At 69.8% G+C, this 56,697-nt stretch carries 55 protein-coding genes and 1 riboswitch (1 of these 56 running past the window's edge); of the genes, 36 read left to right on the top strand and 19 right to left on the bottom strand.

Annotation, left to right across the window (positions count from 1 at the left end; translation table 11 throughout):
• The 3 genes in view from nuoN to G6N64_RS14405 are tightly spaced (at most 10 nt apart) and all read left to right on the top strand, a layout consistent with a single transcriptional unit that may run on beyond the window.
• Positions 1-613: the 3' end of an NADH-quinone oxidoreductase subunit NuoN gene (nuoN, locus tag G6N64_RS14415; protein WP_163797677.1), read on the top strand. Its footprint begins 965 nt before the window's first position; only the last 613 of its 1,578 coding nucleotides appear in the window; its start codon lies off the left edge, out of view; the stop codon is at positions 611-613.
• A 10-nt stretch (positions 614-623) separates the two neighbouring features.
• On the top strand, positions 624-1,406 hold the full coding sequence (locus G6N64_RS14410) for an enoyl-CoA hydratase (RefSeq protein WP_163797676.1): 783 nt from the start codon (positions 624-626) through the stop codon (positions 1,404-1,406).
• A complete protein-coding gene (locus tag G6N64_RS14405; RefSeq protein WP_163797675.1) occupies positions 1,403-2,764 on the top strand; it encodes an FAD-dependent oxidoreductase in 1,362 nt (453 codons plus the stop codon). The genes G6N64_RS14410 and G6N64_RS14405 overlap by 4 nt, the downstream gene beginning before the upstream one ends.
• Here G6N64_RS14405 and G6N64_RS14400 read toward each other — a convergent pair.
• Positions 2,761-3,120, bottom strand: a complete 360-nt coding sequence (locus G6N64_RS14400) for a hypothetical protein (protein ID WP_163797674.1) — start codon at positions 3,118-3,120, stop codon at positions 2,761-2,763. The two genes, G6N64_RS14405 and G6N64_RS14400, sit on opposite strands and share 4 nt — an antisense overlap.
• The gene (locus G6N64_RS14395) at positions 3,117-3,719 is read right to left on the bottom strand and encodes a TetR/AcrR family transcriptional regulator C-terminal ligand-binding domain-containing protein (RefSeq protein ID WP_163797673.1); all 603 of its coding nucleotides are present in this window, start codon (positions 3,717-3,719) and stop codon (positions 3,117-3,119) included. Before G6N64_RS14395 ends, G6N64_RS14400 begins: the two co-directional genes overlap by 4 nt.
• A 39-nt stretch (positions 3,720-3,758) precedes the next feature.
• Between G6N64_RS14395 and G6N64_RS14390 the strand changes: the two genes are divergently transcribed.
• Together G6N64_RS14390 and G6N64_RS14385 are read left to right on the top strand one after the other, a co-directional pair.
• The gene (locus G6N64_RS14390) at positions 3,759-4,895 is read left to right on the top strand and encodes a phosphotransferase family protein (RefSeq protein WP_163797672.1); all 1,137 of its coding nucleotides are present in this window, start codon (positions 3,759-3,761) and stop codon (positions 4,893-4,895) included.
• On the top strand, positions 4,895-6,010 hold the full coding sequence (locus G6N64_RS14385) for an Rv3169 family protein (RefSeq protein WP_163797671.1): 1,116 nt from the start codon (positions 4,895-4,897) through the stop codon (positions 6,008-6,010). The genes G6N64_RS14390 and G6N64_RS14385 overlap by 1 nt, the downstream gene beginning before the upstream one ends.
• 471 nt (positions 6,011-6,481) lie before the next feature.
• On the opposite strand, the gene G6N64_RS29930 is transcribed toward G6N64_RS14385, so the two are convergent.
• Complete coding sequence (locus tag G6N64_RS29930; RefSeq protein WP_174266810.1) at positions 6,482-6,649, bottom strand: hypothetical protein; 168 nt, start codon at positions 6,647-6,649, stop codon at positions 6,482-6,484.
• Between the two features lie 130 nt (positions 6,650-6,779).
• Between G6N64_RS29930 and G6N64_RS14380 the strand changes: the two genes are divergently transcribed.
• A complete protein-coding gene (locus tag G6N64_RS14380) occupies positions 6,780-8,402 on the top strand; it encodes an alkaline phosphatase D family protein (protein ID WP_246231160.1) in 1,623 nt (540 codons plus the stop codon).
• A gap of 3 nt (positions 8,403-8,405) precedes the next feature.
• On the opposite strand, the gene G6N64_RS14375 is transcribed toward G6N64_RS14380, so the two are convergent.
• Positions 8,406-9,908, bottom strand: a complete 1,503-nt coding sequence (locus tag G6N64_RS14375; protein WP_163797670.1) for a flavin-containing monooxygenase — start codon at positions 9,906-9,908, stop codon at positions 8,406-8,408.
• 148 nt (positions 9,909-10,056) lie between these two features.
• Here G6N64_RS14375 and G6N64_RS14370 point away from each other — a divergent pair, with 148 nt between their 5' ends.
• Positions 10,057-11,388 carry a flavin monoamine oxidase family protein gene (locus G6N64_RS14370; protein ID WP_163797669.1) on the top strand — a complete coding sequence of 444 codons (1,332 nt, stop codon included), beginning with the start codon at positions 10,057-10,059 and terminating at the stop codon, positions 11,386-11,388.
• Here G6N64_RS14370 and G6N64_RS14365 read toward each other — a convergent pair.
• Together G6N64_RS14365 and G6N64_RS14360 are read right to left on the bottom strand one after the other, a co-directional pair.
• Positions 11,385-12,269 (bottom strand): alpha/beta fold hydrolase, encoded by an 885-nt coding sequence (locus tag G6N64_RS14365; RefSeq protein ID WP_163801781.1) that lies wholly within the window; start codon positions 12,267-12,269, stop codon positions 11,385-11,387. The two genes, G6N64_RS14370 and G6N64_RS14365, sit on opposite strands and share 4 nt — an antisense overlap.
• A gap of 131 nt (positions 12,270-12,400) precedes the next feature.
• Positions 12,401-13,513, bottom strand: a complete 1,113-nt coding sequence (locus G6N64_RS14360; RefSeq protein ID WP_163797668.1) for an NAD(P)-dependent alcohol dehydrogenase — start codon at positions 13,511-13,513, stop codon at positions 12,401-12,403.
• Positions 13,514-13,535: 22 nt separating this feature from the next.
• On the opposite strand from G6N64_RS14360, the gene G6N64_RS14355 reads away from it, so the two are divergent.
• Positions 13,536-14,504 (top strand): NADPH:quinone oxidoreductase family protein, encoded by a 969-nt coding sequence (locus G6N64_RS14355; RefSeq protein WP_163797667.1) that lies wholly within the window; start codon positions 13,536-13,538, stop codon positions 14,502-14,504.
• Here G6N64_RS14355 and G6N64_RS14350 read toward each other — a convergent pair.
• Complete coding sequence (locus G6N64_RS14350) at positions 14,501-15,733, bottom strand: MFS transporter (protein ID WP_246231158.1); 1,233 nt, start codon at positions 15,731-15,733, stop codon at positions 14,501-14,503. The two genes, G6N64_RS14355 and G6N64_RS14350, sit on opposite strands and share 4 nt — an antisense overlap.
• A 75-nt stretch (positions 15,734-15,808) precedes the next feature.
• The gene (locus G6N64_RS14345) at positions 15,809-16,696 is read right to left on the bottom strand and encodes a LysR family transcriptional regulator (RefSeq protein WP_163797665.1); all 888 of its coding nucleotides are present in this window, start codon (positions 16,694-16,696) and stop codon (positions 15,809-15,811) included.
• Between the two features lie 57 nt (positions 16,697-16,753).
• On the opposite strand from G6N64_RS14345, the gene G6N64_RS14340 reads away from it, so the two are divergent.
• The gene (locus tag G6N64_RS14340) at positions 16,754-17,746 is read left to right on the top strand and encodes an NAD-dependent epimerase/dehydratase family protein (RefSeq protein WP_163797664.1); all 993 of its coding nucleotides are present in this window, start codon (positions 16,754-16,756) and stop codon (positions 17,744-17,746) included.
• A 1-nt stretch (position 17,747) separates the two neighbouring features.
• Here G6N64_RS14340 and G6N64_RS14335 read toward each other — a convergent pair whose 3' ends face one another.
• A complete protein-coding gene (locus G6N64_RS14335; RefSeq protein ID WP_163797663.1) occupies positions 17,748-17,954 on the bottom strand; it encodes a hypothetical protein in 207 nt (68 codons plus the stop codon).
• Positions 17,955-18,099: 145 nt separating this feature from the next.
• Here G6N64_RS14335 and G6N64_RS14330 point away from each other — a divergent pair, with 145 nt between their 5' ends.
• Positions 18,100-18,510, top strand: a complete 411-nt coding sequence (locus G6N64_RS14330) for an EVE domain-containing protein (RefSeq protein ID WP_163797662.1) — start codon at positions 18,100-18,102, stop codon at positions 18,508-18,510.
• Here the strand turns inward: G6N64_RS14330 and G6N64_RS14325 are convergent.
• The 3 genes from G6N64_RS14325 to G6N64_RS14315 form a co-directional block, all read right to left on the bottom strand.
• Positions 18,496-19,995: a carboxyl transferase domain-containing protein gene (locus G6N64_RS14325; RefSeq protein ID WP_163797661.1), complete on the bottom strand. Its 1,500-nt coding sequence runs from the start codon at positions 19,993-19,995 to the stop codon at positions 18,496-18,498. The two genes, G6N64_RS14330 and G6N64_RS14325, sit on opposite strands and share 15 nt — an antisense overlap.
• On the bottom strand, positions 19,995-21,197 hold the full coding sequence (locus G6N64_RS14320; protein ID WP_163797660.1) for a CaiB/BaiF CoA transferase family protein: 1,203 nt from the start codon (positions 21,195-21,197) through the stop codon (positions 19,995-19,997). Before G6N64_RS14320 ends, G6N64_RS14325 begins: the two co-directional genes overlap by 1 nt.
• Before the next feature lie 180 nt (positions 21,198-21,377).
• On the bottom strand, positions 21,378-22,751 hold the full coding sequence (locus G6N64_RS14315) for an SLC13 family permease (protein ID WP_163797659.1): 1,374 nt from the start codon (positions 22,749-22,751) through the stop codon (positions 21,378-21,380).
• A 163-nt stretch (positions 22,752-22,914) separates the two neighbouring features.
• Here G6N64_RS14315 and G6N64_RS14310 point away from each other — a divergent pair, with 163 nt between their 5' ends.
• Both G6N64_RS14310 and G6N64_RS14305 read left to right on the top strand, forming a co-directional pair.
• Positions 22,915-23,610, top strand: a complete 696-nt coding sequence (locus tag G6N64_RS14310) for a FadR/GntR family transcriptional regulator (protein WP_163801779.1) — start codon at positions 22,915-22,917, stop codon at positions 23,608-23,610.
• Between the two features lie 5 nt (positions 23,611-23,615).
• Entirely contained in the window at positions 23,616-23,972 is a 357-nt protein-coding gene (locus G6N64_RS14305) for a DNA polymerase ligase N-terminal domain-containing protein (protein ID WP_163797658.1), read from the top strand.
• Here the strand turns inward: G6N64_RS14305 and G6N64_RS14300 are convergent.
• Together G6N64_RS14300 and G6N64_RS14295 are read right to left on the bottom strand one after the other, a co-directional pair.
• Positions 23,969-24,457, bottom strand: coding sequence for a MarR family winged helix-turn-helix transcriptional regulator (locus G6N64_RS14300; protein ID WP_163797657.1), 489 nt, complete (start codon positions 24,455-24,457; stop codon positions 23,969-23,971). The genes G6N64_RS14305 and G6N64_RS14300 overlap by 4 nt on opposite strands.
• 50 nt (positions 24,458-24,507) lie before the next feature.
• On the bottom strand, positions 24,508-25,452 hold the full coding sequence (locus G6N64_RS14295; protein WP_163797656.1) for an NADP-dependent oxidoreductase: 945 nt from the start codon (positions 25,450-25,452) through the stop codon (positions 24,508-24,510).
• A gap of 187 nt (positions 25,453-25,639) precedes the next feature.
• On the opposite strand from G6N64_RS14295, the gene G6N64_RS14290 reads away from it, so the two are divergent.
• The 6 genes from G6N64_RS14290 to G6N64_RS14265 all read left to right on the top strand — a co-directional run bounded on the left by G6N64_RS14290 (position 25,640) and on the right by G6N64_RS14265 (position 31,626).
• On the top strand, positions 25,640-26,854 hold the full coding sequence (locus G6N64_RS14290) for an ABC transporter substrate-binding protein (RefSeq protein WP_163797655.1): 1,215 nt from the start codon (positions 25,640-25,642) through the stop codon (positions 26,852-26,854).
• Between the two features lie 61 nt (positions 26,855-26,915).
• Positions 26,916-27,773, top strand: coding sequence for a branched-chain amino acid ABC transporter permease (locus G6N64_RS14285; RefSeq protein ID WP_163797654.1), 858 nt, complete (start codon positions 26,916-26,918; stop codon positions 27,771-27,773).
• The gene (locus G6N64_RS14280; protein WP_163797653.1) at positions 27,770-29,581 is read left to right on the top strand and encodes a branched-chain amino acid ABC transporter ATP-binding protein/permease; all 1,812 of its coding nucleotides are present in this window, start codon (positions 27,770-27,772) and stop codon (positions 29,579-29,581) included. Before G6N64_RS14285 ends, G6N64_RS14280 begins: the two co-directional genes overlap by 4 nt.
• Positions 29,562-30,302 (top strand): ABC transporter ATP-binding protein, encoded by a 741-nt coding sequence (locus G6N64_RS14275; RefSeq protein WP_163797652.1) that lies wholly within the window; start codon positions 29,562-29,564, stop codon positions 30,300-30,302. Before G6N64_RS14280 ends, G6N64_RS14275 begins: the two co-directional genes overlap by 20 nt.
• A gap of 26 nt (positions 30,303-30,328) precedes the next feature.
• The gene (locus G6N64_RS14270) at positions 30,329-30,532 is read left to right on the top strand and encodes a tautomerase family protein (RefSeq protein ID WP_163797651.1); all 204 of its coding nucleotides are present in this window, start codon (positions 30,329-30,331) and stop codon (positions 30,530-30,532) included.
• A complete protein-coding gene (locus tag G6N64_RS14265) occupies positions 30,529-31,626 on the top strand; it encodes a mandelate racemase/muconate lactonizing enzyme family protein (RefSeq protein WP_163797650.1) in 1,098 nt (365 codons plus the stop codon). The genes G6N64_RS14270 and G6N64_RS14265 overlap by 4 nt, the downstream gene beginning before the upstream one ends.
• 42 nt (positions 31,627-31,668) lie before the next feature.
• Here G6N64_RS14265 and G6N64_RS14260 read toward each other — a convergent pair whose 3' ends face one another.
• Positions 31,669-32,337, bottom strand: a complete 669-nt coding sequence (locus G6N64_RS14260; RefSeq protein ID WP_163797649.1) for a GntR family transcriptional regulator — start codon at positions 32,335-32,337, stop codon at positions 31,669-31,671.
• A gap of 154 nt (positions 32,338-32,491) precedes the next feature.
• Between G6N64_RS14260 and G6N64_RS14255 the strand changes: the two genes are divergently transcribed.
• From G6N64_RS14255 to G6N64_RS14205, 11 genes are all read left to right on the top strand, one after another.
• Entirely contained in the window at positions 32,492-34,147 is a 1,656-nt protein-coding gene (locus G6N64_RS14255) for a thiamine pyrophosphate-binding protein (protein ID WP_163797648.1), read from the top strand.
• Positions 34,144-35,370 carry a CaiB/BaiF CoA transferase family protein gene (locus tag G6N64_RS14250; protein ID WP_163797647.1) on the top strand — a complete coding sequence of 409 codons (1,227 nt, stop codon included), beginning with the start codon at positions 34,144-34,146 and terminating at the stop codon, positions 35,368-35,370. Before G6N64_RS14255 ends, G6N64_RS14250 begins: the two co-directional genes overlap by 4 nt.
• Positions 35,367-36,149, top strand: coding sequence for an enoyl-CoA hydratase/isomerase family protein (locus G6N64_RS14245; protein ID WP_163797646.1), 783 nt, complete (start codon positions 35,367-35,369; stop codon positions 36,147-36,149). Before G6N64_RS14250 ends, G6N64_RS14245 begins: the two co-directional genes overlap by 4 nt.
• Positions 36,149-37,249 (top strand): acyl-CoA dehydrogenase family protein, encoded by a 1,101-nt coding sequence (locus G6N64_RS14240; protein WP_163797645.1) that lies wholly within the window; start codon positions 36,149-36,151, stop codon positions 37,247-37,249. Before G6N64_RS14245 ends, G6N64_RS14240 begins: the two co-directional genes overlap by 1 nt.
• On the top strand, positions 37,246-38,208 hold the full coding sequence (locus G6N64_RS14235; RefSeq protein WP_163797644.1) for an acyl-CoA dehydrogenase family protein: 963 nt from the start codon (positions 37,246-37,248) through the stop codon (positions 38,206-38,208). Before G6N64_RS14240 ends, G6N64_RS14235 begins: the two co-directional genes overlap by 4 nt.
• Positions 38,209-38,227: 19 nt before the next feature.
• Complete coding sequence (locus G6N64_RS14230; RefSeq protein WP_163797643.1) at positions 38,228-39,661, top strand: aldehyde dehydrogenase family protein; 1,434 nt, start codon at positions 38,228-38,230, stop codon at positions 39,659-39,661.
• A 58-nt stretch (positions 39,662-39,719) separates the two neighbouring features.
• Complete coding sequence (locus tag G6N64_RS14225; protein ID WP_163797642.1) at positions 39,720-42,218, top strand: excinuclease ABC subunit UvrA; 2,499 nt, start codon at positions 39,720-39,722, stop codon at positions 42,216-42,218.
• Between the two features lie 122 nt (positions 42,219-42,340).
• Positions 42,341-44,374, top strand: a complete 2,034-nt coding sequence (locus G6N64_RS14220) for a toprim domain-containing protein (protein WP_163797641.1) — start codon at positions 42,341-42,343, stop codon at positions 44,372-44,374.
• Positions 44,375-44,383: 9 nt separating this feature from the next.
• Positions 44,384-46,522, top strand: a complete 2,139-nt coding sequence (locus G6N64_RS14215; protein WP_163797640.1) for a DNA gyrase subunit A — start codon at positions 44,384-44,386, stop codon at positions 46,520-46,522.
• 55 nt (positions 46,523-46,577) lie between these two features.
• Positions 46,578-47,831 carry an HNH endonuclease signature motif containing protein gene (locus G6N64_RS14210; RefSeq protein WP_163797639.1) on the top strand — a complete coding sequence of 418 codons (1,254 nt, stop codon included), beginning with the start codon at positions 46,578-46,580 and terminating at the stop codon, positions 47,829-47,831.
• A 91-nt stretch (positions 47,832-47,922) separates the two neighbouring features.
• Entirely contained in the window at positions 47,923-49,377 is a 1,455-nt protein-coding gene (locus tag G6N64_RS14205) for a serine hydrolase domain-containing protein (RefSeq protein WP_163801778.1), read from the top strand.
• Between the two features lie 6 nt (positions 49,378-49,383).
• Here the strand turns inward: G6N64_RS14205 and G6N64_RS14200 are convergent, their stop codons facing one another.
• Positions 49,384-50,262: a TIGR03619 family F420-dependent LLM class oxidoreductase gene (locus G6N64_RS14200; protein ID WP_163797638.1), complete on the bottom strand. Its 879-nt coding sequence runs from the start codon at positions 50,260-50,262 to the stop codon at positions 49,384-49,386.
• Between the two features lie 37 nt (positions 50,263-50,299).
• Here G6N64_RS14200 and G6N64_RS14195 point away from each other — a divergent pair, with 37 nt between their 5' ends.
• Positions 50,300-50,695 carry a MerR family transcriptional regulator gene (locus G6N64_RS14195; RefSeq protein ID WP_246231156.1) on the top strand — a complete coding sequence of 132 codons (396 nt, stop codon included), beginning with the start codon at positions 50,300-50,302 and terminating at the stop codon, positions 50,693-50,695.
• Between the two features lie 127 nt (positions 50,696-50,822).
• The gene (locus tag G6N64_RS29925) at positions 50,823-50,978 is read left to right on the top strand and encodes a hypothetical protein (RefSeq protein ID WP_174266809.1); all 156 of its coding nucleotides are present in this window, start codon (positions 50,823-50,825) and stop codon (positions 50,976-50,978) included.
• 28 nt (positions 50,979-51,006) lie between these two features.
• Here the strand turns inward: G6N64_RS29925 and G6N64_RS14190 are convergent, their stop codons facing one another.
• Positions 51,007-51,717: a polyamine aminopropyltransferase gene (locus tag G6N64_RS14190; RefSeq protein ID WP_163797637.1), complete on the bottom strand. Its 711-nt coding sequence runs from the start codon at positions 51,715-51,717 to the stop codon at positions 51,007-51,009.
• A 137-nt stretch (positions 51,718-51,854) separates the two neighbouring features.
• Between G6N64_RS14190 and G6N64_RS14185 the strand changes: the two genes are divergently transcribed.
• The 3 genes from G6N64_RS14185 to G6N64_RS14175 are packed head-to-tail and all read left to right on the top strand — an operon-like array spanning position 51,855 to position 53,983.
• Positions 51,855-52,289: a MarR family winged helix-turn-helix transcriptional regulator gene (locus G6N64_RS14185; RefSeq protein ID WP_163797636.1), complete on the top strand. Its 435-nt coding sequence runs from the start codon at positions 51,855-51,857 to the stop codon at positions 52,287-52,289.
• Positions 52,290-52,313: 24 nt separating this feature from the next.
• A complete protein-coding gene (locus G6N64_RS14180) occupies positions 52,314-53,060 on the top strand; it encodes an NADPH-dependent F420 reductase (protein WP_163797635.1) in 747 nt (248 codons plus the stop codon).
• Positions 53,061-53,101: 41 nt separating this feature from the next.
• A complete protein-coding gene (locus G6N64_RS14175) occupies positions 53,102-53,983 on the top strand; it encodes an LLM class F420-dependent oxidoreductase (RefSeq protein ID WP_163797634.1) in 882 nt (293 codons plus the stop codon).
• A 2-nt stretch (positions 53,984-53,985) separates the two neighbouring features.
• On the opposite strand, the gene G6N64_RS14170 is transcribed toward G6N64_RS14175, so the two are convergent.
• Complete coding sequence (locus G6N64_RS14170; protein WP_163797633.1) at positions 53,986-55,065, bottom strand: tartrate dehydrogenase; 1,080 nt, start codon at positions 55,063-55,065, stop codon at positions 53,986-53,988.
• A 130-nt stretch (positions 55,066-55,195) separates the two neighbouring features.
• A riboswitch (cobalamin riboswitch) is annotated at positions 55,196-55,311 on the top strand.
• A 127-nt stretch (positions 55,312-55,438) separates the two neighbouring features.
• Between G6N64_RS14170 and G6N64_RS14165 the strand changes: the two genes are divergently transcribed.
• Positions 55,439-55,822 (top strand): (2Fe-2S) ferredoxin domain-containing protein, encoded by a 384-nt coding sequence (locus G6N64_RS14165; RefSeq protein WP_246231155.1) that lies wholly within the window; start codon positions 55,439-55,441, stop codon positions 55,820-55,822.
• Between the two features lie 130 nt (positions 55,823-55,952).
• The gene (locus G6N64_RS14160) at positions 55,953-56,219 is read left to right on the top strand and encodes a hypothetical protein (protein WP_163797631.1); all 267 of its coding nucleotides are present in this window, start codon (positions 55,953-55,955) and stop codon (positions 56,217-56,219) included.
• A gap of 306 nt (positions 56,220-56,525) precedes the next feature.
• Here G6N64_RS14160 and G6N64_RS30635 read toward each other — a convergent pair whose 3' ends face one another.
• Positions 56,526-56,669 carry a molybdopterin-binding protein gene (locus tag G6N64_RS30635; RefSeq protein WP_308206573.1) on the bottom strand — a complete coding sequence of 48 codons (144 nt, stop codon included), beginning with the start codon at positions 56,667-56,669 and terminating at the stop codon, positions 56,526-56,528.
• Positions 56,670-56,697 lie beyond the last annotated feature (28 nt).

The following is a 56,697-nucleotide window of genomic DNA, read 5'->3' as shown; positions in this document are numbered from 1 at the left end:
CCTGACGATGGTCGTCGGCACCATCACCGCGGTGTCGCAGAGCGACGTGAAGCGGATGCTGGCGTACTCGTCGGTCGCCCACGCCGGCTTCATCCTGACCGGCGTCATCGCCCTCAACGAGACCGGCCTGTCGGCGACGCTGTTCTACCTCGCCGCCTACGGCTTCAGCACCCTGGGCGCCTTCGCCGTCGTCAGCGTCGTCCGCGGCGCCGACGGCCTGGAGGAGACCGACATGTCCCGCTGGGCGGGCCTGGGTCGGCGACATCCCCTGGTGGGCGTGGTCTTCTCGCTGTTCCTGCTCGCCTTCGCCGGCATTCCGCTGACGAGTGGTTTCGTCAGCAAGTTCGCGGTGTTCAAGGCCGCCGCCGAGGGTGGCGCCACCCCGCTGGTCATCGTCGGCGTCTGCGCCAGCGCCGTCGCCGCCTACTTCTACGTGCGGCTCATCGTGCTGATGTTCTTCACCGACCCACCCGAGGACGCACCGACGGTGGTGGTCCCCAGCTCGCTGAGCGTCGCCACCGTGACGCTGTCTGCTGCCATCACCCTCGCACTCGGCGCGCTACCGCAGCCGCTCCTCGACCTGGCGAACGACGCGAGCCGGTTCGTGCGCTAACCTGCCCACCATGAGCGATCTGGTGATCGTGACCGATCGCGACGCGGTCCGGGTCCTCACCCTCAACCGGCCCGAATCGCGAAATGCCCTGAGCCGTGACCTCATTCGAATCCTCCACGACGCACTCACCGCCGCGGACGCCGACGAATCGGTGCGGGCCGTCGTGCTCACCGGCACCGACCCGGCCTTCTGCGCGGGCGTCGACCTCAAGGAGGCCTCACGCGACGGTTCCGCGTATTTCGCGGAGTTCACGACCCAGAATTGCATCACCACCGTCGCCGAGATGCGCACGCCGGTCGTCGGCGCCATCAACGGGGCCACCTTCACCGGCGGTCTCGAGATGGCGCTCGGCTGCGACTTCCTGATCGCCTCGGAGCGGGCGGTATTCGCCGACACCCATGCGCGGGTGGGCATCCTGCCCGGCGGCGGAATGACCGCCCGGCTGCCTCAGGTGGTCGGCTCGGCGATGGCCCGCCGGCTGTCCATGACCGGCGAGGTGGTCGACGCGGCGCGTGCCGAACGAATCGGCCTCGTCACCGAAGTCGTTCCGCACGGCCGGCTTCTGGACCGTGCGCTCGAACTCGCCGGCCGCGTCGCCGAAGTGCCCGGCGCCACCATGGCGGGCCTCAAGGAGATCTACGTCCGTGGCGCGGCCACGGTGACGGAACCCGCGCTGGCCGCGGAAAATGAGATCGCCGGTACGCACGACACCGACTTCGCGGGATTGGAACAGCGCCGTCGCGACGTTGCGTCGAGCAACAGGGCCCAGATCAACCCGGAGGTAGCGCTGTGACCACCATCGAGGCGGACCTCGTCGTCATCGGATTCGGCAAGGGCGGCAAGACCCTTGCCGCCACGCTCGGCAAGCAGGGTAGGCGCGTCGTGATGGTCGAGCGGTCCGCTCTGATGTACGGCGGCACGTGCATCAACATCGGATGCGTTCCCACCAAGTCGATGGTGTTCGCCGCCGAGGAGTTGAACACGGACGCACCGGATCCGGCCGCCTACACCGCAGCCGTCCAGGCCACCGCCGCGCTGACGACGGACCTGCGCGCACAGAACTTCGCCATGCTCGACACCATCCCCGGTGTCGACGTCCTCACCGGCGCCGCGTCCTTCGTCGACCCGCACACCGTCGTCGTGCGCACCGACGACGGCGAGGTGACGGTGACCGGTCGGACCATCGTCGTCGGCACCGGATCCGAGCCGACGTGGCCGGACGTACCCGGCCTGCGGGACAACCCGCGCGCGGTCACGAGCACCGAGATGCTCTCGACGGAGGACCTGCCACGACGTCTGGTGGTCCTCGGCGGCGGATACGTGGGACTCGAATTCGCCGCCATGTACGCCGGGTACGGCGCCGAGGTCACCGTGCTCGAGCGCCACCACGCCATCCTCGGCCGGGAGGACGACGACGTCGCCACGTGCGCAGCGGATCTACTGACCGAAGCCGGAGTCACGGTGGTCACCTCGGCCTCGGTCACCGCCGTCGACGGCGCCACGGTGCACTACGAGGTGGACGGCAGCGCCGCCACCGTGGCGGCCGACCTCATCCTGGTCGCACTCGGCAGACACCCCGTCACGGCCGACCTCGGACTCTCCAACGCCGGGATCGTCACGCGCGCAGACGGTTCGATCGAGGTCGACGAGTACCTGCGCACCAGCCAGCCGCACGTCTTCGCGGTGGGCGACGTCAACGGCGGGCCGCAGTTCACCTACGTCTCCCTCGACGACCACCGCATCGTGCTCGACCAGGTGGCGGGCAGCGGGTCGCGCAGCACGGCCGATCGGCGGGCGGTGCCGTACACGCTGTTCATGACTCCGCCGCTGTCCCGGGTGGGCCTCACCGAGCGCGAGGCGCGGGCGGCGGGCCTTGACGTGCGGGTGGCGAGCCTGCCGGTCGCGAAGATGGCCACGGTGCCGCGCGCCCGCATCGTCCACCAAGCCGGGGGGATGATGAAGGCCGTCGTCGACGCCGAGACCGACGAGATCCTCGGCGCCGCACTGCTGTCGTACGACTCGCACGAGGTCATCAACACCGTCGCCCTCGCGATGCGGCACGGCATTACGGCGTCGGCGCTTCGCGACGAGATCTACACCCACCCGTCGATGACGGAGGCGTTCAACCAGCTGTTGGGTGCCCTGGCCTAGTCGGCGCTCGGGTCGTCGTCGGAGCCGGCCATGAGCACGTTCCAGGCCTCGCGGCGCTTGCGGTTCTGAACCTCGCGACGCCACTGCGTACCGCGCCGGCTGAACTGACCCTCCGCCGCCTGCTCGGCGACCTCGACGATCCGGCGTCCCAGGACGAGGGCCTCGCCGATCGTCATGGTCAGCAGCACCCCCGCCCGGTCGCCGTCGGGTCTGCCCACGGGGTCGACGACCACCCGGGCGGTCTCGGCGCGGCCGTCGGCGTCGTCGGTCCAGGGTGGGGTGGAGTAGACCTCTGGCACCCCGTCTTCGTCGTTCACGGTCAGCTGCACGTACATGCCCTCAACGGTACTGGTCACATTTTCACGCCGTGACTGATGATGGCGGCGGTCTGGTCGACCCAGGCGTCGTCCAGCGGCCCCCCGGGGTCCAGCAGGATGCGAAGAAGCGTTGCGCCGCCCACGATCTCGATCAGGCGCGCGGGATCCACGTCCGGATGCACCTCGCCGTGCGCGATCGCGTGCTCCAGCCGGGCGCGGACGAGGTCGAAGAGGCCGACGAAACGGCTCACCACGCGGGCGTTGAGGTCGGGGTCCGCGGCCATGTCGGCGATGAGCCCCGGCAGCGCCGCACGCACGACGGGGGTGACGAAGACGTCCCGGGTGGCCGCGATCATCGCCCGGACGTCGCCTTCGATGTCGCCCTCCGGCGTGCCGAGTGCGGTCGGCGCCGTGGGGAACGCCGCCTCGTGCACCAGCTCGGCCTTGCTGGACCAGCGGCGGTACAGCGCGGTCTTGGTGGTGCCCGCACGCTCGGCGACGGCGGCCATCGTCAGGGCGCCATAACCGATTTCGACGAGTAGGTCCGCGGTGGCCTCGAGTATGGCAACGTCGATGCGCGGGTCGCGTGGCCTGCCCGCAGTCGGGGTCTCGACATCCGTGGACGGGTCTGCTTTCATAACGCTACTCACCGTATCGTAATCTCGAGAGGGCGTCCCGTGGCGAACGAACGGGCTGTCGAAGACGTCAGCCGCCTGCAGCACTCCTCCCGCGACACCGCCACGCTGCCCGCACTGCTGTCGACGTGGCTGAGCAGCGTCATGCCCGGCGGAGTCACACCGGAGGTGACCGTGGAGAGCGGCATCGACTCCAATGGGATGTCCTCGGAGACGATCGTCCTCACCGGTCGGTGGCACGACGAGGGTCGGGCGGTCGAACAGCGCTGGGTCGCACGGGTCGCACCGACCGCCGAGGACGTCCCCGTCTTTCCCACCTACCGCCTCGACCACCAGTTCGAGGTCATGCGGCAGGTCGGCGAACTGACCGACGTCCCCGTGCCGCGCGTGCGGTGGATCGACGACGTCGGTGCCGTCCTGGGCACGCCGTTCTTCCTGATGGATCTGGTCGACGGCGTCGTGCCGCCCGACGTCATGCCCTACACGTTCGGCGACAACTGGTTCTTCGACGCCACCGCCGGCGAGCAGCGGGAACTGCAGGACGCGACGGTCGAGGTGCTGGCGAAGCTGCACTCGATCCCCGACGCGGCCGAGCTGTTCGGCTTCCTCACCGACGTCGACCCGCCCGGGGACAATGCGCTGCGCAGACACTTCGGCTGGCTTAAGGACTGGTACGGGTTCGCGGTGCCCGACATCGGCAGGGCACCTACCGTCGAGCGCGCGCTGGCGTGGCTCGAGGACAACTTCCCCGACGACGTCGCCGCCTCGACACCGGTCCTCGCCTGGGGCGACTCACGGATCGGCAACGTGCTCTACCAGGACTTCCGGCCCGTGGCCGTCCTCGACTGGGAGATGGCGACCGTCGGCCCGCGCGAACTCGACGTGTCGTGGATCGTGTTCGCCCACATGGTGTTCCAGGAGCTGGCCGGCCTGGCCGGGCTACCCGGACTGCCCGACGTGCTGCGCGAGGACGACGTCCGCGCCACCTACGAGTCGCTGACCGGCGCGACGCTGGGCGACCTGACGTGGTTCTACGTGTACTCCGGGGTGATCTGGTGTTGCGTGTTCATGCGCACCACCGCGCGGCGGGTGCACTTCGGCGAGATGGACCCACCGCAGGACTTGGAGTCGACGTTCTATCACCTGCCGCTGCTGAAGCGACTGATCGGAGACCACTGATGCTCGGCCCCATGGACGAATTCCCCGTTCACCAACTCCCCCAGCCGATCGCGTGGCCCGGCTCGTCGGACCGCAACTTCTACGACCGGTCCTACTTCAACGCCCACGACCGCACCGGCGACCTCTTCGTCATCACCGGCATCGGCTACTACCCCAACCTCGGGGTGAAGGACGCGTTCTTAATGATCAGGCGCGGCGACGAGCAGACCGCGGTTCACCTGTCCGACGGCATCGACGGCGACCGGCTGAACCAGAACGTCGTCGACTATCGCGTCGAGGTCGACGAGCCGCTGCACCGGCTGCGGATCGTGCTCGACGAGACCGAGGGCATCGCCGCCGATCTGACGTGGAACGGACTGTTCGACGTCGTGCAGGAGCAGCGGCACGTCCTGCGCACCGGCACCCGCGTCACCCTCGACGCCCAGCGCTTCGCGCAACTGGGAACGTGGAGTGGACATCTGGCGATCGACGGGCAGGAGATCACCGTCGACCCGGACACGTGGATCGGGTCGCGCGACCGGTCGTGGGGCATCCGTCCGGTCGGCGAGTCCGAGCCCGCGGGGCGACCGGCCGACCCGCCGTTCGAAGGCATGTGGTGGCTTTACGTGCCCATGGCGTTCGACGACTTCTCGATCGTCCTCATCATCCAGGAGGAGCCGAGCGGCTTCCGGTCGCTCAACGACTGCACGCGCATCTGGAAGGACGGCCGCATCGAGCAGTTGGGCTGGCCGCGGATCAAGATCCACTACCGTCCGGGCACCCGCATCCCCACCGGCGCGACGATCGACGCGACCGCGGGCGACGGCACTCCCGTGCGCTTCGACGTCGAGTCCAAGCTGCCGGTGCCCCTGCACGTGGGCGGCGGCTACGGCGGCGACGCGGACTGGACCCACGGCATGTGGCGCGGCGAGAAGTTCACCGAGCGACTGACCTACGACATGACCGACCCGGCGATCGTCGGGCGGACCGGGTTCGGCGTCATCGACCACGTCGGGCGGGCGCTGTGCACCGAAGGCGATCGTGCGCCCGTCGAGGGGTGGGGGCTCTTCGAGCACGGCGCGCTTGGCCGTCACGACCCGTCGGGGTTCGCGGACTGGCTGTCGGTCGCGGACTAGCTGGGACCGCCGCATGCGTGCGGCTCGCCGAGATGGCGCTGGTGGTCGTTACGCGCGCCGGTTGGCAGCCATGTGTGCGCTCTCGGCGCACCTCCGGGCTACTTGGGGGTTCCCCGCCGCCTGACCTCCCGCGAGAGTCGCGTAATGGCGGAGAAGTGCGAGTGGACGTCTACCGAAAGCAACTCTCGTGCCGGCCGGGGCGTGCGTACACGAATGAGGTCGGATTACGTACGTAAGGCCCACGCTCCGAACCCGCCGCGGTGAGACTGCGTGGAGGGTCGTGGCGAGGTCCGGATCGCAGCCCCACGCGCAGTCTCAACGACGATCCACGCGAGGCGCCACCCCGCCGAGACGGAAGCCAGCGTCGCGATCGCGCCGGCACGGCGACGTGACTCTCCAGTTCGGCGCAACAGCCCCGCACACGACGAAGGGGCACCCGCCGTAGCGGGTGCCCCTCCGGAAATTGAGTGCTTAGCGGCCGTTGCCCACGGTCGACTGGGGAGAGCCGACGCTGGCCTGCTGCTGGATGTCGTGCACCCAGGTGTGGTGGTCGATACCGGCGGAGGCGGGCGCGGCCAGAGCGAACGTGGCGGCGGCGAAACCTGCGGCGATGGTGCCGGCGAATCCGAGCTTCTTCATGGTCTACCTCTTTCCCTCTACTCGCTCTGGCTGAGCGTTCTGATGGTCATAACCGGCAGGTCAGGGAAAGAATTTCCGGTGGCAGTGATTGTGCGGCGCGTGGCAGGATTCGACGCCCTACTCTGGTCGAGTGACACTCGTGCTCGGCCCAGTCCTCCGCCACGTCGGCCCCACCTCGGCGATGATCTGGGTGCAAACGGAACGGCCCGCCACCGTCGAGGTGCTCGGTTGCTCGGCGCCCACGTTCGAGGTGCAGGGCTTCCACTACGCGATGGTGCCGGTGGAGGGCCTGACCGAGGACTCGGTGACCGAGTACGAGGTGCACGTCGACGGTGCGAAGGTGTGGCCCGAGGCCGACTCGTCCTTCCCGCCGAGCGTCATCAAGACTCGCGGACCCCGCAGCGCCGACCGCCTTCGGCTGATCTTCGGCTCCTGCCGCTACCCGAAGACCGGCGACGAGAAGCTCGACGCCAAGCTCGGCGACGACGCCCTGGACTGCTACGCCGCCCGGTTGCCCCGTCTGCCGGTCGAGGAGTGGCCGGACGCGCTGATCCTGCTCGGCGATCAGGTCTACGCCGACGAACTCACGCCGCAGGCCCGCCAGCACCTGGCGGGCCGCCGGTCGGGCCGGAACAAGGGCCACCGCCCGCCCGACGAGGTGGTCAGCTTCGGCGAGTACGAGGGTCTGTACCGGCACACGTGGGGCGATCCCGAGATCCGCTGGATCATGTCGACGCTCCCGACGGCGATGATCTTCGACGACCACGACATCCGCGACGACTGGAACACCTCCGCGGCGTGGCGGGCCGAGGTCAACGAGAAGCCGTGGTGGCGCGACCGCATCCGGGCGGGCCTCGCGTCGTACTGGGTCTACCAGCACCTGGGGAACCTGGCCCCGGCGGAACTGCTGACCGACCCGGACTACCAGAAGGTGCTCGCCGCCGAGGGCGACACCTGGTCGCACCTCAGCGACCTCGCCGACCGGGCCGACGCGGAAGTCGACGGCGACAAGGGCCTTCGCTTCAGCTACCGGTGGGACCTGGGCCGCAGCAGGCTGATCATGGTCGACTCGCGCAACGCCCGCATCCTGGACTCCGGTGATCGCAAGATGCTCGGCGACCGCGAGTTCGCGTGGCTCGAGGAGCAGATCGAGGACCGACCGGCCGACATCGACCACCTGATCCTCGGCTCGTCGCTGCCCTGGCTGCTGCCCCCGGCGATCGGCGACGCGCAGACCGTCAACGAGGCCGCTGCGAACCGGCCGGGCCTGCGCGGCCGGCTGGGCGAGACGATCCGTCAGGCCGCCGACTTCGAGCACTGGGCGGCGTTCCTGCAGTCGTTCCTCCGGCTCAGCGACCTCATCGCGCGGGCGGCGTCACGACAGACGAACGAGCTGGCCAGCATCTCGGTGCTCTCCGGCGACGTCCACCACAGCTACGCCGCGCGTGCGAACATGCCGGGCACCCGCGTTCACCAGCTGGTGTGCTCGCCGGTGCACAACTACGTGCCGTTCTTCGTCAAGCCGGTCTTCAAGCTGGCCTGGTCTCAGCGCGCCGCCCGCGTGACGCGACGGTGGGCCCGTCGCAACGGGTCCCCCGACCTGCCGTTCTCGTGGCGGAACCTCAGCGGGCCACTGTTCGGCAACACCCTGGCCGCACTGAACGTCGACGGTCGCAGCGCCGAGGTGGTATTCGAGCAGCCCGACGAGGCGGGTCACCTCTCCGAGGTCACCCGGATCGCGCTGACCGACTGAGTGTCAGGCCGTCCGGCTCTCGGCCCGCGGCGGTGCCGTGACCTGATCTGCTGCCCGCCCGAACACCATCGACTCCTCGATGCGGTCGAACCGGTGGTCGACGATGTCGAGCACGTAGTTGTGCCGGACGTGCCACGGCCTCTTGCTGCCCGACCGGGGCAGGGCGTGCGGGGCACGCTTGATGTAGCCGGCGTCGAGGTCGAACGTCGGCTTCTCCTCCACTGGCGTGTCGCCGAGGTGCGGGTAGGCGTGCGTGTACCCGTGAGAGTCCATGTAGGCCAACAGCTTCGCGACGGCGCGGGCCGTCATGTCGGCGCGCAGCGTCCACGACGCGTTGGTGTACCCGATGCACCACGCCATGTTCGGGACGTCCTCGAGCAGGTACTCCTTGTAGACGAACCGGTCGGTGGGGTCGACGTCCCGGCCGTCCACGACGATCTTGATGCCGCCGAGCGCCTGCAGCTGCAGACCGGTCGCCGTCACCACCACGTCGGCGTCGAGCCGGCGACCAGACGTCAGCACGATCCCCGTCTCGTCGAAGTGGTCGACGTGGTCGGTGACGATCTCGGCGCGGCCCTCGCCGATCTGGTTGAACAGATCGTGGTCGAGGATCAGGCACATGCGCTGATCCCACGGGTCGTACCTCGGCTTGAAGTGGGTGTCGACGTCGTAGCCCTTCGGCAGCGCGGCGATCGTGCGGTTCCGGACCAGCCACCGGCCGAAGCGCGGCGCCTTGCGGAACATGAAGTACGACAAAACGTGGAACAGCGCGTTGCGGAAGCGCACCACCGAGTGGGACACCTTCCGCGGCAGCAGCTTCCGGATGGCGTCGACCATCGGGTCGATGCGCGCCATGGACATCATGTACGTCGGCGAACGCTGCAGCATCGTCACGTGTGCGGCGGTCTTCGCGAGCGCCGGGATCAGGCTGATCGAGGTCGCACCGCTGCCGATCACGACGACCCGCTTACCCGAGTGGTCGAGGTCCTCGGGCCAGAACTGCGGGTGGACGACGTTCCCACCGAACCGTTCGATGCCGGGGAACTCGGGCGTGTACGGGTCGTCGTAGTTGTAGTAGCCGGTGCCGAAGAACAGGAAGCGGCCGCGGTAGAGCTTCTCCACCCCGTCCTCCTGGGCGCGCACCGTCCAGGTGTCCGTGCCGGAGTCCCACTCGGCCGACTCCACGTGGGTGTTGAAGCGGATGTGCTCGTCGATGCCGTGCTTGCGCGCCGTCGTCGTCAGGTACTCGCGGATGTCGGCGCCGTCGGCGACGTTCTCCCGCCGGGTCCACGGCTCGTACGGGAAGCTCAGCGTGAAGATGTCGCTGTCCGACCGGATGCCCGGGTAGCGGAACAGGTCCCACGTTCCGCCGATGCGCTGACGGCGTTCCAGAATCGTGAACGACGACTTCGGGTTGCGTTCCCGGATGCGGTAGGCCGCTCCGATGCCGGAGATCCCGGCGCCGATGATCAGGACGTCTGAGTAGTCCGCGTCGGTGTCACCCACGGCGACCCTCCTTTGGTGTGCCGATGGACCAGGTACTGGTCCCGCTGCGTACCACCACCCTAGGTGGTCGGTTCCGTCCCGTGGGAAATCGGTGCGAAAAGACCGTGGTACGCGCACCCGGACGCGTCGGAGTCGTCAGACTGGTCCGGTGGTGGACGTAGTGGTGGTGGGGGCGGGGTTCGCAGGTCTGAGCACGGCGCGCGAGCTGGACCGGCGCGGCCTCGACGTCGTGGTGCTTGAGGGGCGCGACCGGGTGGGCGGGCGCTCGCACACGACCACGATCGCCGGCGTGCCGATCGACCTGGGCGGCACCTTCGTGGGCCCCAGCCAGGACGCCGTCCTCGGCCTCGCCGCCGAACTGGGGTGCCCGACGACGCCCACGTACAGCCGCGGCAAGAACCTGATCCGGTGGCGCGGGCGGGTGCGGTCGTACCGCAGCACCATCCCGAAGTTGTCGATCCTCGAGCTGCTCGACGTCTCCAGGATCCAGTGGCGGTTCGAGCGGCTCAGCCGTCAGGTCCCGGTGGCCCGGCCGTGGACCTCGCCGCTCGCCGAGCGACTGGACGCCAGAACGCTCGACGGGTGGCTGCGGTCGGTGCACGCCGGCGCCTCCACCCGCGACCTGATGGCGATCATGTCTCGCGTGACGTGGGGCTGCGAACCCGACGAGGTGTCGATGCTCCACGCGGTGCGGTACGTGAAGGCCGCGGGCGGGATCGGCCCGATGCTCGACGTCCAGGGCGGAGCGCAGCAGGACCACTTCCCCGACGGCACCCAGTCGATCGCCCTGCGGATGGCCGAGCAGCTGGGCGACCGCGTCCGCACCGAGGCCGTGGTGACCCGCATCGAACGCAGCGGCGACGGCGTCGTGGTGCACACCGACGCGGGGCCGACGTCCGCACGTGCGGTCGTCGTCGCCGTCCCGCCGGAGCACCGTGCCGACATCGCGTTCGACCCGCCGCTGCCCGACGAGCACGCGCGCCTGGCCGAGCACTGGCCGCTGGGCAGGCTCAGCAAGGCCTACGCCGCCTACGAGACGCCGTTCTGGCGCGCTGACGGCCATTCCGGCCAGGCGCTGTCCGACGAGGGCCCGGTGTTCATCACCTTCGACGTCAGTCCCGCCGACGGCCCGGGGGTCCTGCTCGGCTTCACCGACGCCCGCACCTTCGACCCGTTGCCCGCCGAGCGGCGCCGCGACCGTGCCCTGTCGTGCTTCGTCGACCTCTTCGGCCGGCAGGCGGCGACGCCGATCGACTACGTGGACCACTGCTGGGGCACCGAGGAGTTCGCCCCCGGCGGGCCCACCGCCGCGGTGCCGCCCGGTTCGTGGACGCGCTACGGCCGGGCGCTGCACACGCCGGTCGACGGCGTCTTCTGGGCAGGCACCGAGACGGCCGACGTGTGGACGGGCTTCCTCGACGGCGCCGTGCGCTCCGGCCGACGGGCCGCGGCCGAGGTGGCCGAGCACCTGGCCCGCTAGGAGGTGAGCCGCTCCTCGCGGATGGATTCGACCAGGCCGCGCAGGTGCGCGTTGACCGCGGCGGGACGTTCGAGGATCGCGCAGTGTCCGCCGCTCAGTTCGACGAACGACGTCAGGTTGGGCGCGTTGGCGGCGATGCGGCGCGCGGCCGCGATGGGCAGCAGCCGGTCGCCGCGGCTGCCGATCACCAGCGTCGGGACGGTCAGGTTGGTGAGCCCGATGTGGTTGTCGCCCATGGCGTCTACGAGCACCCGGGCCCAGCCTCCGCGGCCCGCGGGCGGGGTCTTGGCGAACAGGTCGAAGACGAAGTCGCCGATCGCCGGGTCCGCGTCTCGACCGACGGCCAGCGTGGACACCATCCGCCGCGTCTGCGCGATGGAGCCCGGCACCAGCGGCGCGGAGCCCAGTCGCTTCAGCAGCAGACCGCCGGCGCGGACGCGGCCGGCCGCCAGCCGCTCGGGTACCGGCAGGAGCTGCACGTTGCGCAGGAGTTCGCCCGAGGTGGTGTTGATGAGCGCCACGGCGTCGGCGCACTGCCGCACCCGCGCGGGGTAGCGCTGCGACCACGCCTGGATGGCGATGCCGCCCATCGAGTGTCCGGCGATCACCGCCTTCTCCCCCGGTGCCAGCGTGGCGTCGAGGACGGCGTCGAGGTCCGCGGCGAGGAAGTCGAGGCCGTAGCCGCGCCGCTTCGGCACGCCGCTGCGGCCGTGCCCGCGGTGGTCGTAGGCGATGACGCGATGGTCTCGGGACAGGTCCGCGATCTGGTTGGCCCACACCCGGATGGCGCAGGTGATGCCGTGGGCCAGCACGATCGGGTAGCCGTCCGCCGGTCCGAACACCTCGGTGTGGATGCGGGTGTGGTCCGAGGAGTGCACCATCAGCGTCTTGCCCGCCGGCAGCTCGGTGGCGGGCGCGTAGGGCCGCAGTCGAGGGCTCACCGGGACCTCCCATCCGCCACGGCAGCCTTGCCGTGCGCGGGAGAAGTCTAACTACGTCTAGTTGACGCGTGTCAAGAGATGGCGTCCTGGCGGGGCATCACGAGAACCGGCTTCACCGCGCCCCCGGACGTCGCCGCCGACCACGCGGCATCGAAGTCGTCGAAGGCGAACCGCGTGACCACCTCGCCCACGGGCAGGTCGCCGCTGCGGACCAGATCGGCCAGTCGCGGGATGAACGCATGGGGATCGCTGTCACCCTCGACCACGCCGCGCACCCGCAGTCCACGGGCCATGATGAGGCCGACGGGCAGCGGCGCCATCAGCGCGCCGAGTCCGACCAGGGCCAGCGTGCCGCCGGCCCGCAGCGCGGCGCACGCACCGGCGAGGACGTCCGGCACCGCCGTGGTGTCCACCGCGAGCGACGCACCACCACCGGTCGCCTCGACGACCGCGGCCGCGACGTCGCCGTCGGCCGGGTCGACCACGGTGGTGGCACCCAATCGCGTTGCCAGCGAACGGCGTTCGGCCACCGGATCCACTGCGACGACGGCTCGGCAGCCGGCGATCCGCGCACCCATCACCGCCGAGAGGCCCACACCACCCGCGCCGAACACCACCACGGTGTCGTCGGCGCCCGCCGCGAGCGCGTTGAGCACCGTGCCGACGCCGGTCTGCACGCTGCATCCCAGCGGTGCCGCGAGCGCGGGGTCGATCGACTCCCCGATCGGGATGGCGTTGGCCGACCTGGCGAGAGCGTGGGTGGCGAAGCTGGACTGTCCGAAGAAGCCGCCGCGGATGGGGTGTCCGTCCAGGCGCAGTGCGCTGGCCTCGTCGCCGCGGTCGCCCCGCATGTTCAGCGTGGTGGCGTGGTCGCAGTAGGCGGGTGCGCCGGACGCGCAGGCGCCGCACGAGCCGCAGCTGTCGAACGTCAGCACCACCTGCTCACCGCCGCGGCGGCGCGAGTCGGGTCCCGTGGCGACGACGGTGCCCGCACCCTCGTGCCCGAAGGTCATCGGCATCCGCTTCGCCGGCCACCTCGCGGCGAGGCTGACGTCGGTGTGGCAGATGCCGACGGCGTCGATGCGGACGAGCACCTCGTCACGGATCGGACCCCGGATCTGGACGTCGGTCAGTCGTGGCTGGGATCCCTCGTCGAGCAGGACCGCGGCGCGGGCTTCGATCACCCGGGGATGTTAAATGGTCTGGATGCGTGCCATTCAAGTAGCCCGACTGGAGGGTCCGCACGCCGCGGAACTCGTGGACATCGACGAGCCGACCGGGGATGGCGTCGTCATCGACGTGCACGCCGCGGGCGTCGCGTTCCCGGATGCGCTGCAGACGCGCGGCCAGTATCAGCACGCGCCGGAGTTGCCGTACACGCCCGGCGCCGAGGTGGCCGGCGTCGTGCGCAGTGCACCGGCGGGTGCGCACGTCTCGACCGGTGACCGCGTCGCCGGCCTGACGATGCTGTCCGGCGGAATGGCCGAAGTCGTGGTGCTGCCGCCGGATCGGGTGTTCCGGCTGCCGGGTTCGGTGTCCTTCGGGGCCGGCGCGGGACTGCTCTTCAACGACCTGACGGTGCACTGCGCACTGCGCACCCGTGGCCGACTCGCGCCCGGGGAGACCCTGCTGGTCCACGGCGCGGCCGGCGGCATCGGCACGTCGACGCTGCGCCTGGCCGCCGCCTGGGGAGCCTCCCGGATGATCGCCGTGGTGAGCACCGAGGACAAGGTGGCCGTCGCCCGCGCCGCGGGCGCGACGGACGTCGTTCTCGCCGAACGCTTCAAGGACGACGTCAAGGAGTTGACCGGAGGACGCGGCGTGGACGTCGTCGTCGACCCCGTGGGCGGTGACCGGTTCACCGACTCCCTGCGGTCGCTGGCTCCCGGCGGGCGCCTGCTGGTGATCGGCTTCACCGGCGGGGACATCCCCACCGTCAAGGTCAACCGGCTGCTGCTCAACAACGTCGACACCGTCGGCGTCGGCTGGGGAGCATGGGCGGCAACGCATCCCGGCTATCTGCAGGAGCAGTGGGCCGAGATCGAGCCGCTACTGGCCGCGGGCCTGGTCACCGTGCCCCAGCCGGTGGTCTATCCACTCGAACGGGCCGGCGAGGCCATCGCCTCGCTCGAGGACCGCTCGGCCCGGGGCAAGGTCGTCGTCCGGGTGCGTTAGCGGCTCCCGGCGTCGTCGCGCAGCACCACGGCGGCGATGACGGCGGCCACCGCGGTGAGCACCAGGATCGTCGATGCGACGGCGGTCCATCCGCGCGCGTCGAACGCCACGCCGCCGACCCAGCCGATGGCGCTGGATCCGCCGTAGTAGAAGAGGTTGTAGAGCGACGACGCCTGGGCCCTGCCCGCAGGTGCCGACTGTCCCGTCCAGCCCGCGGCGATCGAGTGCGCTCCGAAGAATCCCGCCGTGGCGATCACCAGACCGACGAGGACGGCGATCAGGTTGTCGCTCAACGTGATCGAGACACCCACCGCCAACGTCGCGATCGATCCGAGCAGGATTCGCTTGCGCCCGAAGCGCGATGCCTCGGCCCCGGCGCGCGATGACGCCCACGTGCCCGCCAGGTAGGCCAGGAACACCAGGCTGATCACCGACGGCGCCAGCCCGAACGGCGCACCGGCGAGCCGGAAGCCCAGGAAGTTGTAGAGCGCGACGAACCCGCCCATGAGCAGGAACGCCTGGGCGAACAGGGCCAGCTGACGTGGCGAGCGCAGGTTGGCCGCCAGGCGGTGGGCCAGGCTGCCCTCCGGGTTGGCAGCACGCCGGTTGCGCGGCGTGAAGCCGCGCGGCTCGGGTGCGAGCCTGACGAAGCTGAGCGCGGCGAGGCCGCAGACCACCGCGACGGTGAAGACGCCTATGCGCCAGCCCGCGACCTCGGCGACCGGGCTGGCCACCAGCCGGCCGAGCAGCCCGCCGATCGTGGTACCCGCCACGAACGTCCCGGCCGCCCGAGCGGCGTGCACGGGGTTGACCTCCTCGGTCAGGTAGGCGACGGCGATCGCCGGCACGCCACCGACGAACAGACCCTCGACGAACCGTCCGGCCAGCAGCAGCTCGTAGCTGGGTGCGAACGGGATGAGGAGCCCGACCGCCGTCGCGGTGGTGACCGACGTCGAGATCGCACGGACCCGGCCGACGCGGTCGGCGATCATCGACCACGGGATCACGCCGACTGCCAGCCCGATGGTCGACGCCGAGATCATCAGCGCGGCGTGAGCGGCGCCGACGCCCAGGTCGGCCGAGATCAGTGGGAGGACGGCCTGCGGCGAGTACAGCTGGGCGAAGGTCGCGACGCCCGCGCAGAACAGGGCCGCGAGCAGCCGACCGTAGGCAGCCGAGCCCTTGGCGTGACCCGTCCAGGACCGGTCGAGCGAGTTGTCGATGGACACTCGAATCAGGTTAGGAACGCATTCTCGATGTGTCCAATGCATGACACACGTCGAATCGATACGTCTGGCACATCATTACTGCTGAGGCGACGACTCTCGGAGAAAGATCGTGAAACGTTCCGTCGGCGGCGACGGCGTCCGGTCCCGGTCCCACACCAGTCCGACCTCGCGTCGCGCTCCGACGTTGGTCAGCGGAACGTGCACCACCTTCGCCGTCGCCTCCGTGCCCTCGCGCGGGAGCGGCACCACCGCGACGCCGAACCCCGCCGCCACCAGACCCTCCATGGTCGGGATCTCCGTGGCCTCGAAGACGATCTCCGGCTCGATCCCGTCCTCGGCCCACAGTGCGTCGGTGAGCAACCGCAGGCCGAAGGGCTGCTCGAGTGCGACGAACGGCTCGCCCGCCGCCGCGGACATCCGCACCCGAGCCCGGGACGCCAGCCGGTGGCCACGCGGCACGGCCAGACACAGCCGCTCCGCGTACAGCCGATGCCAGGTGAACCCTGACCCTGCGGGCCGCGGCGAGGTGATCGCGACGTCGGCCCGTCCGGTCAGCACGCGTTCGGTGATCTCGTGTGCCGGCCCCTGGAACAGGTCGAAACCGATGCCCGGCGCGGCTTCCCGGAACCGTCGGAGCTGTTCTGGCACATACCAGTTGGCCAGCGAGTGCAGGAAGGCGAGGCGAACCCGCCCGGTGTCGGGGTCGCGCAGCGCGGCGATGCGCTCGGTGGCCGACTGCATCTCGGCGAGGCTGCGGCGGGCGTGCTCGACCATGATCCGTCCGTACGGGTTGAGCCGGAGCCGCCGGTTGACCCGGTCGAACAGCGGCGTCCCCGCCTGCTCCTCGAACCGGGCCAACGCCCGCGACAGCGTCGGTTGGCTGATCCCCAGTTCCGCGGCGGCCTCGGTGACGTGCTCGGTCTCGGCGAGGACGACGAACCACTGCAGTTCCTCGAGGTGCACGCTACGACGATAGCCAGGTGACGTTTTCGCCGGTCACGGACAGGGAACAACGACGCCATGTCACTGACCGTCGCCGTCACGGGACCCACCGGAGAGATCGGCATCTCGACCATCGAGGCCCTGGAACAGCACCCCGAGGTCACGACGATCATCGGCATGGCGCGCCGACCGTTCGACCCCGCCGCGCGGGGCTGGACCAAGACGGTCTACCGGCAAGGCGACATCCTCGACCGCGACGCCGTGGACGGGCTCGTCGCCGACGCCGACGTGGTGGTCCACCTCGCATTCATCATCATGGGATCGAGGGACGAGAGCGCCCGGATCAACCTGGAGGGCACCCGCAACGTCTTCGAGGCGACCGCCGCCGCGCAACGCCCCCGGCGGATGGTCTACACCTCCTCGGTCGCCGCCTACGGCTACCACCCGGACAACCCGAGCCCGATCACCGAGGACGTCCCCGTGCGGGGCTCCGCCGAGCACTACTACTCCGAGCAGAAGGCGGCGTGCGAGGCGACGCTGGCCGACGCGACCGCGGGCTCCTCGCTCGAGGTCTTCGTGCTGCGGCCCTGCATCGTCGCCGGACCGAAGGCGACCGCCCTGGCCGACGCCATGCCCTGGAACCGACTGCCGGACGGCGTCCGTCGCATCACCCGGGCGTTGCCGCTGCCCAAGCCGCCGTTCCCCGATCCGGGCACACCCCTGCAACTCGTCCATCACGACGACGTCGCGGCCGCCATCGCCCTGGCCGTCACGACCACGTCCGCCCCGGCGGGTGCCTACAACATCGCCGGCGACGGCCTGCTGTCCATGTCCGACGTCGGGGAGGCGTTCGGCGCCCGGCCGGTCAAGGTGCCGCACCTCGCGGCCGTGGCCACGTCCGAGGTGATCGCACGGCTCCCGTTCGTGCCGTTCGCGCTGGAGTGGCTGCACGCCGGACGCGCGTCGGTGGTGATGGACACCAGCAAGGCCAAGGAGCACCTCGGGTGGCGCCCCGAGCACACGTCGGCCGACACGCTCGCCGCGCTGGCCGACGCGGTGAACCGGACCTGACTCAGGCGCCCACCGACATCTGCGTGATCTGCTTGCACGCCGCGCACATGCCGGCGCTGGGATAGCCGCACGCGGGGCAGATCGACGACCGGGACGGATCGAGAAGTGACGCGAACGACAGTGCCGACGGTTCAAGATCCCGTCGCCATGGGCGGGAGGCCATCCCCACCATTCCGCTGCTGGTTTGCTCCTCAACCGTGTGAATCATGCCAATCTTCCTCTGTTGCAGCCCCGACCAGGCAGTGCAGTCGCCGATCCGGAAAGGTGCATGTTGCCACCTCCGCCGCTCGCCGTGCACGGTGCGGTTACCCAACCGTGATGTGCGAAAACCTAGCTGAGCTAGCGATACTCCGATGATCACCCTCGACGCGCTGGGGGCATGGGTGATCAAGTGCAACCCGACGCGGACGCCGCTCGAGCCCATGCTCGCCGCGGGCGAGACGAAGCCGTCGTGGTGCGTGGCCGACAACTACCGGTCCCGGCTGCTGCGCCCCGGCCAGCGGGTCCTGTTCTGGGTGTCGGCGCATCCGCGGCGCGGCATCTGGGGATCCGGTCACGTCATCGCGGCTCCCACGACGGGCGACGACGGTCGCCTGCACGTCCCGGTCCGCGTCCCACTGTTCGCCGACCCGGTGCTCGCCGCGGAATTGACGACGGTGCCGGGGCTGGGCGCCATGGAGGTGTTCCGCTCCCCGCAGCAGGCCAACCCGTCCTGGGTGAGCAGCGCGGAGTTGGCGCTGCTCGACCCGTTACTGCCCGGCTGAGCGTCCCACCCGGTTGAACCGCTTGCCGCGGGCGATCCTGCGCATCTCCGCATCCTGGTCGATCAGACCGCTCAACTCGCGGTGCAGTGCGGTCCCCACGCGTTCGCAGAACCGTCGGGGCTCGTCCGCGGCGTCGGGTGATTCGGGGATGATCAGGTCGACGATCCCGTCGCGACGCAGGTCGAGTGACCGGATCCCCTGTCGCTCGGCCATGTCCGGAGCGTGGTCGACGTCGCGGTGGACGATCGCACTCGCTCCCTCCGGCGGCAGCGGCGAGAGCCACGCGTGCTGCGCGGCGAGGACGCGGTCGGCCGGGACCAGCGCCAGTGCGCCGCCTCCGGTGCCCTGCCCCAGCAGCACCGACACCGTCGGGGTGTCGAGGTCGACCATGTCGGCGATGCAGCGAGCGATCTCGCCGGCCAGTCCGCCCTCCTCGGCGTCTTTCGACAGTGCCGCACCGGCGGTGTCGATGACGGTGACCAGCGGCAGCCGGAGGTCTTCGGCCAGTCGCATCCCACGCCGCGCCTCGCGCAGCGCCGCGGGGCCGAGCGGCGTACGCGGCGTCTGTCCGTGCCGGTCCTGTCCGAGCAGCACGCACGGCATGTCGCCGAAGCGGACCAGCGCCAGGATCAGACCGGGGTCGGACTCGCCCTGACCGGTTCCGTTGAGCGGCAACACGTCTGATGCGGCGTTGAACAGCAGCTCGCGTACGCCGGGCCGATCGGGGCGGCGCGACGCCAGCACCGAGGTCCACGCCGGGACGTCGTCGATCACCCGGTCCGGGGTGTCGGCCGGCAACCCGCAGCGCCGGGGTTGATCGGTCATGATCCGCAAGGCCCGGTCGACGATCTCGCCGAGCTGTTCCGGCGGCCGGACCGCGTCGATCAGCCCGTGCGCCTGCAGGTTCTCCGACGTCTGCACCCCGGCGGGGAAGCGATCGTCGTACAGCGCCTCGTACACGCGCGGGCCGAGGAACCCGACGAGCGCCTCGGGTTCGGCGACGGTGAGGTGCCCGAGCGATCCCCACGACGCGAACACCCCACCGGTCGTGGGGTGCCGGAGGTAGACGATGTAGGGCAGGTGGGCGGCCTTGTGCAGGGTGATGGCGGCGGTGATCCTGACCATCTGCAGGAACGCGACCGTTCCCTCCTGCATCCGCGTTCCCCCGGACGTCGGCAGGGCCAGCAGTGGCAGCCCCTCCGCGGTCGCCCGGTGGATCGCCGTGACCAGCCGCTCCCCCGCCGCGACGCCGATCGAGCCTGCGAGGAAGGCGAATTCGCTCAGCAGGATCGCGACCTTGCGCCCGCGGATCGTGATGGCGCCCGTGATCACCGACTCGTCGAGGCCGGTCTTGGCGCGCGCCGCCGCCAGCTCGCCGGCATACGCGTCGTCGACCGCGAACTCGCCGGCCGGCGCGTCCCAGCTGACGAAGCTGTCGACGTCGGCCAGCACGTCGAGCAGGTCGCGCGCGGACAGCCGGCGCATCAGACGGCTTCCTTCAGCCAGGCGCGGACGAGGTCCTCGTCCGCGCCGAGGACGGGCGGGGCCAGGTGCGCGGTCTCGGTGACCTCGGTGCCGTCGGCGTCGAAGAAACGCAGCGGCGGGCCGGGCAGCGTGACGGTCCCCAGCGTCTCGTGGTCGACGTCGATCAGCAGGCCCTGAGAACGGGTCTGCTCCCACTCGTAGACCTCCTGGACGTTGCGGACCTTGCCCGCGGGAACGCCGATCTCGTCGAGCAGCGTCAGCAGCGACGCCGTATCGTGCGCGGCGAACAGTTCGGAGACGAGCGCGATGACGCCGGCCTGATTGGCGACCCGTTGCGGGTTCGTGGCGATGCCCTCGGTGTCGGGATCGACGCCGAAGCCCTCGCAGAACCGGTGCCAGAGCCCCTCGCTGCCCACCGAGATCTGCACGGCGCCATCGGCGGTCGGGAACAGCCCGTACGGGCAGATGGACGGGTGGTGGTTGCCCTGCGCCTCGCCGACCTCGCCAGCAACGGTCCACTTCGTGCCTTGAAACGCGTGCACGCCGACGACGCTGGCGAGCAGGGAGGTCCGCACCACGGAGCCGCGCCCCGTGCGATCGCGGTCGCGGAGTGCCGCGAGCACGCCGAACGCCCCGTACATGCCGGCGAGCAGGTCGGCGATCGGGACGCCGACGCGCTGTACGTCGTCGGGACCGGATCCGGTGAACGACATCAGGCCGGCCTCGCCCTGGGCGATCTGGTCGTAACCGGACCGGCCACCCTCCGGGCCGTCGTGGCCGAAGCCGCTGATCGACAGGATCACCAGGCGGGGGTTCAACTCGGACAGTCGCTCCGGCGAGAAGCCGAGCCGGTCGAGGACGCCGGTGCGGAAGTTCTCGAGCAGGACGTCGGCCTTCCTGACCATGTCCTCGAGGGCCTGGCGCCCGTCGTCGGTCTTGAGGTCCAGCGCGATCGACCGCTTGTTGCGATTCGCCGACAGGAAGTAGGTGGATTCGCGGTCGGCGCCGACGGGCTCGACGAACGGCGGACCCCAGGCGCGGGTGTCGTCCCCACCCTTGGGGCTCTCCACCTTGATCACGTCGGCTCCGAGGTCGCCGAGCATCATCGCCGCGTGCGGGCCTGCGAGGGCGCGGGTCAGGTCGACCACCACGGTGCCGCGCAGCGGACCGGTCCTGCCCGTCGTGTTCAGTTCCAGCGACATCGTGCGCCTCCCGTGGATTGGTGACCTAGTGGACTAGCCAATTCATTGGACCATGGCGACCGGAACCCTGTCAACGGGTGTCGGCGCAGGTCAGGATGGGTCGCCGAGGCGCACGACGACGCCGGGAGGCGGCGGCGCGCCGACCTCGCGCACCGCCGCCTCCCGGCGTTCCTCAGATCGTCAGAGCAAGCCGGGCACCACGAGGACGGCCCAGGCGATGAGCGGTCCGATCGCCACCACTAGCGCGCTGTACTTGAGGATCTGCTTGTAGAACACGTCCCGGTCGATGCCCTGGGCGTTGGCCAGCACCAGTGCGCCGTTGGTCGAGAACGGGCTGACGTCGACGATCGTGGAGGCGATCGCCAGTGCCACGATCACGCCGACGGCACCCACCTCGCCGGCCATCAGGAACGGGACCGCGAGCGGGATGGTGGCGCCCAGGATCGCCGTCGAGGACGCGAACGCGGACACGATGGCGCCGATGTAGCAGAGCAGCAGTGCGACCAGCAGCGGCGCACCCAGTGCCGCGACTCCGTTGCCGACCCACTCGACGGTGCCGGCCTCCTGCAGGACGCCGACGAAGGTCAGCACGCCACCGATGAGAAGCACCGTCGACCAGCTGATCTGATTGATCGCACCCTTCTGCGCCTTCGGTGAGGCGAGCGCCAGGATCACCGCGATCGTCATCGACACGAACCCGACGTCCAGGTCGAGGATCAGCGAGAACACGGCCAGCGAGGCGAGGCCGACGAGAGTGAGGATCTGCTCGAAGGTGATGGCCTTGACCGCGACGGCCAGCGGCGGCGCCTTTTCGGCGGTCACGGCCTGCGAGCGGGCCTTGGTGGTGGTCGTGCCGAAGCCGCGCATGACCGTCGCCGGGGACTTGCCGCCACCCACCGCGCCGGTGTCGTCCTCGGGACGGACGTCGTCGTGGTCGTGCACGCTGCGGCCGATGAGGTCGCGCCCACCGAGGAACGTGAAGAGCAGGACGCCGATCGCGGCGTTGAAGAAGAGGCTGCCCAGAAAGAGGGCCAGCGGGCTGTTCTCGAGGCCGGCACCGGAGGCGATGTTGTTGACGGTGACGCCGTAGATGCTGATCGGCGAGAAGCCGCCTGCCTGCGCGCCGTGCACCACCATCATGCCCATCAGCAGGGGCTTGATGTCGTACCGCGCGGCGAAGCCGAGGGCGATCGGGGCGACGATGGCCACCGCGGCGGGGCCCAGCGCCCCGATCGACGTCAGGACGCCGGTGACCCCGAACATCACCCACGGGATGAGGGCGACGCGGCCGCGGACCAGCCGGACCGCCCCGCGCACCAGCAGGTCGACGGTCCCGTTGTTCTGGGCGATCGCGAAGAGGTACGTGATTCCGACCAGCGTGAGGAACAGGCTGCTCGGGAATCCGCCGATGATCTGGTCGGAGTCCATGCCGACCCAGATCGTGCCGACGAAGAACGCCGCGACGAATCCGAGGGCACCCATATTGACGGGCAACACCGTCGCGGCGATGAACATGACGACCAGCGCCAGGATCGGGATCACTTCAACGGGCATCGCCTTCTCCAACCTGTGGTGCGGGTCTGGCCAATTGGCCTAGCCACTGAGTCACTAGGAGTGAAACAGTGAACCCGGTCACTGTCAACCCTCGACTGTGTCTTCTGTCATGTTCCTGGGAACGGCTATTCTCGGTCCGAAGGCAAAGAGAGTGAGTGACTCAGTGGCTGAGCAAATTCGCCCGGTGGCTCGACCCCGGCTGTACGAGGTGATCGTCGAGCAGCTGTGCAAGCACATGGCCGACGGCGACATGCAGGCCGGCGAACGGCTGCCTCCGGAGCGTGAACTGGCCGCCCAGCTGGGTGTTAGCCGCGCGTCGCTGAGCCAGGCACTGGTGGCCCTCGAGGTGCAGGGCATCCTGTCGGTGCGCCATGGCGACGGTGCGGTCCTGATCCGTCGACCCGTCGGCGACGCCGCGATCCGGGCGCTCCGCGAGCACGCCGATCGACTGCCTGAGGTCATCGAGGCGCGCGAGGCTCTCGAGGTAAAGCTCGCCGAACTCGCCGCCGCGCGCCGAAGCGACGCCGAGATGGCCGCGATCGACGACGCGCTGGCGATCATGGAACTCGAGATCACCGGCGGCGAGCGCGGGGTATCGGGTGACGAACACTTCCACGCCGCCATCACCGCCGCCGCGCACTCCCCCCTCCTGGCACGGCTGATGGGCGAGATCGCCGAACTGGTGCGCGAGACGCGCATCGAATCGCTGTCGCAGTCCGAGCGGCCGAAGGCCTCCCTGGAAGGCCACCGCCGCATCGCCGAGGCCGTGCGCCGGCAGGACCCCGTCGAGGCGGGTCGCGCGATGGCCGACCACATCCGGATGGTGTCGGACGTCGCGCTGCTCCGCGCCGGGAACTGACCCACGTGCCGGCTCGACCCGTCTTCGTCCTCCACGAACACCGAAAGCCTCGACCGCACTTCGACCTTCGGCTCGAGGAGGACGGCGTCCTGCGGTCCTGGGCGGTACCCAAGGGCCTGCCGGTCGACTCCCGGCACGACCGGCTCGCGGTCGCGGTCGACGATCACGACCTCGAGCACGCGATCTACACCGACGCGGACAAGGACATCGCCGACCACGGCTGGTGGCAACTCGTCGACCGCAACGACCGCCGCCTGGTCTTCGACCTGCACGGTGAACGGAACACGTTGCGCTACGCGCTCATTCGTACCGATCGCGACTGGCTGGTGCACCTGACGAAGGACCAGCCGAACCTGCGCTAACGAGCGCGCCTGCGCGGGGCCGCGGAGCGCGGTGGCCTGGCACGCATGTGATCACGCGCCCGGCTCATGACGTCGCCGAGAGTGCGCACGTCCCGATCCGAGAGCGAGTCGAACAGCAATTCGCGCACGACGTCGACGTGCCCCGGGAGCACGTCGGCGACGCGGGCGCGGCCCGCCTTCGTGATGTCGACGACCGTGGCGCGCTGATCGTCGGGACTCGCGCGGCGGCTGATCAGGCCGTCCCGTTCCAGGAGTCCGGCCTGGTGGGTCAGACCGGAGCGGCTGTAGACGACCCCGTCGGCCAGATCGGTCATGGTCAGTGATCGGCCCTCGGCATCAACGAGTTTCGCCAGGATCTCGAACTGGACGTAGCTCAGTCCACCCTCGGCCTGCAGCTGCTTGCGCACCTCGTACTGCAGCAGGCTCACCGCCTCCGTCAAGGCGAAGTAGGTCCGCATCTGCTCGGGCTTGAGGGCGTCGGCCATGCGCCGCAGTGTAGTGCTTCACCGTCGAAGCACTACCCTCCGAGCGACTCCTACTCGCCGACGGGAACGAGCACCACCTTGCCGTGCAGGCGGCCGGCGTCGGACGCGTCGTGCACCGCTGCCGCCGTGGCGATCGGGCGGCGCTCGGCGACGTCGATGCGCAACGTCCCGTCGTCGACCCGGCCGACGAGGCCTGCCAGTTGCGCGGCGTCGCTGCGGACGAAGACCCGTTGCGTGCGGATCCCGCGGCCCGGGTTCTCCGGCCCGGCGGCCATGGTGCCGACGTGGACCCCGCCGTCCGCGACGACGCCGATGAGCGCCTCGGTCTGCTCGTCGGTCGTGCCGACGAGGTTGAGCACCACGTCGAACGGAGCGCCCTCGACCTCCAGCGGCGCCCGACCGTAGTCGAGGTGGTCGACGATCCGATCGGCGCCGTACCCACGGAGCCGGTCGGCGTCGTGCGGCTTCGCCGTCGCGGTGACGACCGCTCCGACCTGCTTGGCCAGTTGGACGGCATGGCCACCGACCGCGCCCGAGGCTCCGTTGATCAGGATCGTCTGTCCCGCAGTCAGGTTCGCGATCTCGAACAGGGATTGCCAGGCGGTGAGGCCCACCACCGGCAGTGCGGCGGCATCGGCCAGATCCACCGACGCCGGCGCGGTGGCCAGCGACCCGGCGTCTGCGAGTGCGTACTCCGCGGCGGCTCCGTCGGCATCCAGCGACAGCATCGCCACGACCGCGTCGCCGACGGTCCAGCCCGTCACCCCCTCGCCCAGTTCGGCGATCGTGCCCGCGACGTCGACGCCCGGAACGTGCGGGAAGTCGATGGCGTACACCGAGGACAGGTAACCGCCGCGGATGCCCGCGTCGACCGGGTTGAAGGAGGTGGCTGCCACCTTCACCAGAACCTGGCCGGAACCGGGAACCGGACGCGGCGCGTCGCCGTACTCCAGGACCTCACTGTCGCCGTAGCTGCGGTAGAACAAAGCCTTCACGATCGTCCTCCTCGTTCTGGTGCTTCGACCTCGAAGCAGTTCACTTCGTATCAACTCGCTTCGATGTCGAAGCATTCCCCGAGCCCGGCCTGCGGAGAAGTGTTGCCCGTCACACACCCGGCTGTTAGGGTCGTCAACATTGGCTCCAATTTCGGAGTCAAAGTGATGTCTTGCTGGGGAGGGCACCGTGGTCCGAGGTCGGAGCGGCTGGAGTCGACTCGTCGCGCTCGGCATGGCGGTGTGCGTCATCGCCGTATCTGGTTGTGCCGCAACGGAACGACGGACCGACGACGGCGGCGACATCAAGATCGGGTGGCTATCCTCGCTCAGCGGTCCGCTGTCGGCGGCAGCCATCGCGGAGAACCGCGGCGTGCGGTACGCAGTCGACCAGATCAACGCCGAGGGCGGGATCGACGGTCGCAGGATCGACCTCATCGTGCGGGACACGGGAGGCGATCCCACCAAGGCGGTCAACATGTCGAACGAGCTGACGCTCAAGGACGAGGTCGACTTCATCATCGGTCCCGTGAACTCCGGCGAGGCGTTGCCCGCCGTCCCCGTGATCGCCAAGCGCGACACCACGAACATCATCATCGGCACGGTCGACTCGCTCACCGACCCGGAGAAGTTCCCGCTGGCCTACCGCACGATCCCCACCAACGAGCAGTGGGTCCAGGCCGCCACCGACTACCTGGTGGGTCGACTCGGCATCAAGAAGGTGGCGATCTTCGGCGACACCACCGGATACGGCACCGACACGGTGAACCAGGCCGTCGACCTGGTCGAGAACGCCGGCGGCTCGGTCGTCTACCGCGGCCTGATCGACGTCAACCAGACCGACGTCACCTCCGACGTGGCCAAGGCCAGGTCCGCCGGCGCGGAGGGCGTGATGATCTGGTCGGCTGCCGCCGGGCTCGGCGGTCGCCTGATCAACGCGCGAGCCGCGCTCGGATGGGACGTGCCGATCGCCGGTCACCCGGCGCTGGCGTCCGGCGACACGGGCAAGCTGTTGAGCGACAAGGCCAACTGGTCCAACGTCTTCGCGGTGGGCTACCGCTCCATGAGCCGTGACTCCTCCGGCCGACTCCCCGCGCGCACGACGGAGTTCATCGCGTCGGCGGGCACCGAGGTGCTCGGGGAATCGATCACCTACACGCTGTGGTGGGTGGCGCTGGGGTACGACTCGGTGCAGACCATCAAGCACGCCGTCATCACGGCCGGATCCACCGATCCGGACGCCATCGAGGAGGCGCTCGACGCCACTGCGGATCTGCCCGGCGTATTCGGCGACTACACGTGGGGTCCGGACAACCGCAACGGGTTCCCGCTCGAGTCCGTCGTGATGAACGAGGCGAGTTCGTTCGACGAAGGCACCTTCACGCTCGCTCCCGGATACACGTGAGCGCCACGGCACGACCGGGGGCGACGGCGCCCGGCACCTCGTCCAGGAAGGGTGGTTTCCCATGCTCGGTCTCCTGCTGACCGCGGGTTTGGCGACCGGTGCGGTGTACGCGCTGATCGGCGTCAGCTACAACCTGATGTACAACACGTCGCGGGTCATCAGCTTCACGTCGGGCACGTTCGGGATGCTAGGCGCGGTGTTCGGCGCCTTCTTCATCGGCCAGGCCGGCCTTCCCGTCGTCGTGGCCCTCGCCGGCGCGCTGCTCATCGGCGCCGCGGCCGGCCTGCTGACCGAGTTCATCGCGGTGCGCCCGGTGCTGTCGCGCATCGACACGCACATGTACGTCCTGAGTACCCTGGCACTCAGCCTCATCATCGAAGAGGCGGTGGGCCTGTGGTGGGGCACCGAACCCCGACCGTTCCCCAGACTCTTCGAGGGCGGCAACGGCTGGGTCGACCAGAAGTACTGGCTTCCGGTCGTCACCCTGGCCGTGGTGGTCGGGCTCCTGGCGCTGCTGAACAACAGGACACTCACGGGGCGGGCGTTCCTCGCGATATCCCAGGACCCCTACGCGGCAAGGGCTCTCGGCCTCCCCCACACCTCGATCCGGGTGGGCGTGTACATGCTCGCCGGCGTGGTGGGCGCCCTGGCCGGCTTCATGGCGGGCCAGCTGACCTTCGCCTTCTTCTCCATCGGGGTGGCCTTCGCGTTCAGCGGCTTCGTGGCCATCGCCATCGGTGGCCTCGGCAACAACCTCGGGGCCGTGGTCGGCGGCCTCGCCCTCGGCGTGGTCGAACAGCTGGCCAACTACTTCCTCGGTGGTAGCTACCGCGGAACCGCGGCGCTCCTCACCCTGGTCGTCGCGCTCTTGATCCTTCCCAACGGCATCTTCGGACATGCGGAGCCTCGACGAGTATGACGACCACGGCGCACACCCCACCTCCCACGGCGACCACGACCGCGCACTCGCGCAAACCCCTCGCGCGGTTGACGATTCCCATCGTCGTCCTCGCCCTCGTGCTCCTGCCGTTCGTCTCGCCCAACCTGTACTGGGTCCACATCGCGGCGCTCGCCGCCGTGTACTGGATCCTGGTGTCCGGGTTGAACCTCGTGGTCGGCCACGCCGGCCAGATGGCCATCGGCCACGTCGGCCTGCTGGCCGTCGGGGCCTACACCGGTTGTGCCACCTACACGACGCTCGGCTGGAACCCGTTCCTGAGCCTCGTCGCCGCGATGGTGGTCGGCACCGCGGCAGGGCTGCTCATCGGGCTGCCCTCGTTGCGGCTCAAGCGCTTCTACTTCGCGATGGCCACTCTCGGCTTCGCGACGATCGTGCCGCAGCTCGCGGTCGTCTGGGATGGCGTGACGGGTGGCGGCCTCGGCATCGCCGCTCCCCTGTTCGACGGGCCGCTCGGCACCGAGACCGGCTTCTACTGGTTCGTCCTCGCCCTTGCCGCCGGCGCGACGTACGTCACCTGGCGGATCGCGCGGACCAACGACGGCCGCGGCCTCATCGCCATCCGGGACGCGGAGGTCGCCGCCGAGAGTTCGGGCGTGCCGATCTTCCGGCTGAAGCTCTACGTGTTCACTCTCAGCGGCGCGCTGGCCGGCCTCGCCGGCGCCCTCTACGCGTCGCTGCAGTCCTACGTGACACCCGACGCGTTCGTGTTCGACCTCTCGATGATGTTCTTCGTCGCCGTCCTCCTGGGCGGTCCGGGCCGCATCGCGGCGCCGCTGGTGGCGACGGTGGTGCTGACGCTGCTCCCGGAACTGGCTGCGCCCCTGGCGGAATGGTCGGCGTTCCTCTACGCGGCACTGTTGCTCGCCGTCGTCCTTGCCCTTCCCAACGGGCTCGGCGGGCTGGTCACCTCGATCAAGGACCGCGTCGGACGCCGCCGCGTACCCCCCTGGGCGAAGGGAGACCTCGACCGCCTCGGCGACGTGCTCGGCGATCGCGGGACGACCGACGAGTCGGCTCGTGTGCTGTCCGTCAGCGGGGTCGAGAAGGCCTTCGGCGGGGTCCAGGCGCTGCGCGGGGTGGACCTCGAGGTCGCGCCGGGCCAGATCGTCGGGCTGATCGGGCCCAACGGCAGCGGCAAGACGACCCTGCTGAACGTCGTCTGCGGCTACTACCCGATCGACGAGGGGACCGTCCGGATCGACGGCACGACGGTCAACGACATGCGCGTGCAGCGGCGCGCGGCACTCGGTCTGGCCAGGTGCTTTCAGAGCCCCCGCGTCGCAGGCGATCTCACCGTGCTGGAGAACGTGATGCTGGGCGGGTACCACGGCGCCCGCACGTCGTTCGCCACCTCGATGACCGGCATCGGCGGCGGTGGTCGAGAGGCGCGACTGCGGGAGCGTGCCCAGGCCGCACTCGACGTGGTGGGCCTGAGCGCCCAGTCGACCTTCCGCGCGGAACTCCTGTCACACAGCCAGCTCCGCTTCCTCGAGATCGCGCGCGCCCTGGTCGCCCAGCCGCGACTGCTACTGCTCGACGAGCCCGCCGCGGGTCTGTCGGTCGAGGAGATCGCGTCACTGGGCAACCTGATCGAATCGATTGCGGCGCAGGGCGTGGCCGTGCTGCTCGTCGAACACCACACCGACCTGGTCTTCGACGTCTGCGATTCGGTGACCGTGCTCGACCTCGGCGGGGTCCTCGCCGCGGGACGGCCCGACGACATCCGACGACACGAAGAGGTGATCCATGCCTACCTCGGCTCCTGACCCCACGACCGAACGCCCGCTGCTGGCGGTGTCCGGCCTCAGCGCCGGATACGGCAAGCTCGGAGTGCTCACCGGCGTCGACTTCGACGTCCACCGGGGCGAGATCGTGGCGCTGGTCGGTGCGAACGGCGCCGGCAAGACCACGCTGCTGTCGTGTGCCGCGGGCCTGCTGCGCGACGTCACCGCGGGGACGGTGAGCCTCAACGGTCAGGACGTCACGCGCAAGAAGCCGCGGGCGATCGTCAAGCGCGGACTGCTCTACGTTCCGGAGGGGCACCGGGTCTTCCCCGCGCTCAGCGTCGAGGACAACCTGCACCTGGCCGGCTACGGGATCGACCGCGCCGCTCGCACCGCGTCCATCGCCGAGGCGTGGGAGGTCTTCCCCGAGATCGCCGCCAAACGCCAGGAGAAGGCGGGCCGGCTCAGCGGCGGACAGCAGCAGATGCTGGTGATCGCCCAGGGGCTGGTCCGCCGGCCGGACGTCCTGATGCTCGACGAGCCGTCCGCCGGCCTGGCACCGGTCCTCGTGGATCGCATCCTCGACGTCGCCGGTTCACTGCGCGACCGGGGCGTGGGAGTCGTCATCGTCGAGCAACTCGTCGACAAGGTGCTCGCGGTCAGTGACCGTGCCTACGTGCTCACCCAGGGCCGCGTGACCTTCTCCGGCGCCGCATCCGAACTCGCCTCCGGTGACGTCCTGCAGCGGGCGTACCTCGGATGACCGCCGCACGATTCGAAGGGGACCCGATGCCGTTCATCACCGTGGAGATACTCCCCGGCCGCACCATCGATCAGCGCCAGGACTTCGCGGCGGCCGTCACAGCGGCCGCCGTCACCCATCTGGCGACCCAGCCGGACCGGGTACGCATCCGGTTCACCGAGATCTCCGAAGACGACCTCGCCCGCGGTGGATTCCTCCTCTCGCGCACACCTGGAAGGGAACTCCCATGAAGATCGACCGCATCACCACCCACCACGTGTCCGTGCCGCTGGGGCGTGAACTGCATACCGCGATACATCGCATCAGCTCCGTGCACAACGTGCTCGTCGAGATCGAGGCCGACGGCCTCGTCGGATTCGGCTACGCCTTCACGTTCAACGTGCACCAGGCGCGGGCGGTTCGTCACACCATTCACGGGCTGGCGGAACTCATCCGCGGCGAGGATTCACGCGCCATCCGCAGCCTGAACCGCAAGATGACGGCCGCACAGAACTTCGTGGGCACCGCCGGGATCAGCACGCTGGCGCAGAGTGCCATCGACGTCGCCCTGTGGGACCTGCAGGGCAAGCGCGCCGGCATGCCGCTGTTCCGGCTGTGGGGCGGAGACCGCGACGCACTCACCGTGTACGCCACCGGCGGGTGGATCTCCTCCCCCGTCGAGGACCTGATCGACGAGGCCGAGGCGCTGATCGCCGACGGCTTCGAGCACTACAAGATCAAGATCGGCTTCGAGGACTGGCGCGAGGACGTCCGCCGCTTCGAACGACTCATCGGCGCCGTGGGAGAACGACTCTCGGTGATGGTGGACGCCAACCAGGCGTGGCGTACGGCGGACGCGCTGGCCGCGGGTCGGGAGTTCGAACGACTGGGGGCGGCCTGGTACGAGGAGCCGGTCGACGCCCTCGACGTGGCCGGCTCCGCTGAATTGGCCAGGGAACTGGTGCTTCCCATCGCCACGGGCGAGACGATCTACGGCGTCGATGGGTTCCGTCCGCTCGTCGAGGCACGTGCTGCCGACGTCCTGATGCCCGACATCATGCGCGTGGGCGGACCCACCGGCTTCTTCGATGTCGCCACGTTCGCCGACGCCCACCGTCAGCAGGTGTCGTCGCACACCTTCACGGAGGTCAGTGCGCACGTGATGTCGGCCCTGCCCAACGCGGGACTCGTCGAGTACATACCTGCCTGGTGGGACGACCTGTTCGAGGATGCGCCCCGCGTCTCCGGCGGACGGGTGCGACTCACCGACCTACCGGGGTTCGGCCTCTCGTTCGCACCGAAGGCACTGCGGGACTGGTCGATCGACGACGTCGTCACGATCTGACGGACCGGGATGCCCACCGATGCCCGTCGCCTGCCGCCCGAACTACAGACCGGTTGCCGCCTGGGCGTCCAGGAACGGGGCGAGGTACTCGGGCACCTTGGCACGGTGTGCGTCCAGGAGCGTGGCCGTTAGGGGCAGGTCCCCGGCGCGGAGGGCAGCGATGATCCCGGCGTGTTCGTGCACGGTGCGCGCCCTGGCGGACTGGTCGTACAGGTACAGCGACCGGTACGCGTCGGTGAACGCCCACATGCGGCGCAGTTCGCCGACGATGAGGTCGAGCCCCGACGACGAGTAGAGCAGGAAGTGGAACTCGTGGTTGAGGGTGCGCACCGCAGCCAGGTCGTTGACCGCGCCGGCGTCGGCGATCCGCTGGTTCAGCCGCTCCAACTCGTCGAGCATCTCCGGACTCGGAGCGGGCAGGTCCAGCACGATGTCGGTCTCGAGGACGCGACGGATGCGGTACGCCTGCTCGAGTTCGGCCTTGGTGAGTCGCTTCACGGTGTAGCCGACGTTGCGCTCGTAGTCGAGAACGCCTTCGCTCTTGAGGATTCCGAGCGCTTCGCGGATCGGCGCCCTGCTGATGCCGAGTCGCGCCGCGAGGGCCTCCTGCCGGATCGGCTGTCCCGGCATGATCTGCATCGACATCAGCATCGCGCGAAGGCCGTCGACCGCGCGCGACACCGCCCCACTCGCCGTCACCTCGGATTCCATGCTCGCCTCCTCGCGTCGGGCGCACTTTGCTGCCGGATCGATTATGCAATATTGCCGTTTCCGGTGGTGGCAACCGCGTGACCTCGACTCCTTGACATCCCCATCCATCGAAGCCAATATTGGCTCCAATATTGTTCCTGAATCTGGAGGACTCGTGTCACGACGGCATGGCGGACACCTACTCGCCGAGCGACTCGTTGCCCATGGCGTCACGACCGTCTTCACCCTGTGCGGGAATCACACCCTCACCATCTACGAAGGCCTGAGCGACAACGGCATCGAGTTGATCGACCTCCGCACCGAGGCGAGCGTCGTCATGGCTGCCGACGCCTACGCCCGCGCCGGCCGACGGCTCGGGGTGGCACTGGTGACCGGCGGGCCCGCTCACACGAACGCGCTGACCGGGCTGATCACCGCGCACTCCAGCGACAGCCCCGTCCTCCTGCTGAGCGGGCAGGCCGACCTCGCCCTGTCGGGCAAGGGAGCACAGCAGGAGATCGACCAGGTGGCCGTCGCAGCGCCACTGTGCAAGTTCGCGGCCATGGTCGACCGCGTCGACCGCATCCCGGAACTCGTCGACACGGCGATCCTCCAGGCGCTGTCCGGCACGACAGGCGCGACCCACCTCAGCCTCCCGTCGGACGTCATGGGCGAGTCCGCCGAGGGGATCGACGGCCACGGCGCCGTCGCCTCGCCCGATTCGGGCACTGTCGACACCGACACGGTGGCGCAGGTGATCTCGCTCCTGGCCGACGCACGCCGCCCGGTGCTCATCGCCGGCGCGGGCGCGTACATGGCCGGTGCCTCCGACGCGTTGACCCGGCTGCTCGACGCCGCTCCCCTGCCGCTGTTCACCCTGGACTCCGCGCGCGGCATCGTGCCCGACGCCCACCCCTGCTCCCTCGGCTACGCCGATGCCTCACTCAACAAGGCGGCGGCCAGGATCGCCGACGCCGACGTCGTCGTCCTGCTGGGCAGGCGGCTGGACTTCCGGCTGCGCTTCGGCAGCCCTGACGCCATCGGCGCCGACGCGACCCTGATCGACGTGCGCAGCCCCGGCGCCGCCACCGACGAGAACCGGCCCCGGCAGTACGTCGTGGAGACCGACGTCGCACGGTTCGTCGACGGCCTCGCCACCGCCGCCGAGGGCCGCGAATGGGACGGTCGCTGGCTCGACGACCTCACTCGAATCGCCCCGATGCCCGATCCACCCGCGAGTTCCGCTGCGGCGCCGCACCATCCGCATGCCGTCGCCCTCGCCCTGCGCGAGGCCATCGGGGAGGACACCACGCTGGTCTTCGACGGCGGAGACTTCGTGCAATGGTGCCGCGGCGCCATGGCGGCACTGGGCCCCGGGCAGTGGATCCGCCTCGGCCCGATGTCGACCTGCGGCGCCGGGACTCCCTTCGCGATCGGGGCCAAGCGCGCCCATCCGGACCGGCCGGTCGTGCTCGTGACCGGCGACGGGAGCTTCGGGTACTACCTGATCGAGTTCGAAGCCGCTCTCCGGCAGCACCTCCCGTTCGTCGCGATCGTCGGGCACAACCAGTCGTGGGGACTCGAGCGCAACCTGCAGCGCGGCCTGTTCGGAGACGACTACCTGCTGGCCTCCGACCTCAGCCCCACGCGGTTCGATCAGGTGATCACCGCGCTGGGCGGCCATGGCCGGCGCATCGAGGACCTCGCCGACCTGCCCGGTGCCCTCGCCGACGCCATCGCCTCCGGACTGCCGTCCTGCATCGAGATCCCCGTGACCCTGGACCCCAGCCCGCTGACCGAGGCGGTCATCGCCCGCGGAGGAGTCGTATGAGTTCGCGCACCGGCCCCCGCCCCCTCGACGGGGTCAGGGTCGTCGACCTGAGCACCACCTTCATGGGCCCGTACAGCACGATGCTGCTCGCGCACTGGGGCGCCGACGTCATCAAGGTCGAGGCACCCGGCGGGGACGTGCTGCGGTTCATCGGCGACCACCGCGAGTCCGGGATGGGGCCGGTGTTCCTCAACGCCAACCAGGGCAAGCGCAGCCTGGCCGTCGACCTGAAGTCGTCCCATGGACGCGACGTCGTCACCCGGCTGGCCCGGCACGCCGACGTGTTCGTGCACAACTCGCGCTCGGCCGCCGCGGACCGCTGCGGATTCGGGCCGCGCGAGGTCCTCGAGGCCAATCCCAGGGTCGTCTACTGCGCCTTCCGCGGATTCGGCAGCGGTGGCCCGTACGAGCACCGGCCCGCCTACGACGACGTGATCCAGGCGGCGTCCGGCTTCGCGGCGGTGCAGGGACTCCACGGCGACCCCGAGTACATCCGATCGGCCATCGCCGACAAGACCGTCGGGGTCATGGGCGCCGCGGCCATTCTGGCGGCCCTGCACGGCCGTGACGCCACCGGTGTCGGGACGGCGCTGGAGATCCCGATGTTCGAGACGCTGACGTCGTTCCTGCTGCTCGAGCAGCAGGGCGGCTGGGCGTTCGATCCCCCCGTCGGGAATCCCGGTTATGCCAGGACGGAGTCACCGTACCGGCGCCCGTTCAAGACCCTCGACGGATCGATGGCGGTCATGATCTACACCGACGCCCAGTGGCGAAAGTTCTTCGTCGCCATCGGCAAACCGGAACTGGCCGACGACCCCCGGTTCCGCACCATCCGGGAGAGGACGATCAACACCGCCTTCCTCTATCAACTACTCGACGAGGAGATGGCCGGCCGCACCACCGCCGCGTGGGAGGAGCTGCTCGGCGAGGCGGACATCGCCACGGGTCCGGTCAACACCGTCACCGACCTCTTCGAGGATCCGCACCTCGCGGCCACCGGCTTCTTCCGCTCCATCGACCACCCGACCGAGGGGCCACTCCGCCTCCCCCGCCAGCCCGCCGAGATGGGCGCGCCGGACCCCCGCAGCGGAATCGCCCCGCTCTACGGCGAGCACACCGTCGCGGTGCTGCGCGAGATCGGCGTCTCCGAGGACGGGATCGCCGAGATGCTCGACGCCCGGTCGACACATCAGACCGGCATGGTCCGGGAGGCGACGCCGTGAGCGATCTCGACTACACCGTCGACGAACACGTCGCGACGATCACGCTGAACCGACCCGACCGGCGCAACGCGTTCACCCTGCCGATGATCAACGACTGCGCGGACCGCCTCGACTCGGCCCGCGAGGACGAGCGGGTGCGTGCGGTCGTCATCACCGGGGCGGGGGGCAGCTTCTGCTCGGGGGTCGACCTCGGCGAGTTCGACCACCAGCACCGGTCACCCCTGGAGGAGAAGCACTACCTGACGCGCAACGTCCATCGCGTGGCGCTCGCCCTCGAACGTCTCGACAAACCGGTGATCGCGGCGGTGGACGGTCCGGCCGTCGGCGCGGGGATGGACCTGGCGCTCTACTGCGACGTGCGATTCGCCTCTCCGAGCGCGCGATTCAGCGAGGCCTACGTCAAGGTGGGGCTCGTCCCCGGCAACGGCGGCTGCTGGCTGCTGCCGCGGCTCGTCGGGCGTTCCACCGCGCTGCGACTGCTGTGGACCGGCGACTTCGTCGATGCCGCCACCGCCGCCGACATCGGGCTGGTGGAGTACGTCGTCGACGACGAACCCGTGCTCGACCATGCCATCTCGTTGGCCCGCCGCGTGGCCGCCCAGCCACCGATCGCGGTGCAGACCATCAAGCGGGCCGTCCGCCAGGGCGCCTCCCAGGACCTGCCGGCCGCCCTGGACCTCATCTCCTCGCACTTCGCCGTGATCACCTCGATGCGCGACTCGCGCGAGGCGTTCGACGCCTACGCCGAGAAACGCACCGCCGTCTACGAGGGCCGCTGATGACCACCACACCGAACACCGAACACGCTCTGCGCCAAGAGGTTCGCGACCTGACCGACGAATGGCTGGCAGCCGGTCGCTACACCCCGCGGTCCGATGCGTGGCTGCGGTCCTTCGACGCGGAGTTCTCCCGCGAACTCGGCCGCAGGCACCTGCTCGGGATCAGCTGGCCGCGCGCCTACGGCGGCCGGGGACTGGGCAACGTGGCGCGCCTCGCCGTCACCGAGGAACTCCTGCGCGCCGGGGCACCCGTCGCCGCGCACTGGATGGGAGACCGACAGATCGGCCCGGCCATCCTGCGCTACGGATCGGACCGACTCCGGGATGAACTGCTACCGGGGATCGTCGCGGGTGAGCACGTGTTCTGCCTCGGGATGAGCGAACCCGAAGCGGGTTCCGACCTGGCCGCGGTCACGACGTCCGCTCGCAGGACCGAGGGCGGCTGGGTCATCACCGGGCGCAAGACGTGGACGAGCCACGCCCACCATGCCACGCACGCATACGTTCTCGCCCGCACCTCGGACGGGGAGCGCAAGCATCAGGGACTCAGCGAGTTCATCGTCGACATGCACGAGCCCGGCATCACCGTCGACCCGATACACGATCTCGCAGGACAGCACCACTTCAACGAAGTGGTCTTCACCGAGGCATTCGTTCCCGCTGACAGGCTGCTGGGCACCGAGGGTGACGGCTGGCGGCAGGTCACCGAGCAGTTGTCCTTCGAGCGAGGCGGCCCGGAGCGGGTCCTGTCGTCGTACGTCGTCATGCGGACGCTGCTCGACGGCCAGGACGGTGGCGACGTCCCCGAACTCGGAGACCTGATCGCACGCCTGGGCGCGCTCCGTCAGTTGTGCCACGACATCGCCCGGGCGCTCGACGAGGGTGAAGCGCCGATCCAGGCGGCCGCATCGCTCAAGTACCTGGGCAACCTGTTCGAGCGCGAGGTCGTCGAAGCGGCCTTCCGGAGCCGAGGAGCCGGAATCGTCTCCGCTGCTTCGGCGTTCGGAGACGGCCTGCTGGCGTCACCGGCGTTCGACATCCGCGGCGGCGCCCAGGACGTGCTGCTGTCGATCATCGCGAAGCAGGAGGCCCGCGCGTGAGTGACTCCACCGAGGAACTCCGGCACCTCGCCCGGGACCTGACCGCGAACGACCCGGCGCCCTGGGCCCAGATGCGCGAACTCGGCCTCGACCGGGTCGGCATCGACGAGGACCGGGGCGGGTCCGGAGGCGACGTCGAGGACCTCGTCACGGTCGTGCGCGCCTTCGCCGCCGCGGGCGTCCTCACTCCCCTGGTCGACGCCTCCGTCGGAGCACACGTTCGAGCCGACGGAGAACCCCGGACCGGGTACGGGGCACTGGCGCACGCACCCGCGACACTCGTCGCAACCGGCGGAACGCTGTCCGGAACGCTCGAGGACGTCCCCGACTCCGGTGCCGACCACCTCGTGCTCTTCCGCGACGAGGATGCCCTCGTGGTCGAACTGACCGGACCAGGGGTGCGGACGACGCCCTCGGCCGGTTCCGTCGCCGGCGAATCGCTGATGGCGGTGACGCTGGACGGGTCGCCGTGCATCCGCTTCGACGGTGGATACGGCCGATCACTCTGGGAACAGCTGGAACTCGAGGAGATGCTGGCGCATGCCCGCGCCGCCCTGGACCTCACCCGGACGTGGGTCAAGCAGCGTCAGCAGTTCGGTCGCCCGCTGGTCGCACTCCCCGCGGTTGCCGCGCGACTGGCCGACATGGCCGTGCAGATGCGGCTCGGCGAGGCAGCCCTGGTGCGGGTCGATCTCTCGGACGCGGACCACCGTGCGCACCGCCTGGCCTCCGCACGCCTCGTCGTCGCCCAGTGCGCCACCGTCGTGGCCCGCACCGCCCACCAACTCCACGGCGCCATGGGGATCACCGCCGAGTACCCGCTGCACCGCCACACCACGGCCATCTGGTCGCGGCGCGACCGCGCCCGGCACCGCAGCCAGGCGCGGACCCTCCTGACCACACTCGCGTTGCGGGGCGGCGAATCCGCCCTCTGGGACGACCTGACCGGCCGACGATGACGGGACCACGATGGACGGAATGAACTTCAGCGACGGCTGGCGCGACAGTCGGTCCGGCGCCCGGTACGACCGGGAGGACCCCGCGCACACGGCGACCGTCGTGGCCTCGTTCCCCGAGTCCGACGCCGAGGACGTCGACCACGCCGTGCGGGCCGTCGCCGACGCGCCGACGACCTGGGGACGGCTCGGCGCCCACGAACGCCGCGGCGTCCTCGACCGCGCCGCGGGACTCCTGCGAGAGCGCGCCTCGGCCATCGGCGACGACCTCTCCGCAGAGGAGGGCAAGCCGGTCGCCGAGGCCCGCGGCGAAGTGCTCAGGGCCGCAGACGTGTTCGCCTACGTCGCGTCGTCCGCCGACCGCGAATGCGGGCAGGTGTTCAGATCCCAGCGACCCGGCGTGACGCTGACGACCCAGCAGCGTCCACTCGGCGTGGTCGCGGCGATCACCCCGTTCAACTTCCCGGCCTTCGTCTCCAGCGGAAAGATCGCCGCCGCACTGATGGCGGGCGACGGCGTCGTCTGGAAGCCGTCCCCTCTGACCCCGATGACGGGTGCGCACGTCGTGACGGCCCTGCTCGACGCGGGCCTTCCGACCGACGTCCTGGCCTACCTCACCGGGACGTCCGCCGGGCTCGGCGAGTACCTGGTCTCCCATCCGGGGATCGACGCCGTCACGTTCACCGGCTCCAGCAGGGTCGGTGCGCTGGTCGAGGTGGCCGCCGCCCGAGGCGGCAAGCGGGCGCAGGTCGAGAAGGGCGGGAACAATCCGCTCGTCGCCGCCGCCGACGCCGACGTCGAACGCGTGGTGGCCGCGGTACTCGAGGGAGCATTCGGCGGGACCGGCCAGAAGTGCACCGCGACGGGGCGGCTCGTCGTCGCGAGGGCACTCCACGACGACGTCGTCGACGCGCTCCGCGCCGGCGCACTGGACGTCGTCGTCGGCCCGGGCTCCGATCCCGACACCCGGATGGGGCCCATCGTCTCGCTCCCCGCCCAGCAGTCCTACGAGCGGAGCCTGGCGGCCGCCGAGGCCGCGGGCGCGGACGTCTTCCGCGGCGGACGGCTACCCGGCGACCCGTCGGGCGGCTACTTCGTCCGACCGGCGATCGTCACGGGGGTCGACCCCGGCGACGACATCGCCCGCGACGAGGTGTTCGGGCCGTGCGTCACGGTGCTGCCGTTCGACGACTTCGAGGACGCCATCACCATCGCCAACGGCACTCCCTACGGGCTGAGCGCAGCCCTGTTCAGCGACTCCCTGCACACCACCGAGGCGTTCCTCGCATCCGTTCGCGCAGGCACGCTCGCCGTCAACGTGCCCACGACCGGGGTCGAGGCCCACGTCCCGTTCGGCGGCCTCAAGGACTCCGGATCGGGACCGAGGGAGTGGGGGCCCGACGCCCTGAGCTTCTACAGCGCGGAGAGCACGGTGGCCGTCGCAGCGGGTCGGTAGCGTCTATCCGGTCGCGGTGAGCGGACCGGCCGCCCACCCGACACGAGAGGGGCGTGCGATGCCCGCGCGGAAGCCGAGACCGCCCGTACCCACGACGATCGAGGTACGTGGCGCGTGCGTGCACAACCTCGCGAACGTCGACGTCGACGTGCCCCTCAACCAGATGGTCGCCATCGCAGGCGTTTCCGGGTCGGGGAAGTCCTCGCTGGCGATGGGGGTCCTGTACGCGGAGGGATCCCGTCGCTACGTCGAGGCACTCTCGACCTACACCCGCCGCAGGATGTCGCACGCCACGAAGGCCACCGTCGACAGCGTGCGGCACGTCCCCGCCGCACTCGCCCTGCGGCAGCGACCCGCCGTCCCCGGCGCCCGCAGCACGTTCGGCACCTCGACCGAACTCCTCAACGTCCTGCGACTGCTGTTCTCCCGCCTCGCCGAGCACCTCTGCCCCAATGGGCACCGCCAGGATCCGACCATCGACGTCGCCGCGGGCCTGGATCTCACCTGCGGAGTCTGCGGCGTCACGTTCACCCCGCCGGGCGCCGAGGCGCTGGCCTTCAACTCCGACGGGGCGTGCCCCACCTGCGGTGGACTCGGCGTCGTACGGGAGATCGACGACGACCTCCTGGTGCCGGACCCCTCGCGGAGCATCGCCGATGGTGCGGTGGCACCGTGGAAGATGATGGGGCTGACCGTGATGCCACAGATGGTGGGCGAACTCGGCGTGCGCACCGACGTGCCGTACCGCGACCTCACCGACGACGAACGCGACGTCGTCCTGCACGGCCCCGCGGAGAAGCACCGCATCACCCTGCCGTCCAAGAGCGGCAAGCTGTTCGAGGTCGACTTCACCTACCGCAACGCGCGCCTGGCCGTTCAGGAGGCGCTCGACAAGGCCGCCAACGAGGGTGGCCTCAACCGGGTGAACAAGTTCATCCACACCGGCACCTGCCCGACCTGCCACGGCACCCGCCTCAGCGAACGTGCGCTGGCCCCGCGCGTCCGCGGGATCAACCTCGCCGAGGCGACCGCGATGATGCTCGACGACGTGATCGCCTGGGCGCCAACGGTCGTCGAGACCCTACCCCCCGACATGCGCACGATGGCGTCCGCGATCGTCGCGCAACTCCTCGAGATGGCGCAGCGGCTCGTCGAGCTCGGCCTCGGGTACCTCGGTCTCGACCGACCCGGCTCCACGCTGTCCACCGGCGAGCGGCAGCGGGTGGCACTCTCCCGCGCGGTCCGCAATCAGACGACCGGCGTGCTCTACGTCCTCGACGAACCGTCGATCGGCCTGCACCCGTCCAACATCGACGGCCTCAACGGCGTCATCCGCGACCTCCTGCGCGACGGGAACTCCGTCGTGCTGGTCGACCACGACGTCCAGGTCCTGCGGGAAGCCGACTGGTTCATCGAGATCGGACCCGGCTCCGGTAGCGAGGGCGGCACCGTGCTCGCTCAGGGGACGCTCGACGATCTGGTGGCCGACCCGTCGTCGTTGATCGCCGGTTTCCTCGACGGCACCGAGCCGATCCGGGTGCGCGCCACCGTGGAGTCGCAGACGGTGTTCGACCACGGCACGATCCGCCTCGTCACCCGTCCGCTGCACACGGTGCACGCGCTCGACGTGCAGATCCCCAAGGGCCGGCTCACCGCCGTCACCGGGGTGTCCGGGTCGGGCAAGACCACCCTGGTGCTGGAGAGCCTGGTGCCGGCATTGCGGGCCGCGGCGGCCGGCGAGACGCCGCCGGCACACGTCGAGACGGTGGAGCCGTCGGGCATCACGCGGGTCGACGTCGTCGACGCCAGCCCCATCGGCACCAACGTGCGGTCCACGGTCGCCACCTACAGCGGCGTCCTCGACGACCTGCGCCGCGCCTACGCCGCCCTCGACGAGTCGCGGCGCCGCGGTCTGACCGCCTCGGACTTCTCCTACAACACCGGCTCCCTGCGCTGCCCGCGCTGCGAGGGCACCGGAGAGATCTCGCTCGACGTCCAGTTCCTGCCCGACGTCGACATCCCCTGCCCCGACTGCGACGGCACCCGGTACGCCCCAGCCGCGCGGGACCTACGGCGCGGCACCGGTGACGGCCTCGCACTACCCGACCTCCTCGGACTCACCGTGACGCAGGCGATCGAGGTCACCGCGGACCTGCCGAAGGTGCACCGGAAGCTCCAGACCCTCGTCGACCTCGGGCTCGGCTACCTCGTGCTCGGCGAGGACACGCCCGCGCTGTCCGGCGGTGAGGCACAGCGGCTCAAGCTCGCAACCGAACTCGGACGCAAGCAGTCCGATGCACTGTTCGTCCTGGACGAGCCCAGCGTCGGTCTGCACCCCCTCGACGTCCGCGTCCTGCTCGGCGTCATCGACCGCCTCGGCGCAAAGGGCGCCACCGTCGTCGTCATCGAGCACGACCTCGACGTGATCGCCAACGCCGACTACGTCGTCGACATGGGGCCCGGCGGCGGCGCGGCCGGCGGGACCATCGTCGCGACCGGCACCCCGGCGGAGATCGCCCTGTCGCCGGACAGCGTCACCGGGCGGTACCTGCGCTGACGGCATGGTCGACGGCGAGGGCCGTGTGAGTCTGCTCATGGGCCGCCGCGGCTGCGCGATGATGTCCGAGGAGCCGTCTACGATTCCAGCGGCACACACATGACCGATGGAAGGGGCGATTCGTGAGTTACACCGCCGCCGACATCACCGAACTCGACGACGTCCAGCACACGCGCCTGCGGCCGGCGGTCAACCTCGGCCTGGACGTTCTGAACACGGCACTTCGCGAGATCGTCGACAACGCGATCGAAGAGGTCGCCGACCCCAGCCACGGCGGGTCGACCGTCACCATCACGCTGCACGCCGACGGATCGGTCAGCGTCGCCGACGACGGCCGTGGCCTGCCCGTCGACTCCGACCCGGTGAATGGCAAGAACGGCATCGTCAAGACACTGGGCACCGCGCGGGCGGGCGGCAAGTTCGACGCTCACGCCGACGCGACCAGCACGGGCGCCGGTCTCAACGGGATCGGCGCCGCGGCGGCGGTCTTCATCTCCGCGCGCACCGACGTGACGGTGCGCCGGGCCGGGAAGACCTACCTGCAGAGCTTCGGCGGCGGCTACCCCGGGGTATTCGACGGCAAGGACTTCGACGCCGACGCGCCGTTCACCCGCGCCGACACCCAGAAGTTGCGCGGGTCCGGCAAACGCCAACCCGACGCGCACGGCACGACCGTGCGCATCCTGTTCGACGCGGCCGTGGTGCCGGACTCGACGGTCGACGTCAACGAGGTGCTCCTGCGGGCGCACGCGGCGGCACGGATGTCCCCCGGGGTGCACCTCGTCGTCGCCGACGAGGGCTGGCCCGGCGACGCGGTCCGGCCCGAGCTGCTCGAACCGTTCGGCGGCCCCTGGGGCAGCGAGACACTGCTGGATCTCATGTGCGTCGCCGCGGGCACCCCCGTGCCCGGCGTGCGTGCGGTGGTGGAGGGCCGCGGCGAGTACACCACCGGCCGCGGGCCCACGCCGTTCCGCTGGTCCCTGACCGCAGGCCCCGCCGAGCCGGCCACCGTCGCCGCGTTCTGCAACACCGTGCGCACCCCCGGCGGCGGATCGCATCTGACCGCGGCCGTGAAGGGCCTGTCCGAGGCGCTCGCCGACCGCGCGTCCCGAATACGCGACCTCGGGCTGGCCAAGGGCGAGGACGGTCCGGAGGCTCAGGACTTCGCGGCCGTGACCGCGCTCGCGGTGGACACCCGGGCACCCGACGTGTCCTGGGACTCACAGGCCAAGACCGCGGTGTCGTCGCGGTCGTTGAACGTCGCGATGGCTCCGGACGTCGCGCGCAGCGTCACCATCTGGGCGGCCAACCCCGGCAACTCCGAGACCGTGTCGACGTGGACCAAGATGGCTCTGGAGTCGGCACGGGCGCGGCGCAGCGCCGAGGGCGCCAAGGCCCGTTCCCGGGCGGCGTCCAAGGCCAAGGGGCTCGGGACCAATCTGTCGCTGCCTCCCAAGCTGCTGCCCAGCCGGGAGAGCGGCCGCGGTTCGGGTGCCGAGCTGTTCCTGTGCGAGGGCGACTCGGCGCTGGGCACGATCAAGGCGGCGCGCGACGCCACCTTCCAGGCCGCCTTCCCGCTGAAGGGCAAGCCGCCCAACGTCTATGGCTTCACCGTCAACAAAGCGCGGGTCAAGGACGAGTTCGACTCGATCGAACGCATCCTGGGCTGCGGAGTGCGCGACAACTGCGATCCGGAGTCCTGCCGGTACGACCGGATCCTGTTCGCCTCTGACGCCGACCCCGACGGCGGCAACATCAACTCGAGCCTCATCTCGATGTTCCTCGACTTCTACCGACCCCTCGTCAAGGCCGGGATGGTCTACGTGACCCTGCCACCGCTGTTCGTGGTCAAGGACGGTCAGCAGCGGATCTACTGTCAGGACGAGTCCGAGCGCGATGCCGCCGTGGCCCAGATGAAGGCCACTTCGAAGCGCAAGGTGGAGGTGCAGCGCAACAAGGGTCTCGGCGAGATGGACGCGGACGACTTCTGGAACACCGTGCTGGATCCCGAGCGCCGCACCGTGATTCGGGTGCATCTCGACGATGGCGATCCGAAGTTGCACCACACCCTGTTCGGCGGGCCGCCCGAGGGCCGGCGCACGTGGATGGCCGACGTCGCGTCCCGCGTCGACACCGCCGCTCTCGACCTCGATTAGGAGAACGGCATGACCGCCACCCTCGACGTTCCCGACCAGAACCCGGATCTGGTTCTCGACCAGAGCGCCGACGACTACTGGAACCACTACCAGCTGACGTTCGCGCTCTACAGCGTCAGCGACCGCGCCATCCCGTCTGCCTTCGACGGCCTCAAGCCCGGGCAGCGCCGACTGCTGTACCAGATGCACGAGTCCCGGCTGCTGCCCGGCAACAAGCCGCAGAAGTCGTCCAAGGTGTGCTCGGCCGTCACCGGCAACCTGCACCCCCACGGCGGAGCATCGATGTACGGGGCGGCCGCGCTGATGGCCGCCGAGTTCCAGCGCGTCAAGGTCATCGACGGACAGGGCGCCTTTCCCCGCATCCAGGGCGACATCCCCGCCGCCGACCGCTACACCGAGATGCGACTGTCTGCACCGGGCGCCGCGCTGACCGCCGAACTCGAAGACCATGCCGTGCCGATGGTCTCGACCTTCGACGGTGAGTGGGTCGAACCGACGGTGCTGCCCGCACGGTGGCCCGTGCTGCTGTGCAACGGCGCCGTCGGCATCGCCGAGGGGTGGGCCACCAAGGTGCCCGCGCACAACCCGCGCGAGATCATGGCCGCCTGCCGGGCGCTGCTGAAGACGCCGAACATGACCGACGACCGGTTGGTGAAGCTCATCCCCGGCCCCGACTGGGGATGCGGCGCCACCGTGGTCGGCACGGCCGGGCTCCGCGAGTACATCACCACCGGCCGGGGGCTGTTCACCGTGCGCGGCACCGTCTCGGTCGACGGCAAGAACGTCATCGTCACCGAGCTGCCACCCGGAGTGGCGAGCAACACCGTGCAGGAACGGATCCGGGCGCTGGTCGAGTCCGGCGAACTGTCCGGCGTCGCCGACATGTCGGACCTGACCGACCGGCGCAACGGCCTGCGCATCGTGGTGACCGCCAAGCGCGGTCACAGCGCCGAGCAGATCCGTGACCAGCTGCTCGCCCTCACGCCGCTGGAGTCCTCGTTCGCCGCCAGCCTGGTCGCGCTCGACGAGGACCGGGTGCCGCGCTGGTGGTCGGTGCGCGAACTGATCTCGGCGTTCCTGCATCTGCGTGACTCGGTGGTGCTGCGCCGCAGCGAGCATCGGCTGGAGAAGGTCACGGCGCGTCGCCATCTGGTCGCCGGCCTCATGACGATCCACCTCGACATCGACGCCGCGGTGGCGGTGATCCGCGGATCCGACACGGTCGACGAGGCCCGCCAGGGACTGCAGGACCGCTTCACCATCGACGCCGTACAAGCCGATTACGTTCTGGCGCTGCAACTCCGGCGCTTGACCCGACTCGACGTCATCGAGCTGCAGGCCGAGGCGGAGAAGCTAGACGCGGAGTTCCTCGAACTCACCGAGCTGGTGTCCAACCCCGAGGCGCGTCGTTCGGTGATCGACGACGAACTGGTCGAGACCGCGAAGCTGTTCAAGGGGCCCGAGTTCGACCGTCGCACCGTGCTGGACTCCGAGGCCACGCCGACCGTGTCGAGCAGCGACGAGGACGGCGCCCGCGAACGAAAGGTCAACGCCGCGTGGCGTCTCGACGACCGGGGCGTGTTCTCCGACAGCCACGGCGAGCTGCTGACCGCCGGCCTGGGCTGGGCGGTGTGGACCGACGGCCGGGTGAAGTTCACCAACGGCGGCGGCCTCCCGTACAAGATCCGCGACATCCCGGTCGCCCCCGACATCACCGGTCTGCTGCGGTCCGGGGTCCTCGCGCCGGGCTCCCACCTGGCGCTGGTGACCCGGCGTGGGAAGGTGTTGCGCATCGACCCCGCGGCCGTCAATCCGCAGGGTGCCGCAGGCAACGGCGTGGCGGGCGTGAAGTTGGCGGCCGACGGCGACGAGGTCATCGCGGCCCTACCGCTCACGTGTGGGAACGGCGAAGCCATCCTGTCGGTCTCCGAGAAGGGCTGGAAGGTCACCGAGGTCGCCGACATCCCGGTGAAGGGCCGTGGCGGCGCGGGCGTCGGCTTTCACCCGTTCATCGGCGGCGAGACGGCACTGATGGCGGCCGCAGTCTCGGCGACCGGGTTCGTGCGAGGTACCCGCGCCGTTCGGGCAGAGAAGCGCGCCAAGGCGTCGATCAAGGGCTCCGGGGCGGACGTGACGCCGGCCGGGTGATTCCCCCGATCTCCGATCGAATGTGGTTGTCGGACCCCTCTGCGATAATTGGTTCATGTCCAGCACGGCAACGCCTTTGGTCTCGACGGCCTCACCGGCCGAGCATCTGGACGCGTTGTTCGGCGAGTTGTCCGAGCTGACCGGGCAGCGCAACGCCATCGACGGACGCATCGTCGACATCATCGCCGAGATCGACGGCGACCACCTCTGGGGCGCCACCGGCTGCCGCTCCATCTCCGCCCTCGTCGCCTGGAAGACCGGCATCGCCCCCCGCAACGCCGACACCGTCGTCGCCATCGCCCAGCGTGTCGAGGAGTTCCCCCGCTGCATGGCAGGACTGCGCGAGGGCCGGCTGTCCCTCGACCAGGTCGGCGTCATCGCCGAACGCGCCGCCGACGGCTCCGACGACCACTACGCCGACCTCGCCGCCGTCGCCACCGTCACCCAACTGCGCACCGCGGTCAAGCTCGAACCCCGACCCGACCCGGGACCGAAGCCCGAACCACCACCGGCGTTCGTCAAGACCGACATCCCCGGCGAGGACCACGTCACCTGGAAGATCCGACTGCCCCGCCTCGACGCCGCAAAATTCGAGGCGGGCGTGCAATCCCACCTCGATGCCCTGATCACCGACTGGAAGCGCGACCGCGAGAACAACCCCCGGACGGGCGATCAGGCTCCACCGATGCCGACCACCATCGATGCGTTCATGTCCCTCGTCGAGGCAGGCTGGGACACCGACGTCGCACGCCGCCCGCACGGACAACGCACCACCGTCGTCGTCCACGTCGACGTCGACAAGCCCGCCGCCGCACTACACCTGGGCCCGCTGCTCAGTGACGACGAGCGCCGCGAACTGCTCTGCGACGCCACCTGCGAAGTCTGGTTTCAACGCCACGGCCAGCCCATCGGCGCCGGACGGACCACCCGCACCGTCAGCCGACGGCTACGCCGGGTTCTCGAGCACCGCGACCGGGGCTGCGTGGTCCCCGGCTGCGGCGCCACCCGAGGCCTGCACGCCCACCACCTCGTCCACTGGGAGGACGGCGGCCCCACCGAACCATCGAACCTGGTACTGCTGTGCCCCTTTCACCACCGGCTGCACCACAGCGGCGGCATCACCCTCACCGGACCCGCCGAGCACCTCGTCGTCATTGACGCGACCGGCGAAGCGATGACCGGCGCATCACTGGCCCGACCACCCACCACCCCACCACCGGACGTCCCACCGTGTCCGGGACCGCTCGGCGAACGAGCCCAATGGTGGTGGTACACACCCTTCGAACCACCACCGACAAGCGACAACTAGCTGCTCGCTGCCTCACCCGACTACGGTCGGTTCGGTGAGGACGTCCCGCAGTCGCGTCGCCCGGCTCCGAGCCGTGGGCGTCGCCCTGTGCATGCTCGCCACTGCGATGGCGTGCGGGCGGCCCGCGCCGCTTCCCCTGGCCTCTGGGACGTCGACGACGACCTCGTCGACGAGCGCGGCGCCGGTGCCGACCGTCGCCGAGGTGACACCCACGGGCGACTTCTCCCCCGTGTCACGTCTCGTCGACGCGGCGATCGCGGCCGGCCGACTGCCCGGTGCGGTGGTGCAGGTCGGACACGCGGACAAGGTCGTCTTTCGGCAGGCGTTCGGATCGCGCAAGCTCGGCGGCGAGCCGGGTCTCGACGGCGCGCCCGCCCCCGCGGAGCCGATGACCGAGGACACCATCTTCGACATCGCCTCGCTGACGAAGAGCCTCGCCACCACGACGGCGATCATGCAGTTGGTCGAGCAGGGCAGGGTGCGTGTCGACGAACCGGTGCAGGCGTACTTCCCCGACTTCAACCCGACCGGTGATCCGCGGCGAGCCCGGGTGACGCTGCGCATGTTGCTCACTCACACCTCGGGCATCGCCGGAGATCTCAGCCTCGACGGTCCCTGGGGTTTGACGAAGGCGGACAAGGACGATGGCGTCCGCCGCGCGCTCGGCGCGTGGGTGGTGTTCGAACCCGGCGAGGGCTTCCACTACTCCGACATCAACTTCATCATCCTCGGCGCGCTGCTGGAGAAGATCACCGGCGAGCCGGAAGACGTCTACGTGCAGCGCGAGGTCTTCGAACCGCTGGGAATGGCGGACACCCACTACCTCCCCGCCACCAAGGCATGCGGCCCACACCGGCTACGGGGAACCGCGATCGCACTCGATCCGCGAGGGCCGGCAGCAGACGGTTGCCCGGACGGATCCTGGAGCACCGACCTCCTCGCGCGCATCGCACCGACCGCCATCGACGAGGACACTCCCGGCATCAACCCAGATTTCGGCAACCCGCTGCGGGGCACCGTGCACGACCCGACGGCACGCCGGATGGGCGGGGTAGCCGGAAGCGCCGGTGTGTTCACGACCGTGCACGACGTGGGCATCTTCGCGCAGGCGCTCCTCGATCGACTCGCCAACCGCCCGACCACCTTTCCGCTGACTCAGGCCGGCGCACAGACGATGACGACCCCGCAGCAACCGGGGCACGATGCCGATCAGGTGCAGGCGGCGAACGAAGCGACCGAAAGCGCCTCGAACGCCACCGATCCCCTGCTGGCCGCGGACTACCCGGCCATCCCGGGACAGGACCTGCGCGGTTTCGGCTGGGACATCGACACCCCGCACTCCAGACCGCGCGGCGCCATCTTCCCCGTGGGCAGCTTCGGCCACACGGGGTTCACGGGTGTCACGCTGTGGATGGATCCGGGATCGGACACCTACGTCGTCGTCCTCGCGAACGTCATCCATCAGCGCGGCGGTCCACCCATCGCATCCCTGAGCGGACACGTCGCCACGGAAGCCGCACGCGCGCTTCATCTGTACGGGAGCTAGGTCGGTTCACGCCGAGTGACGGGCACCCCAGCGATCCACGAGTTCGGTCATGGGCGCGGACGTCTGGGCGCTGGGCCCGAAGTGGATCGTCACCTCGTCGGCCCCCGCTTCCTCGTAGTCGTGCAGGAAGTCGACGAGATCCGCGACGCTCCTAGCGCTGTCCTCCCGGGAGAGCATGATGCCCGCCGAGATCCGTCGCGGCGCCGACAACCGATCCAAGTCCTCGCGCCGGGTACGGAACTCCTGCGGACTCAGTCCGAACGCTTGCCAGCGGTCGGCGACGCGCGCAGCCCTTCGGAACGCGGGTCCGGTCATACCACCGACCATGATGGGAAGCGGCGCCGTGGGACGCGGCTCGAAGACACCGGCGGCCGACCCGAAGAACTGGTTCTCCCGTGGCGTCTCACCTCGGTGCAGCGTTCGAACGAGGTCGATCGTCTCGTCGGTGCGGGCGCCCCGCTGAGAGAACGGAACACCGACCGCGTCGAACTCGCTCGCGTCCCACCCGACGCCGACACCGAACACAACCCGTCCGGGTGCCAGACGCTCCAGCGTGGCGAGCTGCTTGGCGAGCAGGACCGGCTCCCGCAGCGGCGCGATGATCACCGTCGTCCCCAGCGTGACCCGGCTCGTCACCGCGGCAATATGGGACAGCAGCATCAGCGCCTCGTACACGCCCCCGTAGACGTCGCCGTACGGCTCGGGCGGCAGAAGATGATCGGGCACCCACACCCCGGCGTATCCGAGTTCCTCCGCCAGGCGCGCTTGCCCGACGATCGACTCGGGGCCGATGGCGCTCTCGTCGTTGGACAACGCGACGCTCAGCTTCATGCCGTGCCACGGCCGTTCGCGGCGAATGGGCGCAAGGTGGGCGGGCTGGACCAATTCTTCTCCATGCCGCGAATGCTAAAGTCTGACATCTATGTCAAGGTCAACCCCAGCGGCCGCGGCCATCTCCATCGGCGAGCTGTCGCAGCGGTCGGGCGCCTCTCCGCGGATGCTGCGCTACTACGAGCAGCAGGGGTTGCTGGACCCCATCCGCGCCGACAACGGGTACCGCCGATACCGCCCGGACGCCCTGACCACGGTGGCCCAGATCCGCGGCCTCCTCGACGCAGGCCTCCCCACAGACACCATTCGCCGGATCCTGCCCTGCGCGCACGGCAGCGAGCCGACCATCGACCCGTGCCCCGAGATCCTGGAAGCGCTTGTCCACGAGAGGGATCGGCTCGACGAGCGCATCCGGCACCTGTCCGGCAGCCGGGACACGCTGGACCGCTACCTCACCTCGGCCCAATCGTCGCCGAAGCAGGACTGAGCCGGCACCGGGCCTCCCGGCAGACACACATCCCGCTCGACGGTTCGGCACGGCCAAGACGGGGCATCCGCACATCGACGCACACCCGGCGGGATGAGCCCGGCGGGTCGACGAGGAGGACACGACGATGAGCATGCCCAGTGACGCCGCAGACGCGGTCGAGTCGGCCGGCCCCAACGAGGGGCCCCGCGACCACGACGGCGTCGACACCGAGCACGCGGCCTACGTCGACGACGACAACGTGCCCCACCCCGGTGACGCCAACGAAGCCGGCGGTTCGTAGCGCACGCCGCCGGTGACGGCGGTTGCCGTCACCTCGCGACGTAGACCGTGTTCGTCGAGTGGCCGCCCGTCAACGGATTCGCGAATCGGACGACCGACGCCTCGGATCGATCGAAGACCCCGGCGAGGACCGCCTCGAAGTCGGCGTCGGGCGGATCGTCGGACCACAGCGCGAAGACACCGCCCGGCTTGAGGTGGCGGGCGAGCCGCCTCAGTCCGGACGCGGTGTAGAACCCGGCATGGCTCGGATCGAGGACGTGGCGCGGAGTGTGGTCGATGTCTAGGAGGACTGCGTCGAAACGACGCCCTGGCGTCTCCGGGTCGAAACCCTCGGTGCTGGTGGCCAATTCGAAGAAGTCGCCTTGGCGTAGTCGGACACGCGGGTCCGACGCCAGCTCGGCGGTGTCGGGCAGCAATGCGCGCCGGTGCCAGCCGATGACCTCCTCGAGGGCTTCGACGACCAGCAGTGAGCGCAGGCGAGTGTCCTCGAGCGCCGCCTGCGCCGTGTAGCCCAACCCCAGTCCCCCGACGACGACGTCGAGGTCGGCATCGACCGCCTGCGCCAGCCCGAGGCGCGCCAGTTCCACCTCGGCCGCGGTGAACAAGCTGGACATCAGGAACTCGTCACCGAGCTTGACCTCGTACACGTCGGCGTTCACGGTCGGGTCGAGCCGTCTGCGCAGGCTGATGACGCCCATCCGGGTTTCGGACCAGTCGAGCACCTCGAACCGAGCACTCACGACCGCATCACCGCCCCGTCCGCCATCACCGAACCGAGCGCGTCTCGGCGATCGAACCCTACCTCAGTGGCGGGATTTATCTAGCGTGCTAGTGTCTTGAGCGTAAGCCGATAGTTCACTAGGGAAGCGGGCGCACCATGTCGCAGACGTCTCGCGGTCATCTGGGTCAGCAGCTGTCGTTCGCGTTGTACGGCGCCGCCAACCGGATGGTTCGTCAGCACAAGCCGTTCCTCGAACCGCTCGGCCTGACGTTTCCGCAATACCTCGTCGTCCTCGCGCTACTGGACGGCGCACCGCTGCCGGTGGGCGCTCTGGGCGCCCGCCTCGACATGGACACGGGCACCATCACGCCGCTGGTCAAGCGACTCGAAGCCCTCGGAATGGTCACTCGGACCAGGGATGCCGCCGACGAACGGCGGGTGTTCGTCGACCTGACCGATCGTGGCCGCGCGCTCGAACCCGAGATTCGGGGCATCACCGACCAGATCAAGTCGGCGTGCCAACTCGACGACGAGGGCATCGACGACCTCCGTCGCACGCTCGAGGCGCTCGCTCACCCGCCGGCCGACTAGGCCACACACACGAAGGGAAGAACCATGAAGATCGGAATCATCGGCGTCGGCCACATCGGCACGACGCTGAGCCAGAAGCTCGCCGCCGCCGGACACGACGTCAAGGTGGCCAACTCGCGCGGCCCGGAGACCATCGGTGCCGAGGTCCTGGAGACGGGGGCGCGCGCAGTGCCGGCAACCGAGGCGGTCACGGACGTCGACGTCGTCATCCTCTCCGTTCCGCTCAACCGCGTCCCCGACATCGCACCGATCGTGGGTGAGGCGTCGCCGACCACCGTCGTCATCGACACGTCGAACTACTACCCGACCCGGGACTCTCAGATCCGGGCGATCGAGGACGGACAAGTCGAAAGCCTCTGGGTAGCCGAGCGACTCGGTCGACCGGTGGTGAAGGCGTGGAACGCCATCGGATCGGGATCCCTGGCCAACAAGGGCATGCCTGCCGGACGTCCGGGTCGGATCGCCATCCCGGTCGCGGCCGACGACCCCCGGTCTCGCGCCGTCGGGATCGCGCTGGTCGAGGACACGGGCTTCGACGGTGTCGACGCCGGGACGCTCGACCAGTCGTGGCGCCAGCAGCCGGGAGCGCCGGCCTACTGCACCGACCTGACCAGCGCCGAGGTGCCCGCCGCTCTTGCGGCCGCCGACGCCGCGAGATCGCCCAAGCGCCGCGACATAGCCATGGCCGCCATCGCGGAGCGCTTCGGCGCCGACGGAACCAATCCCGACGAGGACTACGGCGTCCGACTGAGTCGCGTCCTCTACACGTGAGGGAACGTCGACCTCGAACACTCTCGAACAGAACGGAACTCATGCAATCTCACGTCTCTAGCCAGGCAGTACCACCCGACGAGCCCGCCGTACCCGACCTCGGGACGTTCGGCGTCTGGACGACCGCTCCCGTCACCCCGGAGGTCGCCGCGGAAGTCGAACGATTGGGCTACGGCGCGGTGTGGGTCAGCAGTGTGGCCCCCGACGACCTGTCCTGGGTGGACCTGATCTTCGACCGCACCACCACGTTGAAGGCCGCCACCGGAATCATCAACATCTGGAACACACCCGCTGAACGCGCGGCAGAGGCGTATCACCGCCTCGACCGCGACTACCCCGGACGGTTCGTGCTCGGCATCGGCGCTGGCCACCGCGAGGCCATCACCCAGTGGGAGAAGCCCTTCGACGCACTGAACGCCTATCTCGACGACTTGGACCGACACGGTGTGCCCGCGGAGCGCCGCATCCTCGCCGCACTCGGCGACGGGGTACTCAAGCTGTCCGCACGGCGAGGCGCAGGCGCGCACCCGTATCTCACCACCCCCGAGCACACCGCCCGGGCGCGAGAGCTGATGGGAGTCAACGCCTTCCTGGCACCGGAGCAGAAGATCGTGCTGTCCGACGACGCCGCCGAGTCCCGCGCAGCGGGCCGTGCGGCACTCGACCTGTATCTCGGCCTGGCCAACTATCGGAACAGCTGGAAGCGGATCGGGTTCGAGGACGACGACATCGTCAAGCCCGGCAGCGACGCACTCGTCGATGCCGTCATCGCCTACGGCACCGTCGACGAGATCGCGAACCGCCTTCGCCGACACCGCGAGGCCGGCGCCGACCACGTCGCCATCCAGGTCATCGGCACCGCGGATCCGCTACCGGCGTTGACGACTTTGGCTCCGGCGCTGGGGCTGTCGCCGCGGAGCTGACCTCAGGGCGCCGCCACGGCGTCGGCGACCGCCGCACCGAGGGTCTCGGTGGTGGCGGTGCCGCCCATGTCCGGGGTCAGCGTGTCGCCGCCTCGGGCCAGGACGGCTTCGACGGCGGTGAAAACCGCCGCGGCGGCGTCGGGTTCCCCGAGGTGCTCCAACATCATCGAGGCACACCAGATCTGGCCGATCGGGTTCGCGAGCCCCTTGCCCGCGATGTCCGGAGCGGATCCGTGCACGGGTTCGAACAAGCTCGGGAAGGTGCGCTCCGGGTTGATGTTCGCGCTGGGGGCGATGCCGATGGTGCCGGTGCACGCGGGTCCGAGGTCGGAGAGGATGTCGCCGAACAGGTTCGAGGCGACGACGACGTCGAACCAGTCGGGGTGCATGACGAAGTTCGCCGCGAGGATGTCGATGTGGTACTTGTCCACGGCGATGTCGGGGTAGTCGGCCGCCATCGCCCGAACGCGCTCGTCCCAGTACGGCATGGAGATGGAGATGCCGTTGCTCTTGGTGGCCGAGGTCAGGTGCTTCTTGGGCCGGGTCGCCGCCAAGTCGAAGGCGAACTTGAGGATCCGATCGACGCCGGTGCGGGTCATGAGGGTCTCCTGCATGACGATCTCGCGGTCGGTGCCCTCGAACATCTTCCCGCCGACACTGGAGTACTCACCCTCGGTGTTCTCCCGAACGACGTAGAAGTCGACGTCACCCGGCTCGCGTCCGGCCAGCGGGCTGCGAACACCGGGCATCAACCGGACGGGCCGGAGATTCACGTACTGGTCGAAGGCGCGACGAAACTGCAGCAGACTCCCCCACAGCGATACGTGGTCGGGAACCACGTCGGGCCACCCGACGGCACCGAAGTAGATGGCGTCGAAGCCACGCAGCTCGTCGAACCAGTTGTCCGGCAGCATCTTCCCGTGCTGGACGTAGTAGTCAGCGCTGGAGTGGTCGAAGTGCTCGAACTCGAAAGTCAGATCGAAGGCGCGGGCGGCCGCGTCCAGCACGCGCAGCCCTTGAGGCACGACTTCGGTGCCGATGCCGTCGCCGGGAATGACGGCGATGCGGTGGGTTCGTGACATGTCGGGAGGTCCTCTCGGTGTGCGGTACGGCTCAGGTGGAGGGGTGGCGGGTTCACCCAGTACGTCCACCATCTCACTCCACCGGTGTCGGCCCCCAGTCGCCGTGATTGACCTGGGCTTTCGGCCGTCCTAGTGTCGAGGTACGTGCGGTGACGGGAATCCGGTGAGAATCCGGAACGGTCGCGCCACTGTGAGCACTCCGCTTGGGGTGTGAGTCAGACACTGGGCCGCGCGTGTCCGATGTTCACGTTTGGGGACGCCGAATCTCCGGAGGGAAGTCACGCCATGGCCATGTGTGAGGTGCAGTCCGAACCGCCCGTTCGAGTTCGTAATGGGCGGAACCCGACGTCGTCGTGAACGACGGGATCACGACGTGGCACTGAACCGATCCAAGCCGACGGTCACCGTGTGCCGCGGATGGTGCTGCGGCACGGTGAAGAAGCACCCGACGATCGACCACGAGGCCAGACTGGCTCGCCTGCGTGACCTGGTCGAGGGAATCGGCAATCTGCGCACGAGCGACTGCCTCGGACCGTGCGAGCGCTCGAACGTCGTCGTGGTCTCTCCGTCGGCGCCCGGCCATCGTGCCGGCGGCCGACCGGCGTGGCTCGGGTACGTCCTCGACACGCACACGGAGACCGACATCTCCGATTGGCTCCGCGACGGGGGCCCCGGCCTCGCTCGGCCACCGGAAGCGCTCGCGCGGTACCGCTTTCGACCGGAGCGCGCCAAGAAGACGAGATCCCGGTCGAACTGAGCCGTCCGGTGGAGGCGGTGCGGACGGTTCGGCGGCGCGAGAACGGCCATTCCTGGGATCGGTAGCGCGTGCCTCCCGATCTAGTTGCGGCAACGACGCCGGACCGCGGCGCGACGCCAGAGGGGACGTCATGACCACCCACCAGCGCAAGCGAATGATCGCCGGAGCAGTATTGTCCGCCGCCGTCGCCATGACGGGACTCGGACTGTCGACGGGCCTGTCCACGGGCGTGGCCCAGGCCGAGGTCCCTCCGAGCGGCCCGTTCCAATGGTGCCCGGGAGATCCGCCGGTAGAAACTGGAAACAAGCGGGTCAACCCGGTGCGCTGGGACGAGGGAATCTGCCACGAGTACTGGATGGTCTATCGCGGGCAGGGGAACGTCGCGCAGAACATCTGAGACGGCCCGAATCCTCCTGGACCTCCGCCGGGTCAGGGGTTCCAGCCGCCGCCGCCCATTCCGCCGGGATGGTGCTACGGCTTCACCCTTCCCTCCCCGTGCCCGCCGGGAGTCGAGGGGCCGGTACCGCACTGACGGCAGGGCGAACGGCTCGGGGACGGACACCCGTGCCGACGAGTTCGATCGTGCGCTCGGCGCCGGTCCAAGGCCACGTTCGGACTCCCTTCGGACGCGTCGACCGACGCCGCGAACCACGAACCCGGACAGAAACCCCGGGTTCCCTGGGACAACCAGGAACTCAACGGGTCAGATCGGCTCGCGATAGCCGTAGAACTCGTGATCCTCGTTGTAGCCACCTTGCCCTGCACCCAAGTGCGAGAAGGAGTCGACGAATTCGATCGCCTCGATCCACTTCACCTGCTTGAACCCGAGTTCGCGTTCGTTGCGCAACCGCAGCGGCGCTCCATGCAGTTCGTTG

This window comes from Mycolicibacterium sediminis, from assembly GCF_010731735.1.
Lineage (GTDB): Bacteria > Actinomycetota > Actinomycetes > Mycobacteriales > Mycobacteriaceae > Mycobacterium > Mycobacterium sediminis.
Note: the sequence above shows the minus strand (reverse complement) of the source record. Positions and strands in the feature narration are given on the sequence as shown.

Coding starts and splice junctions, on each gene's coding strand:
- G6N64_RS14300 (WP_163797657.1), bottom strand. CDS start 24,457: ATGGCCGACGCCCTCAAGCCCGAGCAGATGCGGACCTACTTCGCCTTG.
- G6N64_RS14185 (WP_163797636.1), top strand. CDS start 51,855: ATGTCGCAGACGTCTCGCGGTCATCTGGGTCAGCAGCTGTCGTTCGCG.
- G6N64_RS14180 (WP_163797635.1), top strand. CDS start 52,314: ATGAAGATCGGAATCATCGGCGTCGGCCACATCGGCACGACGCTGAGC.
- G6N64_RS14195 (WP_246231156.1), top strand. CDS start 50,300: ATGTCAAGGTCAACCCCAGCGGCCGCGGCCATCTCCATCGGCGAGCTG.
- G6N64_RS14160 (WP_163797631.1), top strand. CDS start 55,953: ATGACCACCCACCAGCGCAAGCGAATGATCGCCGGAGCAGTATTGTCC.
- G6N64_RS14205 (WP_163801778.1), top strand. CDS start 47,923: ATGCTCGCCACTGCGATGGCGTGCGGGCGGCCCGCGCCGCTTCCCCTG.
- G6N64_RS14250 (WP_163797647.1), top strand. CDS start 34,144: ATGAGTTCGCGCACCGGCCCCCGCCCCCTCGACGGGGTCAGGGTCGTC.
- G6N64_RS14410 (WP_163797676.1), top strand. CDS start 624: ATGAGCGATCTGGTGATCGTGACCGATCGCGACGCGGTCCGGGTCCTC.
- G6N64_RS14260 (WP_163797649.1), bottom strand. CDS start 32,337: ATGGAATCCGAGGTGACGGCGAGTGGGGCGGTGTCGCGCGCGGTCGAC.
- G6N64_RS14385 (WP_163797671.1), top strand. CDS start 4,895: ATGCTCGGCCCCATGGACGAATTCCCCGTTCACCAACTCCCCCAGCCG.
- G6N64_RS14365 (WP_163801781.1), bottom strand. CDS start 12,269: ATGGTGCACTCCTCGGACCACACCCGCATCCACACCGAGGTGTTCGGA.
- G6N64_RS29930 (WP_174266810.1), bottom strand. CDS start 6,649: ATGAAGAAGCTCGGATTCGCCGGCACCATCGCCGCAGGTTTCGCCGCC.
- G6N64_RS14175 (WP_163797634.1), top strand. CDS start 53,102: ATGCAATCTCACGTCTCTAGCCAGGCAGTACCACCCGACGAGCCCGCC.
- G6N64_RS14315 (WP_163797659.1), bottom strand. CDS start 22,751: ATGCCCGTTGAAGTGATCCCGATCCTGGCGCTGGTCGTCATGTTCATC.
- G6N64_RS14265 (WP_163797650.1), top strand. CDS start 30,529: ATGAAGATCGACCGCATCACCACCCACCACGTGTCCGTGCCGCTGGGG.
- G6N64_RS14270 (WP_163797651.1), top strand. CDS start 30,329: ATGCCGTTCATCACCGTGGAGATACTCCCCGGCCGCACCATCGATCAG.
- G6N64_RS14210 (WP_163797639.1), top strand. CDS start 46,578: ATGTCCAGCACGGCAACGCCTTTGGTCTCGACGGCCTCACCGGCCGAG.
- G6N64_RS14340 (WP_163797664.1), top strand. CDS start 16,754: ATGTCACTGACCGTCGCCGTCACGGGACCCACCGGAGAGATCGGCATC.
- G6N64_RS14240 (WP_163797645.1), top strand. CDS start 36,149: ATGACCACCACACCGAACACCGAACACGCTCTGCGCCAAGAGGTTCGC.
- G6N64_RS14280 (WP_163797653.1), top strand. CDS start 27,770: ATGACGACCACGGCGCACACCCCACCTCCCACGGCGACCACGACCGCG.
- G6N64_RS29925 (WP_174266809.1), top strand. CDS start 50,823: ATGAGCATGCCCAGTGACGCCGCAGACGCGGTCGAGTCGGCCGGCCCC.
- G6N64_RS14230 (WP_163797643.1), top strand. CDS start 38,228: ATGAACTTCAGCGACGGCTGGCGCGACAGTCGGTCCGGCGCCCGGTAC.
- G6N64_RS14275 (WP_163797652.1), top strand. CDS start 29,562: ATGCCTACCTCGGCTCCTGACCCCACGACCGAACGCCCGCTGCTGGCG.
- G6N64_RS14170 (WP_163797633.1), bottom strand. CDS start 55,065: ATGTCACGAACCCACCGCATCGCCGTCATTCCCGGCGACGGCATCGGC.
- G6N64_RS14355 (WP_163797667.1), top strand. CDS start 13,536: ATGCGTGCCATTCAAGTAGCCCGACTGGAGGGTCCGCACGCCGCGGAA.
- G6N64_RS14215 (WP_163797640.1), top strand. CDS start 44,384: ATGACCGCCACCCTCGACGTTCCCGACCAGAACCCGGATCTGGTTCTC.
- G6N64_RS14330 (WP_163797662.1), top strand. CDS start 18,100: ATGATCACCCTCGACGCGCTGGGGGCATGGGTGATCAAGTGCAACCCG.
- G6N64_RS14285 (WP_163797654.1), top strand. CDS start 26,916: ATGCTCGGTCTCCTGCTGACCGCGGGTTTGGCGACCGGTGCGGTGTAC.
- G6N64_RS14325 (WP_163797661.1), bottom strand. CDS start 19,995: ATGCGCCGGCTGTCCGCGCGCGACCTGCTCGACGTGCTGGCCGACGTC.
- G6N64_RS14320 (WP_163797660.1), bottom strand. CDS start 21,197: ATGTCGCTGGAACTGAACACGACGGGCAGGACCGGTCCGCTGCGCGGC.
- G6N64_RS14225 (WP_163797642.1), top strand. CDS start 39,720: ATGCCCGCGCGGAAGCCGAGACCGCCCGTACCCACGACGATCGAGGTA.
- G6N64_RS14395 (WP_163797673.1), bottom strand. CDS start 3,719: ATGAAAGCAGACCCGTCCACGGATGTCGAGACCCCGACTGCGGGCAGG.
- G6N64_RS14335 (WP_163797663.1), bottom strand. CDS start 17,954: ATGATTCACACGGTTGAGGAGCAAACCAGCAGCGGAATGGTGGGGATG.